At 38.3% G+C, this 57,671-nt stretch carries 45 protein-coding genes and 1 tRNA gene (1 of these 46 running past the window's edge); 20 read left to right on the plus strand and 26 right to left on the minus strand.

Annotated elements, in window-relative coordinates; genetic code table 11:
- Positions 1-126: 126 nt before the first annotated feature.
- The 6 genes from IQ237_RS06020 to IQ237_RS06045 all read right to left on the minus strand — a co-directional run bounded on the left by IQ237_RS06020 (position 127) and on the right by IQ237_RS06045 (position 5,267).
- Entirely contained in the window at positions 127-1,647 is a 1,521-nt protein-coding gene (locus IQ237_RS06020; protein WP_309225679.1) for an HlyD family efflux transporter periplasmic adaptor subunit, read from the minus strand.
- Positions 1,648-2,099: 452 nt separating this feature from the next.
- Complete coding sequence (locus tag IQ237_RS06025) at positions 2,100-2,420, minus strand: CTB family bacteriocin (protein WP_194053322.1); 321 nt, start codon at positions 2,418-2,420, stop codon at positions 2,100-2,102.
- A 20-nt stretch (positions 2,421-2,440) separates the two neighbouring features.
- Positions 2,441-2,791, minus strand: coding sequence for a CTB family bacteriocin (locus IQ237_RS06030; RefSeq protein WP_194053323.1), 351 nt, complete (start codon positions 2,789-2,791; stop codon positions 2,441-2,443).
- A gap of 317 nt (positions 2,792-3,108) precedes the next feature.
- Positions 3,109-3,465: a CTB family bacteriocin gene (locus tag IQ237_RS06035; protein ID WP_194053324.1), complete on the minus strand. Its 357-nt coding sequence runs from the start codon at positions 3,463-3,465 to the stop codon at positions 3,109-3,111.
- A 408-nt stretch (positions 3,466-3,873) separates the two neighbouring features.
- Positions 3,874-4,251, minus strand: a complete 378-nt coding sequence (locus IQ237_RS06040; protein ID WP_194053325.1) for a CTB family bacteriocin — start codon at positions 4,249-4,251, stop codon at positions 3,874-3,876.
- 221 nt (positions 4,252-4,472) lie between these two features.
- Positions 4,473-5,267 carry an ion transporter gene (locus tag IQ237_RS06045; RefSeq protein ID WP_194053326.1) on the minus strand — a complete coding sequence of 265 codons (795 nt, stop codon included), beginning with the start codon at positions 5,265-5,267 and terminating at the stop codon, positions 4,473-4,475.
- An 89-nt stretch (positions 5,268-5,356) separates the two neighbouring features.
- Here IQ237_RS06045 and IQ237_RS06050 point away from each other — a divergent pair, with 89 nt between their 5' ends.
- Entirely contained in the window at positions 5,357-5,791 is a 435-nt protein-coding gene (locus tag IQ237_RS06050; protein WP_194053327.1) for a nucleoside deaminase, read from the plus strand.
- A gap of 398 nt (positions 5,792-6,189) precedes the next feature.
- Here IQ237_RS06050 and IQ237_RS06055 read toward each other — a convergent pair whose 3' ends face one another.
- The 5 genes from IQ237_RS06055 to IQ237_RS06075 form a co-directional block, all read right to left on the minus strand.
- Positions 6,190-6,744, minus strand: a complete 555-nt coding sequence (locus IQ237_RS06055) for a protoglobin domain-containing protein (RefSeq protein WP_194053328.1) — start codon at positions 6,742-6,744, stop codon at positions 6,190-6,192.
- Positions 6,745-6,899: 155 nt separating this feature from the next.
- Positions 6,900-7,814, minus strand: coding sequence for a DUF4388 domain-containing protein (locus tag IQ237_RS06060; RefSeq protein WP_194053329.1), 915 nt, complete (start codon positions 7,812-7,814; stop codon positions 6,900-6,902).
- Between the two features lie 163 nt (positions 7,815-7,977).
- On the minus strand, positions 7,978-8,517 hold the full coding sequence (locus IQ237_RS06065; protein WP_187041126.1) for an ATP/GTP-binding protein: 540 nt from the start codon (positions 8,515-8,517) through the stop codon (positions 7,978-7,980).
- Between the two features lie 394 nt (positions 8,518-8,911).
- A complete protein-coding gene (locus IQ237_RS06070) occupies positions 8,912-9,283 on the minus strand; it encodes a roadblock/LC7 domain-containing protein (protein WP_187041127.1) in 372 nt (123 codons plus the stop codon).
- A gap of 97 nt (positions 9,284-9,380) precedes the next feature.
- The gene (locus IQ237_RS06075) at positions 9,381-9,851 is read right to left on the minus strand and encodes a hydrocarbon-binding protein (protein ID WP_194053487.1); all 471 of its coding nucleotides are present in this window, start codon (positions 9,849-9,851) and stop codon (positions 9,381-9,383) included.
- Positions 9,852-10,594: 743 nt separating this feature from the next.
- Here IQ237_RS06075 and ppsA point away from each other — a divergent pair.
- The 3 genes from ppsA (at position 10,595) to IQ237_RS06090 (ending at position 18,494) form a co-directional block, all read left to right on the plus strand.
- Entirely contained in the window at positions 10,595-14,212 is a 3,618-nt protein-coding gene (ppsA, locus tag IQ237_RS06080) for a phosphoenolpyruvate synthase (RefSeq protein WP_194053330.1), read from the plus strand.
- A 332-nt stretch (positions 14,213-14,544) separates the two neighbouring features.
- Positions 14,545-14,781, plus strand: a complete 237-nt coding sequence (locus IQ237_RS06085) for a transposase (RefSeq protein ID WP_228019777.1) — start codon at positions 14,545-14,547, stop codon at positions 14,779-14,781.
- Between the two features lie 224 nt (positions 14,782-15,005).
- A complete protein-coding gene (locus tag IQ237_RS06090) occupies positions 15,006-18,494 on the plus strand; it encodes a PAS domain S-box protein (RefSeq protein ID WP_194053332.1) in 3,489 nt (1,162 codons plus the stop codon).
- A gap of 108 nt (positions 18,495-18,602) precedes the next feature.
- Here the strand turns inward: IQ237_RS06090 and IQ237_RS06095 are convergent, their stop codons facing one another.
- The 3 genes from IQ237_RS06095 to nifJ form a co-directional block, all read right to left on the minus strand.
- On the minus strand, positions 18,603-19,688 hold the full coding sequence (locus IQ237_RS06095; RefSeq protein ID WP_194053334.1) for an ATP-dependent 6-phosphofructokinase: 1,086 nt from the start codon (positions 19,686-19,688) through the stop codon (positions 18,603-18,605).
- Positions 19,689-20,125: 437 nt separating this feature from the next.
- The gene (locus IQ237_RS06100) at positions 20,126-21,157 is read right to left on the minus strand and encodes a dihydroorotate dehydrogenase-like protein (RefSeq protein ID WP_194053336.1); all 1,032 of its coding nucleotides are present in this window, start codon (positions 21,155-21,157) and stop codon (positions 20,126-20,128) included.
- A gap of 131 nt (positions 21,158-21,288) precedes the next feature.
- Positions 21,289-25,065: a pyruvate:ferredoxin (flavodoxin) oxidoreductase gene (gene nifJ, locus IQ237_RS06105; RefSeq protein ID WP_194053338.1), complete on the minus strand. Its 3,777-nt coding sequence runs from the start codon at positions 25,063-25,065 to the stop codon at positions 21,289-21,291.
- Between the two features lie 893 nt (positions 25,066-25,958).
- Between nifJ and IQ237_RS06110 the strand changes: the two genes are divergently transcribed.
- Complete coding sequence (locus IQ237_RS06110) at positions 25,959-26,363, plus strand: beta-lactamase hydrolase domain-containing protein (protein ID WP_228019752.1); 405 nt, start codon at positions 25,959-25,961, stop codon at positions 26,361-26,363.
- A gap of 123 nt (positions 26,364-26,486) precedes the next feature.
- Here the strand turns inward: IQ237_RS06110 and IQ237_RS06115 are convergent, their stop codons facing one another.
- Positions 26,487-26,780 (minus strand): HetP family heterocyst commitment protein, encoded by a 294-nt coding sequence (locus tag IQ237_RS06115; RefSeq protein WP_194053340.1) that lies wholly within the window; start codon positions 26,778-26,780, stop codon positions 26,487-26,489.
- Positions 26,781-27,844: 1,064 nt separating this feature from the next.
- Between IQ237_RS06115 and IQ237_RS06120 the strand changes: the two genes are divergently transcribed.
- Together IQ237_RS06120 and pgmB are read left to right on the plus strand one after the other, a co-directional pair.
- On the plus strand, positions 27,845-30,277 hold the full coding sequence (locus tag IQ237_RS06120) for a sucrose synthase (RefSeq protein WP_194053342.1): 2,433 nt from the start codon (positions 27,845-27,847) through the stop codon (positions 30,275-30,277).
- 243 nt (positions 30,278-30,520) lie between these two features.
- Entirely contained in the window at positions 30,521-33,418 is a 2,898-nt protein-coding gene (gene pgmB / locus IQ237_RS06125) for a beta-phosphoglucomutase (protein WP_194053344.1), read from the plus strand.
- A gap of 160 nt (positions 33,419-33,578) precedes the next feature.
- Here the strand turns inward: pgmB and IQ237_RS06130 are convergent.
- The 5 genes from IQ237_RS06130 to IQ237_RS06150 form a co-directional block, all read right to left on the minus strand.
- Positions 33,579-33,655, minus strand: a tRNA-Met gene (locus IQ237_RS06130).
- Positions 33,656-33,708: 53 nt separating this feature from the next.
- Positions 33,709-34,662, minus strand: coding sequence for an asparaginase (locus IQ237_RS06135; protein ID WP_194053346.1), 954 nt, complete (start codon positions 34,660-34,662; stop codon positions 33,709-33,711).
- 152 nt (positions 34,663-34,814) lie between these two features.
- Positions 34,815-35,312 (minus strand): CGLD27 family protein, encoded by a 498-nt coding sequence (locus IQ237_RS06140; protein WP_194053347.1) that lies wholly within the window; start codon positions 35,310-35,312, stop codon positions 34,815-34,817.
- On the minus strand, positions 35,309-35,770 hold the full coding sequence (rsfS, locus tag IQ237_RS06145) for a ribosome silencing factor (RefSeq protein WP_194053352.1): 462 nt from the start codon (positions 35,768-35,770) through the stop codon (positions 35,309-35,311). The genes IQ237_RS06140 and rsfS overlap by 4 nt, the downstream gene beginning before the upstream one ends.
- A gap of 381 nt (positions 35,771-36,151) precedes the next feature.
- On the minus strand, positions 36,152-37,204 hold the full coding sequence (locus tag IQ237_RS06150; protein ID WP_194053354.1) for an anti-sigma factor antagonist: 1,053 nt from the start codon (positions 37,202-37,204) through the stop codon (positions 36,152-36,154).
- A gap of 224 nt (positions 37,205-37,428) precedes the next feature.
- Between IQ237_RS06150 and IQ237_RS06155 the strand changes: the two genes are divergently transcribed.
- Positions 37,429-38,226: a 7-carboxy-7-deazaguanine synthase QueE gene (locus IQ237_RS06155; protein WP_194053356.1), complete on the plus strand. Its 798-nt coding sequence runs from the start codon at positions 37,429-37,431 to the stop codon at positions 38,224-38,226.
- A 124-nt stretch (positions 38,227-38,350) separates the two neighbouring features.
- On the opposite strand, the gene IQ237_RS06160 is transcribed toward IQ237_RS06155, so the two are convergent.
- A complete protein-coding gene (locus IQ237_RS06160) occupies positions 38,351-38,995 on the minus strand; it encodes a DUF3318 domain-containing protein (protein ID WP_194053358.1) in 645 nt (214 codons plus the stop codon).
- Between the two features lie 605 nt (positions 38,996-39,600).
- Positions 39,601-40,158: a hypothetical protein gene (locus tag IQ237_RS06165; RefSeq protein WP_194053360.1), complete on the minus strand. Its 558-nt coding sequence runs from the start codon at positions 40,156-40,158 to the stop codon at positions 39,601-39,603.
- 243 nt (positions 40,159-40,401) lie between these two features.
- On the opposite strand from IQ237_RS06165, the gene IQ237_RS06170 reads away from it, so the two are divergent.
- From IQ237_RS06170 to IQ237_RS06185, 4 genes are all read left to right on the plus strand, one after another.
- Positions 40,402-41,475, plus strand: a complete 1,074-nt coding sequence (locus IQ237_RS06170; protein ID WP_194053362.1) for an amino acid ABC transporter substrate-binding protein — start codon at positions 40,402-40,404, stop codon at positions 41,473-41,475.
- Between the two features lie 80 nt (positions 41,476-41,555).
- Positions 41,556-42,482 (plus strand): amino acid ABC transporter permease, encoded by a 927-nt coding sequence (locus tag IQ237_RS06175; protein ID WP_194053364.1) that lies wholly within the window; start codon positions 41,556-41,558, stop codon positions 42,480-42,482.
- 181 nt (positions 42,483-42,663) lie between these two features.
- Complete coding sequence (locus tag IQ237_RS06180; RefSeq protein ID WP_194053366.1) at positions 42,664-43,686, plus strand: amino acid ABC transporter permease; 1,023 nt, start codon at positions 42,664-42,666, stop codon at positions 43,684-43,686.
- A gap of 127 nt (positions 43,687-43,813) precedes the next feature.
- A complete protein-coding gene (locus IQ237_RS06185) occupies positions 43,814-44,566 on the plus strand; it encodes an amino acid ABC transporter ATP-binding protein (RefSeq protein ID WP_228019754.1) in 753 nt (250 codons plus the stop codon).
- A gap of 156 nt (positions 44,567-44,722) precedes the next feature.
- Here the strand turns inward: IQ237_RS06185 and IQ237_RS06190 are convergent, their stop codons facing one another.
- Positions 44,723-46,039: a recombinase family protein gene (locus IQ237_RS06190; protein ID WP_194053368.1), complete on the minus strand. Its 1,317-nt coding sequence runs from the start codon at positions 46,037-46,039 to the stop codon at positions 44,723-44,725.
- 505 nt (positions 46,040-46,544) lie between these two features.
- Here IQ237_RS06190 and IQ237_RS26645 point away from each other — a divergent pair.
- The 5 genes from IQ237_RS26645 to IQ237_RS06210 all read left to right on the plus strand — a co-directional run bounded on the left by IQ237_RS26645 (position 46,545) and on the right by IQ237_RS06210 (position 51,865).
- Positions 46,545-46,673: a hypothetical protein gene (locus IQ237_RS26645; RefSeq protein WP_255512628.1), complete on the plus strand. Its 129-nt coding sequence runs from the start codon at positions 46,545-46,547 to the stop codon at positions 46,671-46,673.
- A gap of 77 nt (positions 46,674-46,750) precedes the next feature.
- Positions 46,751-47,860, plus strand: coding sequence for a sodium-dependent bicarbonate transport family permease (locus IQ237_RS06195; protein WP_194053369.1), 1,110 nt, complete (start codon positions 46,751-46,753; stop codon positions 47,858-47,860).
- Positions 47,861-47,957: 97 nt separating this feature from the next.
- Positions 47,958-48,290, plus strand: a complete 333-nt coding sequence (locus tag IQ237_RS06200; RefSeq protein WP_194053370.1) for a P-II family nitrogen regulator — start codon at positions 47,958-47,960, stop codon at positions 48,288-48,290.
- A 931-nt stretch (positions 48,291-49,221) separates the two neighbouring features.
- A complete protein-coding gene (locus IQ237_RS06205) occupies positions 49,222-50,898 on the plus strand; it encodes a SulP family inorganic anion transporter (protein WP_194053371.1) in 1,677 nt (558 codons plus the stop codon).
- A 382-nt stretch (positions 50,899-51,280) separates the two neighbouring features.
- Complete coding sequence (locus IQ237_RS06210; RefSeq protein WP_194053372.1) at positions 51,281-51,865, plus strand: exopolysaccharide biosynthesis protein; 585 nt, start codon at positions 51,281-51,283, stop codon at positions 51,863-51,865.
- 71 nt (positions 51,866-51,936) lie between these two features.
- Here the strand turns inward: IQ237_RS06210 and IQ237_RS06215 are convergent, their stop codons facing one another.
- The 3 genes from IQ237_RS06215 to IQ237_RS06225 form a co-directional block, all read right to left on the minus strand.
- Entirely contained in the window at positions 51,937-53,016 is a 1,080-nt protein-coding gene (locus tag IQ237_RS06215) for an RNA-guided endonuclease TnpB family protein (protein ID WP_194053493.1), read from the minus strand.
- A gap of 756 nt (positions 53,017-53,772) precedes the next feature.
- Positions 53,773-54,615: a metal ABC transporter permease gene (locus tag IQ237_RS06220; protein WP_194053373.1), complete on the minus strand. Its 843-nt coding sequence runs from the start codon at positions 54,613-54,615 to the stop codon at positions 53,773-53,775.
- 181 nt (positions 54,616-54,796) lie between these two features.
- Positions 54,797-55,618, minus strand: a complete 822-nt coding sequence (locus IQ237_RS06225; RefSeq protein WP_194053495.1) for a metal ABC transporter ATP-binding protein — start codon at positions 55,616-55,618, stop codon at positions 54,797-54,799.
- A gap of 90 nt (positions 55,619-55,708) precedes the next feature.
- Between IQ237_RS06225 and IQ237_RS06230 the strand changes: the two genes are divergently transcribed.
- The 3 genes from IQ237_RS06230 to IQ237_RS06240 form a co-directional block, all read left to right on the plus strand.
- Positions 55,709-56,713 (plus strand): metal ABC transporter substrate-binding protein, encoded by a 1,005-nt coding sequence (locus IQ237_RS06230; protein ID WP_194053374.1) that lies wholly within the window; start codon positions 55,709-55,711, stop codon positions 56,711-56,713.
- A 139-nt stretch (positions 56,714-56,852) separates the two neighbouring features.
- A complete protein-coding gene (locus IQ237_RS06235; protein ID WP_194053375.1) occupies positions 56,853-57,185 on the plus strand; it encodes a hypothetical protein in 333 nt (110 codons plus the stop codon).
- A gap of 77 nt (positions 57,186-57,262) precedes the next feature.
- Positions 57,263-57,671: the beginning of a GTP-binding protein gene (locus tag IQ237_RS06240; protein WP_194053377.1), read on the plus strand. It continues 938 nt past the right edge of the window; only the first 409 of its 1,347 coding nucleotides appear in the window; it begins with the start codon at positions 57,263-57,265; the stop codon falls past the right edge of the window.

Below are 57,671 nucleotides of genomic sequence, written 5' to 3' on the forward strand. Positions count from 1 at the left end.
TGACTAATGACTAATGACTAATGACTAATGACTAATGACTAATGACTAATGACTAATGACTAATGACTAATGACTAATGACTAATGACTAATGACTAATGACTAATGACTAATGACTAATGACTAATTACAAATCAGTAATTAATCTGGCTTTTCTGAGAATAAATTGCATCACAGTTTCTTCACGGGTAATAATATCAGTACGACCTTGCATTCCCGGTTGTAAATAACATTTATGTTCACCTCTACCTACATATAATGTTTCTGGTTCTATAGTGACTTCATAACCATTAAGCTGGGAATTTGTAGATGTATAATTTTGAGGTTGGTTTGTTGATGAAACTGGTAAAATATCTGGAGCAACGTTTTTGACAATGCCTTTGAGAGTACCGTAATCTGGATAAGGACAAGCAGAAACTTGCATTTGGACTTTTTGACCTGGTTCTACTTTGTTAATATCTTGAGTAGGTACATAAGTTTTAATTTGTAAAGGAACATTGAGGGGAGCGATTTGTGCAACAGCTTCACTGGGTTGTACTACTTGTCCAGGGTTACGAAGTTTTAATTGTAATAATGTGCCAGTGATAGGTGCGCGAATCACACTTTTTTTCAAATCAATTTCTGTTTGTAGCAAGTCTTGACGAGTGCGAATAAGTTGTTTTTGAATTTCCAACCGTTGTTGTAATAGAGTCTGAAGTTCCTTTTTTAAAGCTGCTAAATTTGCTTCTCCTCTAGCTTGTTCTTGTTTGATTCTTTCTGCGGCAATAATAACAGGAGAATTACTAGGATTGATAGCTGTTCTGGCTTTATATAGATTTGTTTGAGCAACTTTAAATGCCTGTAGTTTTTCCTCCAAAAGAGTTTTAGCGTCGTTTTTAGCTTGTTCTAATTTAGCTCTGGCAGATTTAACAGCTTGTTGTTTTTCTTCCAAAATATTGCGAGAAATTGCACCAGAATCAGCGATCGCTTGCAATCTATCTCTCTGCAACTTGGCAACATTAAAAGCTGTTTGTGCTTCTTCGATTGTGGTTTTTAAAACTCCTTCTTGTTGCAAGCGTTCCAGTTGTGATTTGGCAAATCTCACTGCCAATTCTGCTTGTACCATTTCTACATTAGCTTTGATTTGTTGGTCTTGAAAATTGCGTTGAGTACCATCTAACTCAGCTTCTGCTGCGATAATTGTACGATTGATTAAATTTGTCTGTGCCAAAATTTGATTATTGATTTCACCTATTTGAGCATCAATTTGTACGAGTTGTAATTGACCTTGTTGCAGACTACTTTCTAGTTGGCTTTTTTGGGTTTGTAAACTGGAATCATCAACATAAGCGATCGCATCTCCCTGATTAACTACCTGATTATCTTTGACTAAAATCTTCTGCACCTGTCCAGAAATAGCCGATTCAACTAACCTGAGTTCCCCTACAGGTCTAATAGTTCCTGGAACTTTCACCGTCACTTTATAAGCAAGTACAGTAGTTAAACCTACACCTACCACAAAGATAGTCAACATTACCCCCACACCAATGCTAGTCCATTTGTGAATTTGGGGCAGAAACTCATTAATTTCAACTGGTTGCAGATGTTCAGAACCTGGATCACCAGACCCATTCCAAACATAGTTTTCATGGCGGTGTAAAGAATCCACAACGTTGCACCTTTTTGATTGAAACATCAACAAAAATCAGGGTTATCTCAGATTAGATTTGATATCTAAACAGCTTAGATAACTCCACATAACTGGGAGCATCCCAATTTTGAAAAAATAAACTTGTCCACAGCAAAATCTCTCTAAAACTTTCTTTACTTCGTGTCCTTCGTCCCTTCGTGGTTCGTTAATTTCAAGCTACAGATATTGGATATTTTTACAAAAATTGCCTCTTTACCCTGTTCCCTGTTCCCTGTTAAGAGTTCCCTCTTTCAGACTGGTAATTTAGCATAACAAGTACGGTAGAACCGAAATTTTTTACCTAAAGTATGGGAATTAAAAACTAGCCAGTTGTGAGCTAAGTTGAGATTTTTGACTAGGAAATAAATATAGCATTTCCCAGTTTAGTCAATTACACACCAATTTATTTCCTGTTCCCTGTTCCCTATCCATTAAAACATCCCTAGAGTTCCCAGAGGATTATTGAATGATCTAAGGTTGTTGGGTAATAGATTATTAACAGATCCAAAGGGAGAAACTCTAGGTTGATCAGATGACAATATAGATTGTGCACCACTATTGACATCAGCAAAATCAGTATTCATTCTAGACACTTTACCTAGTGGAGTATTGCTATTATTCTCTGTAGTATTTTCGGCTTTTTGAGAAAAATTTTTATTGCTAATCTGAGTTAGACTACCACCAGTTAAAAATTCTTGTTCCTGATCAGATAACTCAACAAACCATTGGAATGTCATCATTGGACATGACATGATTGTTAGCCTCGCTTAACTCAAATTCTCAAGTCACCCAAACCACCTAATCTTCTCAAATCTCCGAAACTCGTTCTCGGTAGTGCAGGTAAACCAGTGAGAACAGGTGCAGAACCCAAAGCTGGAACATCAGGTATAGATGGCGCACCCAATCCCAATAAATCTTGTGCTGCGGTGTTGACTTCTGAGCTTTGACCTGATGAATTTGCAAAACTCCCGTTTGGACCAGAAGATACAGACCCTTGTAACACTACCAGTCTGTTAGCAAAATTACTACCAGATAACTCAAAGTCTGCACCACCAGAGATCATCTCCTGTTGCCCCTCAGATAACTCCGCCAACAAATTGGATCTGATGGTAAAATATGACATGATTGTTAGCCTAAGTTACGTAAATATCCAAAATAAAACAATTCAAATTCCTATGCAGATTTTTGAGTAGGGGGATCAAAAATAATCAAGAATTTGATTCTTTGATCACCCCCAAGCCAATACTTTTCGGTTAAGCCCAAAAAATAGAATTACAGCAGATTTCGTTATTACACCAGAAAGTGCTGTATGTAGGTTGGGTTGACGTTAGGAAACCCAACATTTACAGGCTGTTGTTGGATTGCGACTGCCTACGCCAACCTACAAAAACTCTTAACCGAACAGTATTGACAGTAGTTCAGCAAATCACAGAAACCGCCTTAGCCACCAAAACCACCAGGACCACCAGGACCACCAAGACCTTCAGGACCACCAAAACCGGGAATAGTTGCGCCTTGTCCGTTGAGAATGGGTGCTGCACCCAACGCTGCAACTTGAGGAACTATGGGCGCACCCAATCCCAAGAAGTCTTGGGCTGCTGTGTTGACAGCAGAACTTGTACCAATGGAGCTACCAGTGCTACCATTAGGACCAGAAGCTGTAGTACCTTGCAAGTTTGCTAATCTATTAGCGAAGTTACTGCCAGCTAACTCAAAGTCAGCCCCACCAGTGACTAACTCTTGTACTTCATCAGATAAAACAACAAACAATTCAGACGATATAATTTGATGGGACATGATTTTTAGCCTCACTTACGTAATTTTTCAACAAAGGATTCCAGAGCATAAACTGATTTCTTACTGTTTACTTTTGGGCAAAAAGAAAGCAAACATAATCGCTGCTAGAATCCGCTATTTACTGACTCCCAAGGATAAAAAACCCAGAACGCTAATATTTAGTCAGTACCAGCAGTACCGCATAAATAGAGGTACAGCTTGATGTGACTGAAATAATACTGAATAATGTTACTTCTGCAATAATTAGTTAGTTACTGCGAATCACAGTTGCAGATTTTGGGTACAGGTATCAAGAAGAAGCAGGGCATTTGCTTCTTTGATCACCTAAATAGGCGAAGCGATCTAGTGTTGTAAAAGCTGATTTTTTTGACCATCTATGGGAGTAAATGGTTAAAAGGGTGGGGAGATTTAGCCAAAAGGACCGCCACCAGTACCGAAAAGACCACCGCCACCTATGGGACCACCAGGACCACCAGGACCATCAAGACCGGGTGTAGCTGCGGCTTGTCCATTGAGAACGGGTGCTGCACCCAACGCTGCAACTTGAGGAACTAGGGGCGCACCTAATCCTAAAAAGTCTTGGGCTGCGGTGTTGACAGCAGAACTTGTACCGATGGAGTCACCTGTGCTACCATTAGGTCCAGAAGCTGTAGTACCTTGCAGGTTTGCTAATCTATTGGCGAAGTTACTGCCAGCTAATTCAAAGTCAGCCCCTCCAGTGATAAATTCTTGTGCTTCATCAGATAAAACAACAAATAAATCGGCAGCATTTATTTGATTTGACATGATTGTTAGCCTCACTTACGAAATTAGGTGAATCATCACCTAACAACCCAACTATAAGCATTCTTGCTCGGTAATTCATAAATCTAGGGATAGAAATCAGATTTGGTAGTTTTACTTCTCCAAGTAGATATAAAATCTTTTAATTATTACAGATATGCTCATACCCGATCTAGATGATTATGGTTTTTGCGGGTATCTTTTATGACTTTACAAACATCATCTTAGGGCTGGAGTGATTTTCCAGGCAACTTAGTACCGCATCTTTTACAATATTCTGCATCTGCATCATGAAAACCTAAACCGCAACTAGAACAAACATTTTCTACCTGATTCGCGGTTTTTACCAACCGTTTAATTAAATCTCCTACCTGCCAAGGAATCAAAGCAACTCCTGTTAAAATCATCAATACTGTGAGCAAACGTCCTAATTCAGAAATGGGTGTTAAATCGCCAAAACCTACAGTTGTCATTGTCACAACTGAAAAATAAAAGGCATCTAAAAAAGTACCAAAGTTTTGCGGGTTAACTGGATGCTCAACTTGATAAATTAAGCCTGAATATACAAAGATGATGGCAAATAAAGTAAATAATATTCGCGTAAAAATTACACCATCTTCGCTGCTGATACTACCAAATAAAAATCTACTATCTATAAATCTGATTAATCTTAAAATTCTAAACCATCGCAATAAGCGGATAAACCTGATATCTACTAAACCAATAAAAGATGGTAAGATTGCCATTAAATCAAGAATTGAATAAAAACTAAAAATATATTTCAGTTTGTTTTCTGAACTCCATAAGCGTAGTGCATACTCTATGGTAAAGATTATTAATATGCAAGTATCTAATACTTTTATTTCTAACCGAGCATCACGAGAAATATTATAAGTCTCTGCTACGAAAATTCCCGATGATAATAAAACTAGAAAGGCAATTGTTAAATTAATTGCTTTACCAATGGGTGTTTCTAAGTCTGTTAAGTAAAATTCTATTTTGGCTCGATTTAGTATCATAAGATGATCGAAAAAAAATCACTCATTCAGAACAATAACACCATAAATGCGCTATTATTAGTAATTATTAATGAAAATCTCCTGTGAACATGAACCAAGAATCCCAAGAATATTTTATGAGTCTGGCCATAGAAGAAGCAAAAAAAGGAGATGCGCCCTATGGTGCGGTGATAGTTAAAGATAATCAAGTAGTTGCAGTAGCTCATAATACTGTCAGTAGAGACAGTGATCCATCAGCCCATGCAGAAATTAATGTTATTCGTAATTTAACCGCTAAACTGAAAAATCCGGCTTTAGATGGTTATTCTATATATACCACAGGTGAACCTTGTCCCATGTGTGCTAGTGCTTGTGTATGGACGGGGATATCAGAAATTCTTTATGGTGCTTCAATTGCAGATTTAATTGCTATAAATCAAGGACAAATTAATATATCTTGTGAAGAAGTTATCGCTAAATCTTTTAGAAATATCAAGGTAACAAAAGGAATTTTAAGGCAGGAATGTCTAGAATTATTTGCATAAAAAAAGCCCTAGTAATCAACTAGGGCATTTGATTTTATGGCTAAAGGCACAAGTTTGAGGGAAAATAAACACAAAAAATTTGATTAATTTAATCTGATTATTTTTTCAGGTTTGCGCTTACAGAGGGTTTGCTGAAAAAGTTATCTGTGAAGGCTAGAGCGTCGATTCAGTAATACTAGATAATTAGGGTTTGCTGAATAAAGCGCAACCCTTTATAAATCAAAGGTTTGAGGTTGATAAAGAGGAAAAAAGTGCAAGACTTTTGAAGGGTATACCTGAAAAACCGTGCATTTTGAAACCAAGAAATCCCAAAATGGGGGGATGACAGATAGCTAAAACTGTTCCCTGTTCCCTGTTAAGAGTTCCCTGCCTCCACGAAAAGACTTTCTCAGCAAACCCTACATAGAAGAAGCACCAGTAGCAATAAGGCGTTTGAATAATGCTTCTGACCAACCAGTTTCTCTAAGTACCGCAGACGAGGAAACTTCTACATAAGCCTGCTCAATAAAGGCTAAATCAATCATACAAATTCGACCCAATGCGTCTTTTAATTCTTCTGATTTGCTATCAGATTTTAATTGTTTACCAACTTCATGAACAACCACTGCCATAGCCGGAACCACGTGTTGAGGTCCGATACCAATTTTGACATGAACAAGTCCAATATGCCAACGAATATTAGCATATTTTTCCCCCCAATTATCCACACCTGTAAACATTTCAGAAAACCATTGAATAAATGTTTCATGGAGGCGGTGCATTCTGCCTTCTTTTGCTTTTAAAATGGACTCCATTTCTTCATCACGTCCTAAATAAGCATAGAAGTGATCAGCCATTGTTGAAGCAATCCCTTTACCCCAATCGGCGTTAGATGTCAGAATTGATTTATCTTCAGCAGTGAAACCAATTCTTTTTTCCATCTTAGCCAAAAAAGATGCGGGTTCAATAGTCATAATTCTCATTCCTTAAAAAAGATGGATGTGAGTAAATTAGTTATCAGTTATCAGTTATCAATTGTCAATTGTCATTTTGAAATGATACGGAGCATTTGGTAGCTCCTTTCCTAAATCTTTACCCTGAATGATTAACACCGAAATTTCCTTTTAAATTATGTTGTTTTACTGCGGAGAAAACTAACTAGATTTTTCAGGAATGATTGGCTAACAGTTGATTTTTCTGACTTTTCTGTGGTTTTACTTGCAGATACAGTTTCCTGCACTGGTTCTGGAAAAGTGATTGTGGGCGCGGAAGCAGAAAGAGGTTCTTCTAGAGTGAATGTGGGTGTAGCAGCTACCATAAAATACTCTTCTGCTAAACCAACTACAATCAGTCGAAAAGCAATTTGTTGTACGGTTGCTATGGGTAGATTGAGTTGATTAGCAATATACTGTAAAGAAACTTGTCCATTAACAAATTCCCAGACTTGCCATTCTTGAGCATTTAGCTGTAGTTTGGGTTGTTTGACCATCAAACCAGACAAACCTGAAGTTGGGTCTGGAAGTTTTTCTTCTAAAGCACTCCAATCTCGCAATGCTCTGAGTCCAACCAATATTACTTCGGTTGCTGACATACTCAAACCAGTCATTTCACCTAAAGGTAATGTTGGTGTTGGCTCAAATCTAAAGATAGCATCCTTGACTTGAAATAAGGCACATACTGGACGCAAAACTTGGCTATTAAATAGCAGTTTAAGCTGTTCTGGTTGTAGTAGTCCTTGAGATTTAAGACACAAGCCTAGTGGTGAGTTGGCAAAAGAAGAGGATATTTGAGTGACTCTAGATATTACTCTTTCACTGATCCACCCTCTTTGAGCAATCATCAATGTTAAGCCCTGTTGATCTAAACGATCAGATGCGCTGACTATACGACCTTGGTGTAACCAGATATAATAAACTTGCTTTCTCTTATGATCATGATCTTCAGCTACAAATTCAATGTAAAGTATTCCGGTTTTTTTACCTTGATCTAAAAACTGAAGCAGTTCAGGTAAGGAAAAGTCAGCAAAGTTACCAGTAATAGTCATAAATTTACCTCCCGTTTGGGGTATTAAAAGATTCAAATCATCAGAATAAGAGAATTTTTTTGGCGAAAAATCACTTCAAAAGCCTTTTTTTTGGTTGATTGGAAACTATTTTCTAGAAAACCAGAATTGATTGGAAAGATTAAACTACAGATTAAACTACAGATTAAACTGGACAACTTTCCATCAAATGCTGCACTAGGGCAATGACTGCTTCAGCTACAGAGTCTCTTTCGTTAGGGTTGACTATGACCATAGGTGGTCTTTGGTCTTCTCCCACATATCCCAGAGCCAGATAGACATCTTCTTGAGACCAAGCTCCCGAACAATCGGTATGTGTTAAACCGATAATCATAGGAATTTCTGCCCGTTCTTGCATAAAGTTGAGAATTTTCCGCGCATAACGAAATTCTCTGGCTCTATGTGCCGCTATGAGTACGATATAAGCATGAGCTTTGCGAACCAAAATATCCCACATGAAATCAAAGCGAGACTGACCAGGTGTACCATACAGGTGTAAAGCCATGTCAGGTCCAAATTGCAGGCGACCAAAATCAAAGGCAACTGTTGTTCTTTGTTTTAGTAATGCTGTTTCATCTGTGGCACGAGTATCAGTATCAACAACTTCAATTTCACTCACTGAACGGATAAAAGTAGACTTTCCTGCACCTACCGATCCCGTGACCATTAATCGCATAATTTCCATGTTTATTTACTCCATAAATATAGCGTTTCCCGTCTAATGAAGTACACACTAATTTATTCACTGTTCCCTGTTACCTAAAATGAAAAAACTTTGTACCTCACGCTTCTTGGGAATGGCTATAAACAATAAGTGAATAATTTTTCAACGGTTTGACTAAGCTCCTAAATTTTAGTAATACCTTTTCGGTATGTGGTGGAAAGTTCCCTATTCAGACATGGTTTTGTCTGCAAGGGAACTTTTAATTGAGTTACCTTTGATATACAGCAGATTGCAGATCCATTAGGTACAGAATCTAAATTGAAACCTATACACTAAGCTAGTTTTACTCCTGAGCTAGTTTTACTCCTGACTCCTGACTCATGACTCCTGACTCCTGCTGTATGATATGGAACATTTAGATTAAAACTAGTTTAATCTCCGCCAGAACTCGTTTAATTTCTAGCATTAATACACCTTGTTTAGCACTTTCACTGGCCAAAACTAGGAAGACTGCATCTTCGCCGCAACCAGTTAAAATACCAAAGCCTTTTTTACCTTCTACAAAGATGCGATCAATTGAACCTCTGGCTAACTCAATACCAATTCTTTCACCTAAAGATAGCATGGATGCTGACATTGCTGATACCCGTTCTTCGTCCATCGCACCCGGTAAACTTGTGGCTAAAGGTAGACCATCTGGGGTAACAAGTGCTGCTCCTTGAACATCTGTTGTCGCAGCGACAAAGTTTTGCAAAATTAGTCCTAATTTTTCTGTGTTAATTGCCATAATAATTTGTTCTCCAGGTCTTCAAATTTGTTTGTGTGCAGGAAATTTATTCCTGATTAAATCAATTCTTGATCTGTAGTTTTCCAGTACAGACTTTTTATTGTAGAGGTGTAAATTCAAATAAGTCGTAATTACCACCTCTGAGTACAGATTCAGTATGTACTCCCCGTAACCGTTTGTTAAGTATTTGTTCTAATGCCCCCCAAACTGCGCCCAATGTAAAGGTACATTTCCGATCTGAACCCTGTGCTTCCCCTGCTGAACAAACGGTTTCAGATGTGTACGCTTTAATGGTATCACCATCTGTAACAATTTTATCAATTATGCACAGTCTGGTTCCATCTTTACCTAATGCTTGGGATAATTTTGCTTGTGCTTGATCTAGGGATTCTACTGATCCTGATAGACCCAAACTATCAGCTAGTTGTTTGCCTCGCGCTCTTCCAGCTGTGGTTAGGGCAATTGCTGTGGCTTTGTCTCCTAAAGCGTCTTCCATGCCGGTAATGACTGCTTTGAAACAAACTATGCTGCTGAAATCTCCTAGTTGTGGTCTTAGTAATTCTGGCATATCTGGCATATATTTACCTCACTTCCATTGAGATAATAAATAGTTAGTTTTTACACAAGTAAGAAACAATTGATTTGACTGTGGTTATGTCTCCATTTTTTTTGATGTTTGCAAAACTATAAAAGTGTAATTTTTGTGTAAATTTATGCTTTTGCTGTCAGTTGATCCTCAAGTCTTCCTAATTTAATTATGTTTGATTGAATATCAATATCATACCGTATAAATACTAGATTTATTTTAATTTATTGCAATACCAATACCTGAGCCAAAAAAAGAGCCTTGATAATTTCCGGCAAAACTGGCAAAAATAAGCATACATAAGCGTTTTGATTAAAAGGTAGTTTAGAATCACCAAACCCTTATCCTACAGTCAATACATTAAAAAACCCTTATGGTAAACCTTAAAGGAATTTTTAGGAGTGATTGTTTTTGCCAAGTCTCAGATAAATGGGAGTTAATGGTTAAAGCATCATCATCTCACCCTCGTAAATTGGCTAAGGTATTGACAATGTGAGTAAATTGTGAAGTTTATTTAATTAATTATCAAAATATATCGTAACATTGCCAAACAAATTGACAATATTTACTTCACATTTCGTTAAATTTTTATCCTCACAAGTTCCTCAAATTTTATTTGTATATAAATAATTATGGAAGCGAAAAGCAGAAAAAGTTAGTAAAAGTTAGTAAAAGCTTCTGCATCAAAATCAAAAAAATTTGTAAGTTTTAAAGGACTCAAGATCATGGTGCAAATGCGACCCAATCAACAAAGCAGCCAATTTAACAAAGAAGAGGCTTTAGTCCTGCCTTTTAATACCGTTGGTATTGCAGATATACCCTTTGTCGGGGGCAAAAACGCATCCTTGGGAGAAATGATTCAGCAGTTGCAACCTAAAGGAGTGAAAGTTCCTACAGGTTTTGCTACCACAGCTTATGCTTATAGATATTTCATCCAAGCCGCAGGTTTAGAAACCAAATTAAGAAAAATTTTTGCAACTTTAGATGTAGAAGATGTTGACAATTTGCGACAATGTGGTAAACAAGCCCGGTCGCTAATGTTAGAAACTCCATTTCCAATGGACTTGCAAGAAGCGATCGCTCGTTCCTATCAAGCTTTATGTCAAGAATACGGTGAAGATACGGACGTTGCTGTGCGTTCTAGTGCTACAGCAGAAGACTTACCCGATGCCAGTTTTGCAGGTCAACAAGAAACTTACCTCAACGTTCACGGAATTAAAAGCGTATTAGAATCTTGTCATAAATGCTTTGCGTCCATTTTTACAGATCGTGCAATTTCCTACCGTCAACTCAAAGGTTTCGATCATTTTGAAGTTGCACTGTCAGTAGGTGTGCAAAAAATGGTACGTTCTGACATGGCTTGTTCTGGTGTAATGTTCTCCATTGACACAGAAACAGGTTTTAAAGATGCAGCTTTAATTACCGCCGCCTATGGTTTAGGTGAAAACGTGGTTCAAGGTGCTGTTAACCCTGATGAATATTTAGTATTTAAACCCACCTTGAAACAAGGATATCAACCCATTCTGCAAAAACGTTTGGGAACAAAAGAAATTAAAATGGTTTATGATTTGGGTGGAACAAAATTAACAAAAAACGTTTCCGTTCCTGAATCAGAAAGAAACCAATGTGCTTTAAATAATGATGAAATATTGCAATTAGCAAACTGGGCTTGCATTATTGAAGACCATTATTCTCAAGTCCGGGGTATGTTTACTCCAATGGACATTGAATGGGCAAAAGATGGTATCACTGGAGAATTATTCATAGTCCAAGCTAGACCAGAAACAGTCCAATCTCAAAAATCGAAAACTGTTCTCAGAACTTATGTTCTCAAAGAAAAAGGTGATGTTCTGTTAACAGGTCGTAGCGTTGGCGAAATGATTGGTCAAGGTAAAGCTAGAGTAATTCTTGATGTTCACCAAATTAACCAATTCCAAGCTGGTGAAGTGCTAGTCACCAACCGTACAGACCCAGACTGGGAACCAATTATGAAAAAAGCTAGTGCTATTGTCACTAACTCTGGTGGTAGAACTTGTTTTGATGGAGAAACGAAAATTCTCACAAATCAAGGTTTTATGACCATGCAACAAATTTATGAACAAGGATATCAAGGATTATCAACTTTAGCCCTGAACACTAAAACCCATCAGATGGAATGGAAACCAATTATAGATGCAATGAAACGTACATCTCAAATAATTGGTGTGAGTGTATCTCAAACTGGGAAAGTTAGAGATAATTGCCTGCGGTTAACTCCTGATCATAAAATGGTCAATCTTAGGAATGGTGAATATACCAAAACTGAGATTCAAGAAATGTTAAATAATCAAGAAATGGTGCTTGTATCTCAGAATATTCCCACATTAGGTAATAGCAAAAATCAAGCAGCAGATTTAGCTTATCTTCTGGGAGGAATTATTACAGACGGTTCAATTTACACCAGTCGAACTCATGGAGAAGTCCAGTTTATCCAAAAATCTGTACCAGAAAAACAAGCATTCATAGCTACTATGAATGAAAAAATGAATGCTGTTTATGGTAAATCTTTTGCGACTTGTGAGAAAGCAGTATCTTCAGGTTACATCCGAGGAAAACAGGTAACAGGCCAAGCTACAGCTTATCGTGTTTATTCTAAGGCGATCGCCTATGACTTAAAAGAAAAAGAACAACAGATTACTCAAATTCTCTTAGAAAATACTCCAGAAGTTTCCTATCAATTTTTAGGAGGTGTAATTGATGGTGATGGTTGCTATGCTAATAACCGCATCAACATTTATATTTCTGAAGAAAACTTACTACAAGCTGTAATTATTGCTTGTTTGAAAATCAATACTGTTCCTCAAGTTACTAAAAACCGTAATATCTACAATGTCCAAATTGTAGAAAAATTAGAGCAAATTTTACAATATACCCAACGAGTTAAAGGAGACACTACTCCACGAACTATTCAAACTAGATTTTTTGCTGCTAATCAACTATTTGGTGACAATGTAACAAGTCCAATCAAATTGAGAAGAGATAAAAACTTACTTATTTCCGATAAACAACTGGGTGAAATGAGTGAGTTTGTAGACCTTTTACAAGGTGATCTGCGAATGCAACGAGTTGTTAAAGTTGCAGATGCAATAGACGCTGAAGTTTATAATATTACTGTTGCCGATCATCATAATTATCTAGTTTTCACGGACAAATATACTCCTGTAGTTGTTTGTAACTGTCACGCCGCAATTATCGCCAGAGAAATGGGTATTCCTGCCATAGTTGGTTGCGGAAATGCGACTACAGTTTTGAAGACAGGACAGGAAATTACTGTTAGTTGTGCTGAAGGTGAAACAGGCAGAGTTTACGCAGGTTTGTTAAACTTTGAAATTCAAGAATTACCTTTAGATAATTTGCCTCGAACCCGCACAAAAATTATGATGAATGTGGGCAACCCAGAGGAAGCTTTAGGTTTAACAGCAATTCCTAATGACGGTGTGGGTTTAGCAAGGATGGAATTTATTATTGCTAACCACATTAAGGCACATCCTTTAGCATTGTTGCATTTTGATGAATTGGAAGACGAACTAGCAAAATATAAAATTGCTGAGTTAACTTCCCAATATGAAAATAAAGCTGAATTTTTCGTAGCTCAATTGGCGCAAGGTATTGGTACAATTGCCGCAGCATTTTATCCCAAACCTGTGATAGTTCGGTTGTCTGATTTCAAGAGTAACGAATATGCTAACCTCTTAGGTGGTAGACAATTTGAACCCAAAGAAGAAAACCCAATGATCGGCTGGCGTGGTGCTTCTCGCTACTATGATCCTCGTTACCGTGAAGGTTTCGCTCTGGAATGTCAAGCCATGAAACGGGTACGGGATGAAATGGGTTTAACTAACATGGTTCTCATGGTTCCTTTCTGTCGTACTCCCGAAGAAGGACAACGGGTACTGGAAGAAATGGCGAAAAACGGCTTGGTTCGTGGTGAAAATGGTTTAGAAGTTTATGTAATGTGCGAATTGCCCAGTAACGTGCTACTTGCAGACGAATTTAGCCAAGTCTTTGACGGTTTCTCCATTGGTTCTAATGACTTGACACAGTTAACATTAGGATTAGACCGAGATTCAGAGTTAGTTGCCCATTTGTTTGATGAACGCAACGAAGCTGTAAAACGGACAATTGCTAAAGCGATCGCCACCGCTAAAGAATATAATCGCAAGATCGGTATCTGCGGTCAAGCTCCCAGCGATTATCCCGAATTTGCTAGATTCTTGGTAGAATTGGGTATAGATTCTATCAGTCTTAACCCTGATTCTGTGATCAAGACCATGTTAGAAATTGCAGCAGCAGAAGGAATGTAGTTAATTGGTAATTGGTGATTGGTAATTGGTGATTGGTAATTGGGAACAAATTGCAAGCCATAAGCTGTTACACAGCTAAATTGTATACTCATAATATTATGAACTCTTGTGGAACAGGCATACTTCGACTGCGCTCAGTACAAGTCTTGCCTGTTCCACTTATACAAATTAAATGCACAATAAACGTCTCCGGGATGCTATCAAACCATAAATTAGCTCAAGCAATAGCTGATTGTGGGTTTCATGAGTTTAAGCGTCAGCTAGAATATACAGCATATTTCATACCAGTGAGGTACAAACTCAAATCATAAAACCCTTGTGGAACAGGCATCCTGCCTGTTAACCTTGTACCTCATTTACCTCGAAACTGCTGTAAATCTAAAAAATTTGGCTGTGAAATTATAATTGCTGATAGATTTTATCCATTAAGTAAAACCTGTTCTCACTGTGTCCATAAAAAAGATAGTCTTTCCTTGTCCCAAAGAATTTATGGCTGCGAGAACTGTGGTTTGGAAATAGATAGGGATCTAAATGCAGCAATCATGTTATTGCGTCTGGCTAAGGCGTGAAAGTCTACGGAGGGATAACTGCTCCCATGCTCCCGTTGAAGTAGAAAGTAAAGTCTAGCTTTGTCTAGATTTTATATAGCAGTTGGTAATGATCACGCGATTTGTGCAAAAATCGGAAAAATATCTTTTTTCCTGTACCCCGCAATCCTACTTTCTTAATGAAAACTCTGAACACGGACACGATATAACCAGCACCCATTAATATATTTAAAATTATAGATTATATGCAATTAAACGATCAGCTAGTTACTTCAAAGAGTGTACATCAAATTATTGATCGTTATCCCTTGAGGATTAGCCCTGATAGCCCTGTAATGGATGCTATTGTCTTGATTCAAGAACAAAGTAACAGCCCAGAAATAGTCAACGCCTCAGAATCATTACCAAAAAGCAAAAATAGAAGCTATGTTTTAGTGGTAGAAGAAAGGCATTTATTAGGGATATTTACCCTGAGAGATATAGTTCGGTTAAAAGAGTTTAAATGGAATTTATTGAATACAAAAATAACTGAAGTGATGACAAAAGAAGTTATCACACTAAGAGAATCAGAGTTGCAAGATATTACCACAGTTTTGTCAATCTTGCAGCAACATGGAATCCATTATTTACCCATTGTGGATGATAGGGAAGAACTGGTAGGAATAGTTAGAGAATCTGACCTGTTAGCAGAATTGGATTTAGTGAAAATAGTTGGTGTTGTTGAGAGTTTACAAAAATATTTCCAAGAGTCACAACAGCCCGCGCATAATAGATACCGTGAGTGTAAATATCACAATAAGCAAACAGAGGAAGTATGCTGTAAAACTCAAAATATCATACACAGCTTGGTAGCAGAAAAAGTTGCCAACGAGATAAAAATTAACGAAGAACTTCAGCAAACTCTAGAAGAACTGCAAATTGTTGAGGAAGAACTACGCCAACAAAACGAACAACTCGTTGTTGCTCGTGAGATTGTAGAATTAGAAAGCCGCCGTTATCAAAATTTGTTTGAATTTACACCCTGTGGTTATTTAGTAACTGATCAATGGGGCAACATTCAACAGGCCAATCATGCAGCATCAACCTTGCTATCTGTAGACATAAAATACCTAGTAGGCAAGCCACTCAAGCTTTATATTGCTAAAGAAGATAGCCATACCTTTATATCCCGGCTGGCAGATTTAGAACAATTCCCAGAATGGGAAATTAGTATCCAACCACGAAAGGGAGAACCTTTCCCTGCTAGTGTGAAAGTAGCTGCTATGTACGATCCCCAAAATCAACAGAGTGGCTGGATTTGGTTATTTAGCAATATTAGTGAACGCAAGCAAGCTGAGGCAGCACTCACTAGATCCACTGAAGAATTAGAACAACGAGTAGCAGAACGGACGAGAGAATTGGTAATTGCTAATCAAGCTTTGCAGCAAGAAATTAAAGAGCGCAAGGAAACAGAAGCCGCCCTGCACAAGAGTGAGGAGATATTTCGGCAATTTACTGAAAACATGGACTCATATATATGGATTGGTAGCCAAGATTGCAGCCAAGTCTATTATATTAACCCGGCTTATGAGAAAATTTGGGGTCGTTCCTGCCAAAGTCTGCGAGAAAATCCTCTATCTTGGATAGAAGCAATTCATCCAGAAGACCTTGACCGCTTGATGGCAGAAGTGGATGTGTCTCATCAGCAAGGTGGAAATGCTAGTTCAGAATATCGTATTATCCATCCTGATGGATCAATACGCTGGCTGTTATCCAGACGCTTTGCGATCAAGAATGAACCAGGGCAAGTGGAATACTATGGTGGCATTGGTGAAGATATTACCGAGCGTAAACTGGCTGACCAAACTTTGCGGCAAAGTGAAGAGCGACTAACTTTAGCCCTGGAAGCGGTCAAAATGGGAATATGGGATTGGAACATGACCACCAATACCTATATATGGTCTGCTCATGTAGGTCCATTGTACGGATTGCCCAAGGGGAGTTTGTGTCCACCAACTTGTTCAGATTTCTTAGATTTAATTCATCCTGAAGACACTCAGGTTTTTACTCAAGAACTGAATCTTGCCATTGAGCAAAAAACCGAGTTTAGTGTTGAATATCGGGCTGTTTGGCCTGACGGTAGCCTGCACTGGTTAAGCACCAGAGGAAAAGTCTACTGTGACGAACAAAGTCAGCCAATACGGGTAATTGGTACAACTAGAGATATATCTGATCGCAAACAAAAAGAACAGCAAATCTACGAGCAAGCGGCTTTATTAGATATCGCTACCGATGCTATTTTTGTGCGAGATTTTGACACAAAAATCCTCTTTTGGAGTCGGGGAGCAGAAAGGATATATGGTTGGACTCAGGATGAAGCTGTCGGTAAAAACCTTCAGGATCTTTTCTGCCCTAAAACTGCACTACAAAAAGAAGTAAACGCCCTGAAAACAGTAGTTAAGATAGGAACATGGCAAGGTGAGTTACGTAAAAAAACCAAATTTGGTCAGGAAATTATTCTAGAAAGTCGTTGGACACTGATGTTTGATGCCGATGGACAACCAAAATCCATCTTAGTTGTAGATACTGATATTACAGAAAGGAAACAACTGGAAGAGCAGTTTTTCCGTACTCAAAGATTAGAAAGCATTGGTACTTTAGCCAGTGGTATTGCCCACGATTTAAATAATGTATTGACACCTATTTTAACTGCAACCCAATTACTTAAAGGCAAACTTGCCAAAAATCCAGAACGCCATCCCCAAATGCTCCATATTATTGAAAATAATGCTCAACGAGGTTCGGCTTTAGTTAAGCAAGTTTTATCTTTTGCACGGGGATTAAAAGGAGAAAAGACTATTGTACAATTTAAACATTTAATTACAGAAATTATTCAAATTGCTAAACAGACATTTCCTAAATCCATCGAATTTCGCACCTACATAATTGAAGAACTTTGGACTGTTTCTGGAGACACAACACAACTACATCAGGTATTAATGAACCTAGTAGTTAATGCCCGTGATGCCATGCCAGAAGGTGGTATGTTGACAATTTCCGCAGAAAATATGTTTATTGATGAAGCTTATGCACGGATGTATCCTGAATCAAAAGTTGGACATTATATTGTGATTACTGTCACCGATACAGGAATAGGAATGTCATCAGAAATATTAGACAGAATTTTTGAGCCATTTTTCACCACAAAAGAAGTTGGTGCTGGCACGGGTTTAGGTTTGTCAACAGTGTTAGGAATTATCAAAAGTCATTATGGTTTTGTGACAGTCTCTAGCCAAACTGGTAAAGGCAGTACATTTAAAGTATTCTTGCCATCAGTAGAATCTCCTCAAGTTCCTAGTTTAGAGCAATTGGAAATAGAACCAGGAAAAGGAGAATTGATTTTGATAGTTGATGATGAACCTCAAATACTGGATGTGGCTACAATTATCCTGGAAAATAACAATTACCAAACACTGACTGCTAGTAATGGCATTGAAGCGATCGCTCTTTATGCTCAACACAAACAGGAAATCAGTGTAATTTTAATAGATATGATGATGCCTGAAATGGATGGTATAACTACCATTCGCACTATGCAAAAAATGAACCCAGATGTACAAGTGATTGCTTGTAGTGGACTGGGTACAATAGAGTTATTGCCAGAATCAGGAGAAACAAAAGTTCAAGCAGTTTTATTAAAACCTTACACTGCCAATGATTTATTATACAGTTTAAATCAGGTAATGGGTAGTTGACAATGGACAATGGACAATGGACAATGGACAATGGACAATTATCAATTATCAATTATCAATTATCAATTATCAATTATCAATTATCAATTATCAATTATCAATTATCAATTATTTTTCTCCTATATATATACCCAAAGAGTGAGCAATTTGGACTAAATCACATTTAGGATCAACAAGAGAGGGACTTTTATCTAAAGATTTTTGGATAGGAACAGTAGTAACTTTGCCATTTTCCCAAGCTAACATTTGATCATATTTTTCTTGGGCAATTAAATCAACGGCATTTTTACCAAAAGCAGTCGCTATCAGACGGTCTAAAGCTAAAGGAATACCACCCCGTTGAATGTGTCCTAAAACAGAAACTCGCGTATCTATTAAATTGCTGCTACAGTTAGAAATTTGATCAGCGATGTATTGACCACGACCACATTTAGCAACACTGCAACTAGCAGGATTATCCAAATCTTCTAAACTGGAATTAGCACCTTCAGCAACGACAATGATGGCAAATTTACGTCGCCAGCGTTCGTGCAACGTACCGGAGGTATCGCGCAATTCGCTAAGATGATTACACAAACCTTTGATAGTATAAGAAACTTCAGGAATTAAAATTGCATCTGCACCACCAGCAATACCAGAATGTAAAGCTAAATGGCCAGCAGTGCGTCCCATCACTTCTACAATCATCACCCGGTCATGACTTGCAGCCGTAAACGTGAGACGATTAATAGCATCAACAACTGTATTTACTGCCGTATCAAAACCTATTGATCTTTCCGTTAAAGCGACATCATTATCAATAGTTTTGGGAATAGCAACTAAATTCCAATTACCCATATTTGCTAATTCATGGATAATCTTTAAACTACCATCACCACCAACAGCAATTAAAGCATCTAAACCCAAAGCTTCATAACTAGCTAAAATTGCTGGTGCAGCAGCTAAAGTATCCCCTTTATTAATACTACCTAAAATCGTTCCCCCCATATTAATTAAAGGATCAATACCACGTAGATCCCAACCATGTATATTTAAGGGGACAGTTTGCCGTTCTAATAAACCTTGGGTGGCATAAGGAATACCGACAACTTCCCAATTAAATGTAAGAGTCGCATGACTAACAGCAGCACGAATCACACAATTTAAACCAGGACAGTCACCACCACTTGTAAGAATACCGATACGTTTTTTCATAGGAGTTCAGGAGTTCAGGAGTCAGGAGTTCAGGAGTCAGGAGGAGTAATTTTTTTGAGGAGGTTAACAAAAGCTGGATGGTGTTAACTTAGGTTACAGATGACTTATTTGTTAGCATCTACACCCGCCATGAAATGAATTTCATGGCTAATAGTCAAAGTTTACTAAAGTAAACTATAGATATACAGCAGATTCGAGGTTTATGAGGTACAGTAATCAATTGAAATTTAAGTCTTAAAACTACCTTCTAAAATTCGTGTACCTCATTTACTCCAAAAGTGCTGTAGATTGATGGGTATTTTTAGTCATCTTTAGATGACTTTTGCTATGAGACTGGGAATTCATTCCCAGTCGGGTTATCGGTTTTACGCTAAGTTAATTACTAATATCAATCAGTGATTTTTCCCAGTCCCCAGTCCCCAGTCCCCAGTCCCCAATCACCTCATCTGTGTTGACATCTGTACTTGTCTACCCCATTCTGGTTTGTAACTTTGCAAAGCTTTCATATACTGAGCGCGTTCAAAGGCGCTAGGATCAGGGCAGTTAAGCTGACTCATACTACCTTGCATCTGTTTAACAGATTCATATTCATGGGTTTCCATCCATTCCCGCAAATCTTTTTCCAAGGAACGAATATGATCAATACCATGCCGTAACAACACAGAACACAGCATAGTTGCATTAGCCCCGACCATCAACATTTTGATCACATCATGGGCGTTGTGAATACCGCTAGTTGCAGCCAGACTACCTTGAATATGACCATAAAGAATAGCTATCCAGCGCAGAGGTAAACGCATTGCTTGGGGTGTACTTAAAAGTACATGAGGTTCAACATCCAAAGTTTCTAAATTAATATCTGGTTGATAGAACCGATTAAATAATACTAAACCATCAGCCCCAGCCTGATCTAAACGTTTAGCAATATTGGCAGTATTAGTGAAATAGGGACTGAGTTTTACAGCTACAGGAATTGTGACTGCACGTTTCACAGATGAGAGAATATCAATATAATTCTGTTCAATTTCTGCGCTGGTTAAATCTGGGTCAGTGGGAACATAATAAATATTTAATTCTAAAGCTGATGCTCCTGCTTCTTGCATGAGCTTACCATATTCAGTCCAACCACCCAAGGAAGAACCATTTAAACTGGCAATAATAGGAATGTCTACTTGTTCTTTGGCTTTTCTAATATGATCTAAATATTCCTCTGGACCGACATTAAAATTAGTCGGTTCAGGAAAATATGTTAAAGATTCGGCAAAACTTTCTGTACCATAAGTTAAATGATGATGTAATTCAAATTTTTCTAAGGTTAATTGTTCTTCAAAAAGCGAGTGCATCACCACAGCAGCAGCACCAGCATCTTCCATTAATTTGATGTTATCAACTTCTTGAGAAAGGGGAGAAGCTGAAGGTACAAGGGGTGATTTTAATTCTAATCCTAGATATGTTGTTGTGATGTTCATAGGTTTGGTAATTGGTGATTGGTAATTGGTGATGCAATTTTGGATTTTGGATGTTGGATTGTTTTTTCATTTCCAATCTAAAATCTAAAATCTAAAATCTAAAATTTTCTTCCCCATCTCCCCATTTTTATTTAACGGTTGGAGGTGGTTACACCTTTGTTATTACTATTTGATTCTGGTTTGGGGTTAGGATTTTCAACAGGTTTATTTTCTGGTTCTTGATGTTGACTTTCCTGTAATTTTCTGGCGGCTAAATATTGGTACATTTGCCAACGAGTATTAACATCAGTTTGGGCTTCTTGTAGTAGTTCTTTTGCCCTTTCTGAGTTAATTTTGGTCAACATTTTAAATCTATTTTCCATGTACATGGAATTTTCTACTGGTATTCTGGGTGTGCGTGAATCAAGTTGTAATGGGTTTTGTCCTTGTTCTGCACGATCTGGATTATAACGATACAATAACCAGCGTCCAGAGTCTACAGCAGCTTTTTGATTTTGCATTCCTGTAGCCATATTAATACCATGAGCTACACAATGACTGTAGGCGATAATTATTGATGGTCCATCGTAAGCTTCTGCTTCTAAGAAAGCTTTTAATGTGTGTTCATCTCTTGCACCCATTGCCACACTAGCAACGTAAACATTACCATAGGTCATGGCTATTAAACCCAGGTCTTTTTTAGTTGCTGGTTTACCACCTGCGGCGAATTTTGCCACTGCACCTTTGGGGGTAGATTTGGACATTTGACCGCCAGTGTTAGAATAAACTTCTGTGTCTAATACCAGAATATTCACATTGCGACCACTGGCAATTACATGATCTAATCCACCGTAACCAATATCATACGCCCAACCATCACCACCAATAATCCAAACACTCTTTTTCACTAAATAATCAGCTAACGATTTTAGATTTTGGATTTTGGATTTTAGATTGCTTTCAGTTGCAGGTTCTAAAATTTGATCTAATCTTTGTTTGAGAATTGATACCCGTTCTCTTTGTTCGTAAATATCTGCTTCGTCTTTTTGTTCAGCGTTGAGGATATCTGTAACTAGAGATTCACCTATTTGGGGTGCAAGTTGTTGGAGTAAATAAGCTGCTATTTCCGCTTGTTTGTCAATGGAAACGCGGAAACCTAAACCAAATTCGGCGTTATCTTCAAATAAACTATTGGACCAAGCTGGACCTCTACCTTCAGCGTTTTTTGTCCAAGGTGTGGTAGGTAAATTACCACCATAGATAGATGAACAACCGGTTGCGTTTGCTACGATCATGCGATCGCCAAATAATTGTGTGACTAATTTAATATACGGTGTTTCTCCACATCCTCCACAAGCACCAGAGAACTCAAATAACGGTTCTTGCATTTGTTGTTGATTAATTCTATTCAACTTCAAATTGCGGCGGTCTGGATTTGGTAAATTTAAGAAGAAATCCCAGTTTTCCCGTTCTGGTTCTCTTAATGGTCTTTGTTCTGCCATATTAATGGCTTTTTTCTTAGGTTCGGCTTTATTTTTCGCTGGACATACATCCACACATAAAGCACAACCTGTACAATCTTCTGCTGCTACTTGAATGGTAAATTTTAAATCATGCCAATCATGTTCTTTTGCATTGGCACTCTTGAAGGTTGCAGGGGCATTTTCTAACTGTTCAGGTTCATAAACTTTACTGCGGATAACGCTGTGAGGACATACCATCACACATTTACCACATTGAATGCAAACGTCTGGGTCCCAAACAGGAATTTCTAGGGCAATATTGCGTTTTTCCCATTTTGATGTTCCTGTGGGATATGAACCATCACAAGGTAATGCACTCACTGGTAAATCATCACCTTCACGGGCAATTATTTTACCTAAAACATCACGCACAAATACAGGTGCATAATCGGGGATTGGTGATTGGGGACTGGTGATTGGTGATTGGGTGGTTTTTTCTTTGGTGGTGATTTCGTAGAGATTATCCAAGGTTTTATCAACTGCTTGAATATTCATTTGGACGATTTCTTCGCCTTTTTTACCGTAGCTTTTACGGATTGATTTTTTAATTTGTTCTATTGCTTCTTCTCTTGGTAAAACACCGGAAACAGCAAAGAAACAAGTTTGCATGACGGTGTTAATACGTCCACCCATGCCCGTTTCCCGTGCAACTTTATAGGCATTAATGACGTAGAATTTGAGATTTTTGTTAATTATCTCTTCTTGCATGGAAGCAGGTAATTTATCCCATACTTCATCTTTGTCATAAGGTGCGTTAAGTAAGAATGTGCCACCAGGAACGATATCTTTTAACATCGGGAATTTTTCTACAAATTCCCATTGATGACAAGCGACGAAGTTAGCTTTGGTAATTAAATAGGTAGAGCGAATTTGTTGAGTTCCAAACCGCAAATGAGAAACTGTGACAGAACCAGATTTTTTAGAGTCGTAAACAAAGTAACCTTGAGCATAATTATCTGTTTCTTCACCGATAATTTTGATGGAGTTTTTGTTTGCACCGACTGTACCATCAGCACCTAAACCATAGAATATTGCCCTCACTATGCTATCAGGTTCAATGTTAAATTCTGGGTCATATTCTAGGCTAGTGTGGGTGACATCATCGTTAATCCCAACTGTAAAATGATTCTTGGGAGATCCCCCCTTGCCCCCCTTATCAAGGGGGGTTACGTTCTCATTGCCCCCCTTATCAAGGGGGGTTACGTTCTCATTGCCCCCCTTATCAAGGGGGGTTGGGGGGATCAAATTATCAAATACAGCTTTTACCATTGCGGGTGTAAATTCTTTGGATGATAAACCATACCTACCACCCACAATCAATTTTAGATTTTGGATTTTGGATTTTGGATTTGCTTCTTGAATTGCAGTGACGACATCTGTATAAAGAGGTTCCCCTATTGCACCTGGTTCTTTGGTTCTGTCTAAAACGGCAATACTTTGAGTAGTTTTTGGTAAAGCATCAATAAATCTTTGGGTGTCAAAAGGTCGATATAATCTAACTTTAACTACCCCTACTTTTTCCCCTTGTTTGTTGAGATAATCTACAGTTTCATGGACTGTTTCACAACCAGAACCCATGAGGATAATAATTCTTTCTGCTTCTGGATCTCCGTGATATTCAAATAGTTTATATTCTCGCCCTGTAATTTCGGCGAATTGATCCATTACCTTCTGAGTGATATCTGGGCAAGCTAAATAAAATGGGTTTACTGTTTCCCGTGCTTGAAAGTAAACATCGGGGTTTTGGGCTGTTCCTCTTAATACTGGGTTATCTGGAGTTAATGCCCGTGAACGATGGGCTATAACTAATTCTATGGGGATGATTTTTTGTAAGTCTTCTGTTGTTAATGTTTCTACTTTATCTACTTCGTGAGAGGTGCGAAAACCATCAAAAAAGTGTAAGAAAGGAATGCGAGATTCTAAACTTGCACGGGTGGAAATAACGGCAAAATCTTGAGCTTCTTGTACAGATGCAGCGCATAGCATGGCAAAACCAGAACCTCTAGTAGCCATGACATCGCTATGATCACCAAAAATTGATAAAGCTTGAGCCGCTAATGATCTGGCTGCAATATGAAATACTGTAGGTGTCAGTTCACCGGCAATTTTGTACATATTCGGGATCATTAACATTAATCCCTGAGATGCGGTAAAAGTGGTAGTCAGTGAACCGGTTTGTAATGCACCATGCACCGCACCGGCAACGCCCCCTTCACTTTGTAACTGTACCACTGTGGGAACAGTTCCCCAAATATTGGGTTTATTTTCACTCATCCAAGCATCAGACCATTCTGCCATCGGTGAAGATGGTGTGATGGGATAAATGGCAATGACTTCATTGAGTGGATAGGCTACTCTGGCAACTGCTTCATTACCGTCTATGGTGGCAAATGTTCTGGTTTTCATATTAATTAACCTTTGAGAATTTCTCAACTCTGGGTAATTCGTAAAAGGGAAAAAATTGTACCCAGTATCCAGTACCCAGTACCCAGTAACCAGTCCCCATTACCTAGTTTCCAGTATCCGGGTGTCTACCTTGAAACTAAACTGAAAATTTGAGGAACTTGTGAGGAAAACTCATATTTGAGGGTTTAACAAAACTATATACAGCAGGAGTCAGGAGTAAAACTAGCTTGGTGTATAGGTTTCAATTTAGATTCTGTACCTCATTGATCTGCAATCTGCTGTAAATGCTGTCTAATTGTTGAAATATACTCGGTTAAAGCCCCCATTAATTTTAATTTTTAATTTTTATCAGAAAGTGGATTGTATAGAACAGCCAATAACTTCTACATTAATGCTGATGCGAATGCGGCAAGCAACATTTTAAGAAAAGTAAAGGCAATACTGGAATTAAATTTCAGTAGAGTTACTAGAGGCACTTTGACAATGCCTTTGAGAGTTCGTTTTGGAGCTACTCAAGAATCTGCGCTCCTTTAGGAAGCAGAGTGTCAACTACCCTCACAACTTCCTCAAATTCTAGCTGTAAGTTAAGAGTAGATTAATGACTAGATGTAAACATTCAGCTATCAGTAATCAGTAATCAGCCAATAGCAGCAATAACAAAGATTCAGAAATTTTAATTTCAGGAATGTTATCTGCATCTGTTTATTTTCAATCTTTGTATTTAAATATTTTAGGTACAGAAGTAAACCGATGTAAACTGATGGTTGAATGATTATGACTAGATAGCAGTTAATATTTGTACAACAAGGGTCCAGGAAATTCCTACATTAAATTTTCATACCTAGTTGGAGACAGGGTTGGCATCAAAAATATTATTATTTACACCAAAACCTATGATTGACAATGTGCTGCCAATTAATATTGTCAGAAAGATTAATCAGGATTTAGCAATAAGTGGACAACTTACACCAGATCAACTACAACAACTGGCTGATGATGGTTATAAGTCTGTGCTAAATCTATGTTTTGCAGATGAACCAAGCTTCTGGCACAATGAACAGGAAAAAAGTCAACTTTTAGGATTATCCTATGTTAATCTGCCTACAAAAATTGAAAATCTCACATATCCATCTGCAAACCAGATTTTTCAAATTATTAGGGAAATTCCTAAACCTCTGTTGATACATTGTGATAATTCCAAACGTTCAGCAGCTATAGTCTTATTATATATTTCTACTAAACAGGGAATTACCTTTGACCAAGTGTGGCAAAAAACTATTAATTTAGACCTGCTATAGTTAGTTAGCCGTAAAGAACAGGAAACAGGGATAGAATCAAGTCAAAAATCAAAAGTCAAAATTAATAACTTCTGCCTCCTGCCTCCTGCCTCAAGAGGGCAACCACAGGGGGTTTGCCTCTACTTAGTTATTGTTGAAAGTTGGAGATGAAGTTCCCCGATGATCATTATTGACAGATTGCAATTTCTGTTTAGTTGTAGATGTTGATGTTGTGACAACTTGGCTATTTTCTTTCATGATTCTGCTATAAGTTCGCTGGGGTATATAATGCAGTGGATTATAGCCAATAAAACGCAAAATCAACACACAAGCCCAGGAATATCTCCCATCCGCAATCGCTTCAATAATCTGATTTAATTCGTCAGGAGTAATAACATTCTCAAAGGTAGCTGGAGAAGAAGAAACTCGGTAATTCATGACTAGCCCTGATAAAATTTGTAGTTTTTGGTTTACATTATCTGCGGTCTCAACTGGTCTGTTGCCTATGCTTAAATAATTGCCAAAAAGCTAAAATAAAGACGGCGTATTGTCAGTTTTTCTTAGTGCAAAATCAAAAGAAGATAATAGTGAAATATCTATGCACTAAGAGAGATTTTGGCTGACAAATAACCACGAATAGATTTAGAAATTTTTGGCAATCATCCCTAGAGGAGCGAATAATATAAATGTATTAATTACTCCTATTCACTGGAAATTGCCCTTGATGAGTTGATAGTTAACTTCTAACTGAGAAATTGGCTCGATCATTATTGTCACTTTTACTATTCCCCCTTACATTAAATTTATTTTAATTCTAGACAAAGGTTATCAAAAGTTATTTATGTTAATACCTCAGTCAATTGTGTGATTAGAAAAAATAGGAAACACCAACAATCATCTGATATGCAGAATACTATTTTTTGGCGAGCATTTTAGCCAAGTTGGCAATTTTTATATAAAGAAATTATAATTGATGGCATTTTTTGTATCTTGTTTAAATGCCTATTTAAATAGTGTCACACAAGGCGTTTACAAAAGTGCAATCAGCAGCTAATGAATCAAATAACGTTTGTTGCTAGTTAGCTCACAGGTGACTATGGCTTGATTAAAGGTTGTTATTTTCTTGGTTTCTGAATAACTAATACTCAGAAATCTAACTAAAGTCAGTATTCAGCCGTCAGCTATCAGCTTTCAAGGCTAAAATACAAACAATAATCACAAATACACAAAGTGTAAACTTCCTCAATTAATGCTGCTAAATTTTTGTTTCTGCCATTATAAGCTGATTACTGATTACTGATAGCAGTCTTACTTACTAACTAAATATATTGTTCTCTATCTCAGGAATTACTTCATGGTTTCACACCAGAGTTAGACGCGATAATTTTGACAATTTATTTATAATCGCAGAGGAAATGCACCTTACCCAACCCATCTTTTAAAACGATGGTTTTTAAGGTGATAAAAGTGAGGTTGTAGGTGTTATATTTGAGTAATTCCCTATGTATGAATTATTTCAGGCTATTTTAAACAGTGAAGAAAAAGCTGAAATTCGTCAGTTTCTCTGTACCTTATATAGTCAGGATAAACGTTATTTTTTAAGAAATGAAATTTTGCAAGCTTTTGCAGATTATTGTCATCAATCTCAAAAACCTGCTTATTTTTACCATTCTTCTTCTTTAGGAACACTTATTCATTATACCCATGAGATAATTTTGGAAAGGGAAAATACTTGGTTTGTAGTTAGACCGAGAATTGCTAGTCAAGAAGTATGGAGACTAACTTCAGATTTTACTCAGTTTGATTTAATGACTCCTAAAGAATTTTTAGATGTGAGCGATCGCTTAGTCAATCGTTACCAATCTCACATTCTAGAAATTGATTTGCATCCATTTTACCAAGCATCTCCCAGAATTAGCGACCCCAGAAATATTGGTCAAGGTTTGACTTTCCTTAACCATTATCTCTGCAATCAATTTGTTACTGATCCCCAATATTGGCTAGATAAATTGTTTCAAGCATTACAAGGCATACAATACAATGGTATGCGGTTGTTGATTGGCGATCGCATTCGTTCTGGTATTCAGTTTGCTAAACAAATTAAACCAGCAATCACTTTTTTAAGCGAACTTCCCCCTCACCAACCCTACCCAGAATTTCGCTTTCAACTTCAACAACTTGGTTTTGAAGCAGGTTGGGGTAACAATGCAGCGCGATTCAAAGAAACCCTAGAACTCTTACAAAGACTCATCGACACGCCCCAACCTTCCCTCCTGGAAGCCTTTGTATCGCGTATACCCGCAGTTTTTCGCGTTGTTCTTGTTTCTATACATGGTTGGGTAGCGCAAGAAGACGTTTTAGGAAGGGAAGAAACATTAGGTCAAGTTATTTACGTCCTTGAACAAGCACGCAGCTTAGAAAACAAACTACAAGAAGAAATTAAACTTGCTGGTCTGGACTGCTTGGGTATCAAACCTCATGTAATTATTCTGACTCGCCTGATTCCCAACTGTCAAGGAACATTTTGTGACCTGCGATTAGAAAAAGTTAACAACACAGAAAACGCTTGGATTTTGCGAATTCCCTTTACAGATTCCCATCCAGAAATTACCAATAACTGGATTTCCAAATTTGAAATTTGGTCTTATTTAGAAAAATTTGCTCAAGATGCAGAAAAAGAACTATTAGAGCAATTTCAAGGTAAACCAAATTTGATTATTGGTAACTACAGCGATGGTAACTTAGTTGCTTTTCTACTCTCCCGTAGTTTAAAAGTCACTCAATGCAATATAGCCCATTCCCTAGAAAAACCGAAAAACCTATTTAGTAACTTATATTGGCAAGAATTAGAAGAAAAATATCACTTTTCTGCCCAATTTACAGCCGACTTAATTAGCATGAATGCAGCAGATTTTATCATTGCTTCAACCTATCAAGAAATTGTGGGGACACCAGACACAATGGGACAATATGAATCTTACAAATGTTTTACCATGCCCGAATTATATCATGTAGTTGATGGCATTGATTTATTCAATCCAAAATTTAATATGGTTGCTCCGGGAGTCAGTGAAACATTCTTTTTTCCCTATAACCAAACAGAAAAAAGAAATCCTCAAGAAAGCCAACACATTCAAAACTTATTATTTCACCAAGAAGATGATCACATTTTCGGTAAATTAGAAGATATTAACAAAAGACCAATTTTTGCAGTTGCACCCATTACCTCAATTAAAAACCTGACTGGTTTAGCAGAATGTTTTGGTAAAAGTCAGGAATTCCAATCACGGTGTAACCTAATTTTATTAACCAGCAAATTATCTCCCGATGAAGCCACAAACCCAGAAGAAGCAGAGGAAATAGAAAAACTACACAATATTATTAACCAGTATAATATCTACAATAAAATCCGTTGGTTAGGAATGCGCTTACCTAGCAGTAAAATCGGTGAAGCATATCGCATAATTGGCGATAAACAAGGAATATTTGTGCATTTTGCCCTTTATGAAGCCTTTGGACGCAGCATTTTAGAAGCCATGATTTCCGGCTTACCAACCTTTGCCACAAAATTCGGGGGAGCATTAGAAATTATCGAAGATTGGCAGAATGTATTTCATCTCAACCCAACAGATTTAGAAGGTACAGCTAAAACAATTATCAACTTTTTAGATAAATGTGAATCCCACCCAGAATATTGGCAAGAAACTTCACAATGGATGATTGAGAGAATTAGACATAAATATAACTGGAATCTCCACACTGAACAATTATTAGTCTTAGCTAAAATGTTTAGTTTTTGGAACTTCATTGCCCCAGAAGACAACGAAGCCAGAGATAGATATATGGAAACATTATTTTATCTCATTTATAAACCAAGAGCAGAAAAAATTATCCCCCACACACAACAACAACAAAAACAATACCTTCCCATTTAAAAACCTGAAATCTAAAATTCTTAAAAAAATCAACGTAGCCACACCAAAAACTCTCTCAAACTCTCTTACCTTTGTGTACTTTGCGTCCTTTGCGGTTCAATCATATCAAGCCGAAATTGTCAATCGTTAGGTAAAAAAAACTACACAACGGGGATCCCGGATTTCTCTCTTTTTTCTCCCTCCGCGCCTCTGCGCCTCTGCGTGAGAAACATTCCATTCATTTAGTAATATTTAATAATAAAAATGGAAAAACAACAAGATTTCATCTACACAGACTGGATATTAATAGAAAACCAGTTTAATCCTGAAAAATTACACGCTAGAGAAACAATTTTCACCATTGGTAACGGTTATTTAGGAACAAGAGGCAGCTTTGAAGAAAGCTATCCCCGTGCATTACCTGCTACATTCATTCACGGTGTTTATGACGATATTCCCGTAGTTTATACCGAACTGGCTAACTGTCCAGACTGGCTACCATTGATAGTGATGATTGATGGCGATCGCTTTCGTCTCGATCAAGGTACAATATTGCAGTACAACCGTGAACTCGACCTGCGTCAAGGCGTTCTTAGCCGTTATCTGCGTTGGCGCAGTCCCACAGGAAAAACCATAGATATCAGCTTTGAACGCTTTGTCAGTTTAGCGGATCATCATGTATTAGGACAACGCTGCCAGTTAACCACAGTAGATTTTCATGGATTAATTGAAATACAATCCAGTATCAATGGCTACCCAGAAAATAAAGGTTTTAATCACTGGGAAGGACTAGATCAAGGGAAATTTGACCAAGGTTTCTGGTTACACAGTCGCACCCGCTATTCTCGTATTGATATCGGCATGGCTGCAAAAATGACCATTTCAGGCGTGGAAGCGGCTATGCAAATCAATACCGCACCAGGTTATCCTAGCATCAGCGCCACTTTTTTCTCTGAACCACAGCAAACCGTAACCATAGAAAAAATTGTTACTGTTTTTACCTCTCGTGACGTTGATCAACCAGTATCAGCCGCCCAGTCAAAACTCGCCCAGTTACCAGATTATATAACTCTTCGTGATGCGAATGAACAAGCTTGGTCTGAGGTTTGGCAACAAAGCGACATTCTCATTGAAGGTGATAGCAAAGCCGCTTTTGCTGTGCGTTATAATTTATTTCAATTGCTAATTGCTGCTCCCCGTGATGATGAAAGGGTGAGTATTCCCGCAAAAACCTTGTCTGGGTTTGGTTATCACGGCCATATTTTTTGGGATACGGAAATTTTTATCTTGCCATTTTTTACCTTTACTCAACCAGCACTAGCTCGGAATTTACTGACTTATCGCTATCATACCTTAGATGGGGCGCGACGCAAAGCAAGTCATTATGGATACCAAGGGGCGATGTATGCCTGGGAAAGTGCGGTGACTGGGGATGAAGTAACACCACGCTGGGCGCTACCGAGTGATTATTATGCTGAAGATGTGCGTATTTGGTGTCGTGACAGGGAAATTCATATTAGCTCAGTTATTCCCTATGCTGTATGGTACTATTGGCGAGTCACTGGGGACGATGAATGGCTGAGAGATTATGGTGCAGAGATAATTCTAGATACCGCAATTTTCTGGTCAAGTCGCGTTGAATTTAATCCTCACACTCAACGTTATGAAATACGTAGCGTTATAGGTGCGGATGAATACCATGAGTTAGTACATAACAATAGTTTTACTAACCGTATAGTTCAGTGGCATCTGGAAAAATCTTGTATAGTTAATAACTTATTATGTCGTAATTTCCCAGAACACGCTGAGGAACTAGAGAAGAAATTGCACCTGACTGACGAAATCAGAAACCATTGGCAAGAAATCATTAATAAAATCTGGATTCCCTACGACCCAGAAACGGGATTAGTTGAGCAATGTGAGGGATTTTTCCAGTTAGATGATATTAACTTAGCAGACTACGAACCGCGTCAAAAGTCAATGCAAGCGATTTTAGGTATTGAAGGTGCAAATAAACACCAAGTCCTGAAACAACCTGATGTTTTAATGCTACTTTATCTCATGCGGGAATCTAGTGAATTTCCTTACAGTAGAAAAAATTTAGAAGTAAATTGGAATTATTACGCACCCCGCACGGATATTACTTATGGTTCTTCCCTTGGTCCAGCTATTCACGCGATATTAGCCGCAGATTTAGGGAAAACCCAAAAAGCTTATGAACGCTTTATGCAAGCGGCAATGGTGGATTTAGAAGATATCCGGGGGAATGCTCATGAAGGTATTCACGGTGCTAGTGCTGGAGGTGTTTGGCAAGCTGTGGTTTTCGGTTTTGGAGGTATTAAATTTACCGATAATCAGCCAGTAGCCCATCCCCATTTACCTCCTGGTTGGACACGCTTAAAGTTTAAATTATACTGGCGTGGCAAATGGCATAATTTTGATTTACTCCGGGAAAAAGGGACTGAGAAAAAATCTGCTACTAATATTCAAGGTGTGATTTTTGATTTAGATGGTGTTTTAACGGATACTGCTGAATATCACTATCAAGCTTGGCAAAGGTTAGCAAATGAGGAAGGTATACCTTTTAGCCGTCAAGCTAATGAGGCCTTACGGGGAATTTCTCGCCGTGCTTCCTTGATGTTGATTATTGGGGATAGGCGATATTCTGATACACAGATCCAGGAGATGATGGAGCGTAAAAATGATTACTATGTGGAATTGATTGAAAATATTACTCCTGATAATTTGTTACCAGGTGCGGTTTCTTTGTTGGATGATTTGCGTCAAGCGGGGTTAAAAATTGCCCTTGGTTCAGCGAGTAAAAATGCTCGTCTGGTTGTGGAAAAGTTGGGAATTAGTGATAAACTGGATGCGATCGCTGATGGTTATAGTGTACATAAACCCAAACCCGCACCAGATTTATTTTTATTTGCAGCCCAGCAGTTAGGACTGCCACCTCAGCAATGTGCAGTGTTTGAAGATGCAGCAGCAGGTATAGATGCAGCTTTAGCCGCAGGTATGTGGGCGGTGGGTATGGGACCACAGGAAAGGGTGGGAAATGCTCACATTGTTTTACCCAGTTTAGCAGGGATGACTTGGGAAAAATTGCAAGAGAAATTTAGGGATATTGCTTTACAGCCCACATTCCCCACCCTAACCTAAATTTTTGACTTTTGACTTCCTTTCTCCACCATCTAAAGCACGAGAAAGTATCAATGCCAAACTTCCATACTTTCTCTCAGTGGTTTTGGTTCACTGGATTTCTTTATAAAAAACAAAACTCTATAAAGTTTTAAAACCTTATAGAGTCACATTTTCAATTTGGTGGCGGGAAGTGGATTTGAACCACTGACCTTCGGGTTATGAGCCCGACGAGCTACCAGGCTGCTCTATCCCGCGTCGCTTTCGTCTCTTGACTTTTTTAATATAACTCATAGTCAAGAGTTTGTCAACTACAAAAGCGATAATTCTCCAATTACCTCTAAACGCTTGTATTTCCCCAAGTTCATGAATTTCTCGGCCAGGCTTTGGGCAACGCTGGGACTAATCCAGCCCATTTGTTGAAGTACATGAATAGCTACGGCATATTTTGCCCGTTTAGCTCCATCCATAACTTTAATAGCCAATCCCATCCCTTCACCAAGTCGGCCAATGCACTGTACTCCTTCCGCACCTGATTTACTGACCAGTTCACCTGGAGTTAAGCGCATCAATTCTGTGTCAAATTCACCTTCTCCAGCCACCATAGTCGGATGGTGATTCATGGCGCGGACAATGCGTTCCATATCTAAGTTATTGCTGGAGGCGAGTACAGCATATAAAGAAGCCATGTGACCGAGTTGCATGAGATATGTGGGAGCGCCGCAGTCGTCATGAACACCGATAAATTCGGCTGCTGGCATTCTCAATAATTCTGCTACCTTGGAGAGAATTAACTGCTGAACAGGGTGTTTACGATCCAAGTAGTTATTTAAAGGCCAATGGCGTTGCTGACAAACTGCTAACATTCCGGCGTGTTTACCAGAGCAATTGTATTCTAGGGTGCTGCGTTTACCTTCAGGAACTGGACATTGCAAGGCGCTGGGGTCAAGGTCAGCCCGCCAGAGGATGTTAAATACTTGTCGTACCTGTTCCATGCTGCCTTTGTGGGAACTGGTAATGATGGCTAAGTCACGATCGCTCAAATCATAACGTTCCAGTGTGCCTGTACTGGTGACAGCTAATGCCTGAAATGGTTTGAGGGCTGAACGGACAAAGGCAGCGGTTTCGGCGTTGCCAGCAACAGATAGAACTCGTCCCCGGTCGTCGCTGACTACAGCCTGGACTATATGCCTAGATTCGATAATACCTTCCCGCAGTAACCGGACTTCCAGTGCTGTGGCTTGTGTTCGTTTTCCCATTGTCATGGGTTCATATCTATTTTGTAGGTTGTCAGTGGTCAGTTGTCAGTGGTCTGTTGGAAAAGGCAAAAGGCAAAAGGCAAAAGGCAAAAGGATAAATTTCATTTTTTCTGTGTTCCTAATGACTAATGACTAATGACTAATGACTAATGACTAATTTACAAATGCCAAACTATAGTACCAATAAGATACATTAAAGCCAAGGCGGCAAAGGTAATTTGCAAGCGTTGGAGAATAGGTTTAATTTCGTAGGAGACAATGAGGCGATCGCGGACAATGACTTCCTGGGGTTTTGTCCAGGTTTGGCCGTCATACCAGCCTGATTCTTCATAGAAGACTGTGGAACTATAAAGGCGATCGCGCACATAGAACCAACCCAAATACAATCGCACCAATATCAGCACTACTCCCACACTGGCAGCAGCAGATCCACAGAGAATAAAATGAACTATATGCTTTTGTGGAGGAAAGCTGGCCGCTGCTACTGGACCTGCAACCAGCCACGACCAACCCCAAATCCAGAAAATTTGGGTGAGATAATTACGCCAGCTTAAGGTAGTATCCCGAAATAGCCAGGAATTTTTTAATTCTTCATACTCATTGAGTGGTTGCTGTTCTGTGGGAACTGGGCAGTTAGAAACCGATGATCTCATCATCTTGGTTTATCCTCAACCTGATCAGAGTTTGGCAGTGAAATGCGTTCGGCATGAATCCAGAATGCTTCTAAATTATAAAACTCTCGTTCCTTGGGCATCATAATGTGAACAATCACATCTCCATAGTCTTGTAGCACCCAACTCCCCTCAGCTTTTCCTTCTGACCTTAACGGACGACGTTGCAGGTCTGTTTCTACTTTCTCTTCTATTGCTGCGGCGATCGCTCTCACTTGTACCCTAGAATAGCCTGTCATGATCACAAAGTAATCAGACAGATAAGAGACATCTGCTACTTTCAGCAATAAAATCTCACCTGCTTTGCGTTCTGATCCAGCTTCAGCTATGGTTACAGCTAATTTTTCACTCAGATTATCAGTTTCCGCCATTGAGGTGTTCACTGTTGTTTTGGTCAGTGGAACAGATTCTAATGGTAAATTTCTTGGGAAATAATCAGTCATTCAACCTCAGTTGCTTGTTTCCTTTTTTTGTTACAAATTGTCTGATGTGGTTACAAACAACTTGCAATTGTGTGAATAGGTTTTTTTGAATACTAACAAAAAAATCGGTGTTTAGGGGTATAACCCAGGCGAGAAAAAAGGAATCCTTCTTGAGATTAACTGCTATTTATGCAGTTAGCTGACTGCTGATTGCTAATTGTTTACTGCTGTTTTTACCGATGCAGAGCTACTATTTCCATTATTTGCTATCAAAGACTCCTAGAAGTCCTGATTCCTAACGAATAAATATGTAAACACACAAAAAATTTACCCAGAGCCGATCTAATGAGCTTGGGTAAATTTTAAAATGTAATTTTTACGAATTGTGGAAACTGCTGAATTTTAAACAGCACCGCTGTTTTTGTTAAACAAAATGATTATAGTTTTAAGCATCAGCTTTAAGTCATAAATTAAACTCCAATTTTGTTGATACTGCAAATCAAGACGAATAACATCCTCAAAACTGCGTACTGTCGAGCGGCCATTGACTTGCCATTCACCGGTCATCCCTGGTTTGACATCTAAGCGTTGCCACTCTGGTACTTCATATCGTTCTACTTCATCGGGGGTAGGTGGCCTAGTACCAACTAAACTCATTTCGCCTTTGAGGACATTCCAAAATTGGGGTAGTTCATCCAGGCTGGTGCGCCGTAAAAAGCGTCCTACCTGGGTAATTCTAGGATCGTTATCATTTTTAAAGAAAGCACCTTGGACTTGGTTTTGAACTTGAGATTTCTTGGCTTCCGCATCGACACACATAGAGCGGAATTTCCAAATAGCAAAACGCTTACCCATCCACCCACAGCGGGTTTGTTTAAAGAAAATCGGACCAGGATCGTTGATTTGAATAGCGATCGCAATAGGAATGAATAAAAATGCTGTAATTATTAAACCCACCAATGATCCCACTATGTCAATCAATCTTTTCATCCAAGAGGCCACAGAAGGATGTGTTTGAGGTAGGGGATCTGCTTTGCGAGAGTTAGTGATCCGATTATTTTCTTTAATATGATTAGGTTCTATGGGACTAACGCTGTGAGGAGACTCAATAGAAAATACCTGATCTAATCCTGTGAGGTCGAGAACTGCCATCACTTGAGGGGTAACATTACGAAGTCTGAATCCGATCCCTTGTTCTTGGGCATATTTAAAATTACTCACCAAAGACCCCAAACCACTACTATCCATAAAGATCGTATTTTGGAAGTCAATGATCAAGTGTTGGGGATGGGTATCAGCTTGGATGAGGCTTTGGCAGGTTTGCTTAAAGCGTACAGCCTCAATTACACTTAATCGCATTGAAGCTTGTACTATTGCTGTATCGTTCAGGTAAGTAACTGGGAAATTTGCCTCTGTGGGTTGGCTACTCATGAAGCTATGCAATTTGGTTGCCATTGGGATCTAATCTGCCAAACATTATTTTTTCCTGGAAAACTACTTAACCTAATTTTGAAAAAAATAAGATTAAGGATAGGTGAGTAGTTTTTCGCGCAGAGATTTGGAGATTGCCGAACACGGTTCACAATGGAAAAAGAAGCTAGAAACCTACTGGTTTCATACCCAATCGGTGTCAGCGACTGTGCTAGACCACAGACGAACGCGTTCCTCTCTATCATCTCATGATTGCTACAACTACAGTTAAACCTACAGCACGCCTGGTTGAAGTTTTCTCCGCTATTCAAGGAGAAGGTCTCAACGTCGGGACTCGTCAAATTTTTATTCGCTTTGCAATATGTGACTTGCGTTGTCACTTTTGCGATAGCGCCAATACATGGATTGCACCCTCTGTATGTCAGATAGAGCGTTCACCAGGATTGCGAGATTTTGAAATCCACTCTAATCCTATTCCTCTGGCCACGTTGATCAAATGGATGGAAAGGCAAAATTTACCTTTTCTACACGATAGCATCAGCTTAACTGGAGGTGAACCGCTTCTTCATGCTCCATTTTTGGCGCAATTTTTGCCGGAAGTGCGATCGCTGACCAATTTGCCCATATATCTGGAAACTGGGGGACATCGCCCTGAGCAACTGGACATGATTCTCCCGTACCTTGACTCTGTAGGCATGGATTTAAAATTGCCTAGTGTGAGTGGCGAAAGTCATTGGACAGAACATGAAAAATTTCTCCAAATATGCTTTGATGCAAATTTAGAGATTTTTGTCAAGATAATTGTCTCTCAAAGGACTGATCCTGGCGAATTGGAACGAGCAGCTTTATTAGTTAATGGTATATGTCAGGATATTCCTATATTTCTGCAACCTGTGACACCTTTAGCAGAATCTCAAAAATTCAGTCAGGTAGCTGTAGAAGCCCCTACACCAAACCAAGTTTTAGAATGGCAAGCTTTGATGAAGCGATTTGTGAAACAAGTGCGGGTGATCCCCCAGACCCATAAGATGTTGAAGCAGTTGTAGGGGACTGGAGACTGGGGATAAAATTTTGGATTTTGGATTTTGGATTTTGGATTGTTTTTGTCAACTCCAATCTAAAATCTAAAATCTAAAATCTAAAATTATTCTGCCTCCTGCCCCCTGCTTCCTACAGTTCACCTTCATCCATAGTTCGAGATTTATTTTTGGCTTTGTTGGCGCTGCGTTTGAGGGCGGAAAGTCTGGCTTCATAACGGGAACGCTGACGTTTACCGGGGGTGGTGTCAATTAAGGTTTTTAAGGCACTGCCTAAACTCTTGTAGGCGTTGGGGAGACTATAACCAAAACGAGTTGCTAAGGCGATCGCTTTTTCGTCAGCATCAATTAATTCTTTGATTTGCTTTTCCCCATTATTCTTTTGATAGAGTCGCCAACCGGAAACACCACAAAGCGCCAATGCTAACACCAGCAGTAAGCCATCCTGTACCCATAATTCACCTACAGCACCACCTAAACCAATAGCCAGTGCGGCCATTTCCCAACCATCTTTAGGAATGGTGTCATTTTGGATACGAGCAACTTCATGCCAAAACAGGAGATTACGCTGATCCATTGCTAAAGCATCCCATTTCACCAAGTCGATTTGTATTTCTACTTGGTCTTTACCAATTTCTTCGCAACGGATCAGGGGTGGACTTACTTCGGTTGTTCCTTCAACTGTCACCCAGCTTTGTAATTCTGGTGGTAGTAAGCTTTTCAACCGTCGGAGTTCACTCATTTCCGCTTTGGCTGAGGAGGTTGTATAGGATGTCATAAAATCCAGCCCTAAAAAATTTCTGTATATTAGTTAGGTTATCACTTCAGAGTTTGACACTCTGCTATATAAAACCTAGACAAAGCTAGACTTTACTTTCTACTTCAACGGGAGCATGGGAGCGGTTATCCCTCCGTAGACTTGCACGCTGTAGCCCAACGCGATCTTTCTGGTGTGAAAGGAGGCAGGAGTTGAAAGGCAGTTTTGCTGGAGGCCGATTATAGGGGATTTTCAACCCACCTCCAATCATAGACCGCCAAATCACCAGATTATGGCGGGGGACTTAAACCCAAATGGGCGAGTCAAAAAGGCTTTATTCTTAATTCAAAATTCTCCATCCTCCTGCCCCCTGCCTTTTGCCTCGCCCGAAGGGCAGTTAAGATTTTCCAAAAGACTACCACTATCATTGCTTGGTTTTCGCGTCGGCAATAGTCTTAATTCAATACTGGATATCCCAGGATTATATATCAAGATAGTTGATTTTTTAACTCAAGAGAAATTGATTTTTGTCTACATAAGTATAGCTTTGTCTAGAAAATCGCCAGCTTAGGACTAGCTCACCTTCAAGGCGAAGCCTGTGATAGCTATTTCAGCAATGATCCGCTTCACTCATTGGGGAAACTTCCCCGCCTTTTCCTGGCTTCCATTGCTTTTTCTAATAGATCCAGTAGTCCTGGGGCTTCTTCCTGAATACTGAGTAACAGTCTTTCCCCTAGTTCTATATTACCTGGATCTTCACCTGTTACCATCACTTGTTTGAGTCGCGGTAAGGCGATGCTATCAACCACCTGAATTAGTCCGCTCAAACAACGGTGAAATTGTCTTTCGGTGAGAATTGAGTCTTCTAAGGGAAATTCTATAATGGCACGGATTTCGCCATCGGAGGGATCATATTCCCATTGCAGCATTTTGGTTTCCCAAGAAATGGCCAGCATTGTCTGGAGAATAGAAGCTTTATAAGGATGTTCTTTGACTCCTGCTAAAACTTGAGGGGCAAAAACTCGGAAAAATTTTCCGTCCTCATCCAATTGCACGACTATGAGAAAATCGTCTAGATGATCAGCTTCTACACCTGTGATAATTCTGTCTTCTGCTTCATCAAAGCGGTATTCCCAGCCAAGGTTATCTAAGTAATTGGCTATTTGTTTCAGATTAGCTCCCATAAAAGCCTCATAAGGAACGGTGGAGCGACTGTCACCACACCTAGTTTAACCTGCTATGGGCATTGAATTTACTGTATTCTATTCTTTGGGAAATACATTCTTATTATGGCAGGAGTCAGGAGTCAAGAGATTCAGGAGATCCAGGAGTCAGAAGTAAAACTTTCTTTCTGTCTAGGGTTTAATTTAAATTTTGTACCTCATTGATATGCAATCTACTGTAAACAAATTTATTTACTTTAATTTATGATTATACGAAAATATGCGTTTTTGCTGGCGATCGCTCCTTTCATTTTTACTGTTGCTGGTTGTGAAGGTGATTCAAGTACAACGGAAAATACAGCCAATAACACTGTACAACCTGTAACTCGCAATATTGCTGGTAAAGTTAAAACCAATGGCCAGCTAATTTGTGGTGTTAGTGGTGAGTTACCGGGTTTTAGTTTTGTGGGAACTGAGGGTCAATATAATGGGATTGATGTGGATATTTGTCGCGCTGTATCTGCGGCTTTGTTTGACAATCCTGATACTGTAGAATATCGTAATTTAAATGCTAAAGAAAGATTTACAGCTTTGCAAACTGGTGAAGTAGATTTATTAAGCCGCAATACTAGCTGGACTTTAAGCCGTGACACTTCAGTGGGTTTAAATTTTGCACCGGTGGTTTTTTACGATGGTCAAGGTATTATGGTTCGCAAAAATAGCGGTATCAAGTCTTTAGCAGATTTAAAAGATAAAGCAATTTGCGCTCAAACTGGTACAACTACCGAACAAAATTTAGCGGATCAGATGCGAAAACGAAGCATTAGTTATAAACCCGTTGTTTTTGAAGATATTAATATTACTTTTGCGACTTATGCAGAAGGGCGTTGTGATGGAGTGACTGCGGATCGTTCAGCTTTGGTTTCTCGACGCACGACTTTACCCAAACCTGATGATAATATCATTCTCGATGAATTACTTTCTTCAGAACCTTTAGCGCCAGCAGTTGCCCAAGGTGATCCGCAATGGAATAATATTGTTAAATGGGTAGTTTATAGTTTGATAAAAGCAGAAGAATTAGGAATTAATTCCCAAAATATAGGACAATTTGCTAATAGTAATGATCCAGAAATTAAGCGTTTTTTAGGAACAGAAGGAAATTTAGGTGCAGGAATTGGTTTAAGTAATGATTTTGCAGCCAGAATAGTTAAGCACGTTGGTAACTATGGCGAAATTTATGATCGCAACTTAGGAACAAAAACCAAACTCAATCTTCCCCGTGGTCAAAATCAACTTTACACCAAAGGCGGTTTACTCTATTCTCCTCCATTTAGGTGATTGGTGATTGGTGATTGGGGACTGGGGACTGGGGACTGGGTAGAATCAATTAATAACTAATAACTAATGACTAATAACTAATGACGAATGACAAACCCCCAATATGGCGTGATGCTCGTTTTTGGCAAATTGCAACGCAAGTTATAGCTATAATTTTAGCAATAGCTATAGTTACTATTCTAGTGCTGAATGTCAACCGGAATTTACAGCAGTTAGGGATTCAATTTGGTTTTGATTTTCTCCAACAACAAGCGTCTTTTGATATTGGCGAAACTCCTATTAACTATAATCCAACGGATACCTATCTGCGTGCTTTATGGGTTGGGTTAATTAATTCCTTGCGTGTAGCAATTCTGGGAATTATCTTCACAACAATTGTGGGAATAACTGCGGGAATTGCGCGTTTATCTGATAATTGGTTAGTGAGAAATATCAGTTTAGTTTATGTGGAGATTTTTAGAAACACACCCTTATTATTACAGTTGTTATTTTGGTATTTTGCAGTTTTTCTGAGTTTACCAAATTTAGAAAATAAAATTTCTGTTTTTGGTTTCATTAATCTTAGTCAAAACGGTTTAGAAGTTCTGGGTTTTAACTTAACTCCAGAATTTTTGACTTTGCTATTAGGGTTAACTTTTTACACAGGTGCGTTTATTGCCGAAATTGTCAGAGGTGGGATAAAATCAGTAGCTAAGGGACAATGGGAAGCGGGTTTATCTTTGGGTTTAAAATCAACTTTTTTAATGCGGTTGATTATTTTTCCCCAAGCTTTGCGGGTAATTATTCCCCCACTTACCAGTCAGTATTTGAATTTAACTAAAAATTCTAGTTTGGCGATCGCTATTGGTTATCCAGATATTTATTTTGTTGCTTCTACCACATTTAACCAAACAGGAAAAGCAGTAGAAGTAATGATTTTAATCATGCTTACCTATCTTACTCTTAGTTTAATTATTTCCTTGATGATGAATTTAATCAATCTTAAATTTCAGATCAAAGAAAGATAGTTATCAATTGACAATTGACAATTGACAATTGACAATTGACAATTGTTATCTCGTTCCCAGTCTGAGACGGGGAATGCTATCACATAGTCTCTGACTATGGTTTAATAGAAGCCAGAGTCTTCTATAATTAATTCCCATACAGAGTATGGAAAAGAGAACAACAATAAATAAACAATAACCCATGAATAAATTAACTTGGTTAAAGAAAAATCTATTTAATAACTGGTATAATACAGTATTAACTATTCTTTGTTTAATCTTTCTCTTTTGGATAATTAAAGTAATAGTAGTTTGGGTATTTACTCAAGCACAATGGCAAGTTATTCAAGCAAATTTACATTTATTTTTAGTGGGGAGATTTCCCAAAACCTTATATTGGCGTTTGTGGATAGTTTTAGGAATCATTACAACTTTAAGTGTGATTACTTGGAGTTTATTTACCAAAAAACAAAATGTCATCAAAAACCGATTTTCCCAATTTATCACACCTTGGCTTGCACCAGCATGGTTATTATCTTTTGCTATTAATATCTGGTTAATTGGAGGAGGTTTTGGTTTAAAATCTGTTTCCACAAATTTATGGAATGGTTTATTATTAACTTTATTAATGGCAATAGTTAGTATTGTACTTTCCTTTCCCATTGGAGTATTATTAGCATTAGGAAGAACCAGTGATTTATTGATAATTCGCTGGTTTTCTATTCTCTATATTGAAATCGTTAGGGGACTACCATTAATAGGAATTTTGTTTATTGCCCAAGTTATGTTACCTTTATTTTTACCAAATGATTTACGTTTAGATCGCTTAATTAGAGGAATTGCTGGACTGGTTTTATTTAGTGCTGCTTATATGGCTGAAAATGTACGCGGTGGTTTACAATCAATTCCTAGAGGACAATTTGAAGCCGGAAAAGCATTAGGATTAAATTCAGTTTTAGTGTTAATATTAATTATATTGCCCCAAGCTTTACGCGCTGTAATTCCGGCAATTGTGGGACAGTTTATAGGTTTATTTAAAGATACTTCATTGTTATCTTTGGTGGGATTGGTGGAATTAACAGGAATTGCTCGTTCTATTTTAGCACAACCGCGATTTTTAGGGAGATATGCAGAAGTTTATATATTTATTGGGGTAATTTATTGGGTGTTTTGTTATTCAATGTCTTTAGCTTCTCGCAGGTTAGAAAAGCAAGGTGACAGGTGATAGGTGACAGGTGACAGGTGACAGGTGACAGTATTAAAAGCTTTTAATTGTATAAGTTATCGTTTTACTAAATGTTATAATTCCCTTGTCTACAGCTATAAAAAATTATTCAATTGAGGTCAAATAAATGAAAGCACAAGAAATAATAAAAGAACCAATTATTATCGCTGAAGATGTTCATAAGTGGTATGGTAAATTTCACGTTCTCAAAGGAGTGAGTTTAACAGTCAACAGAGGTGAGGTTGTTGTTTTAATGGGTCCTTCCGGTTCGGGAAAATCAACTTTTATCAGAACATTTAACGCTTTGGAAGAATATCAACAGGGAAAAATTACTATTGATGGAATTACTTTAAGTAGTGATTTAAAAAATATTGAAGCTATCCGCAAAGAAGCGGGTATGGTATTTCAACAGTTTAATTTATTTCCCCATTTAACAGTTTTAGAAAATATCACTTTAGCGCCGATTTGGGTACGTAAATTACCAAAACCTAAAGCGGAAGAATTAGCAATGCAACTGTTAGAAAGAGTGGGAATTTTAGCCCAAGCAAATAAATATCCAGGACAGTTATCGGGGGGACAACAACAACGGGTTGCTATTGCACGTGCGTTAGCGATGCAACCGAAAATTATGTTGTTTGATGAACCGACTTCTGCGTTAGATCCGGAAATGGTAAGAGAGGTTTTAGATGTGATGCGAAACCTTGCTAGTGAGGGGATGACAATGGTGGTTGTAACTCATGAAGTTGGTTTTGCGCGAGAAGTTGCTGATAGGGTTGTGTTTTTGGATGGTGGTTTTTTGGTTGAGGAAGCAACTCCTGATGTGTTTTTTACTGAACCCAAGGAAGAAAGAACAAGGAAGTTTTTATCACAAATTCTTTAGGTAGGGTTGGCTGAAAACTTTTTCGTATTGCATAAAACACTTGTAGATCCCCCTAAATCCCCCTTAAAAAGGGGGACTTTGATTAATTTTTACCCATTATTAAGGTGGGTAAGGGGGGATCTGGATAAAACCTGATACTTCTCAGACATCCTCTAATTAAAAAATGAAATTTACCTGTAAATCCCAATTTTCTCCTTGACGAATTATCTCTATTTCTCGGATAAATTCTCTTAAATAAAATCGTCTTTCTACTTCTGATAAATCTAACCAAAATTGGGGAATAGAAACCGCTTCAGCAACAGCACGCAAATTGACAGGAGGGAGAATAGCTAATTGAGATTGAAGTTGAGAAATTTCTGTGCGAAGTTTATAAGCTCTGATTTTAGCTGTTTCTGTATCTAAAACTCCAGTTTCTATCAACTTGGGTAACTGTTCCAGAATTTGTTGTTGACGTGCAATTTTATCATTTAAACTATTTTTAATAGTATCCAATTGGGGAAAATTCATTCCGGCAACTGCTAAAGGTAAATCTCGACAAACAATTTCAATTGTCTTTTCCAAAACATCTGGATAAGAAATAGCACGACATTTAGGATTTTGGGGACAATTTGTATTGCGTAAATATAAATACTCTTGATTTTGATAACGCTGGGTAACACGAGTGACTATCATTCTAGACTGACATTGACTGCAAATAACCAACCCCGCTAAAGAATGGGGCGCACTAGCAGTACGAGATGGTAAACGACTATTGCGGCGTAAAAGTCTGTCAACTTGCGCTGCTTCTTCTTTGGAAATGATACCTACGTGAGTATCAGAAATAATTTCTCCATTTTGATAAGCGGTATCACCACGATAAACGGGGTTTGTTAACCAACGTCTGCCGGTAGTGACAGAGATTTTTTTAGCGTATTTTTTGGCGAGATAACGAACAGCACCGCGTAGAGAACCATAAAGTAAAAAGTTGTCAAAAAAATCTTTGACTATAGGTGATGTACTGCGATCAATAATATATTTGTCTTTACTTCTACGGTAGCCATAGGGAACTTTACCTGGTGGTGGTAAGGCTTCGAGACGATTTTTAGCGTGTCCTTGACGGATACGGCGACTACGTTGTTGACGCTGAATTTCTTGGAGTAAGTTGAGGAGTTCGACACGAAATTTAGCAGATTCAGATGTATATTGTTGTTCAGTAGCAATGACTATTACCCCCATAGCTTCTAATTGGTTGAGGCGATCGCTCACTTGTGTTAATGTATCTCCTAATTCTTCTAAACGTCGAATCAACAGATAATTTGCAGGTTCTGTTTCACAGTCACTTATTAATTGTTGTAGTTGCGATCGCGTAGCGTGTCCAGAGGACTGTCGCTCTCCCAAGTCTTGATAAATTCGATCTATCTCCCAACCCCAACTAGCTTCATCAGGTGCAGTTTCCAAGAGTGGATCAGTATAACTGTAAGCAATAATTTTCATTAGTTTTCATTTTAGGAAAATATACTTCATTATAAGATTCATTTATAGATGAAGATTTAATCTTATAGTTGGCATCAAAATTCTTTATTTCATGCCTTTTTGATGTTATTAAGTCAACTCACAGCTACGGAAATCATAATCTAGACATAATAATCATCATTAGTCTCAAAATATATATTAGAAAGTTAACTTCAAATTTAGACCAACTTATAAATTTTTTCTTATATATCCAATCTAATATTTATTTAATAATTGGCTTTTAAAGTTGATCCATTCCCAAAAAAAACCTGTACACTAAATTTCACTAGGTCAGAGATGCACCCCCATCTCACTTAGTGAGCCAAAGTCATGAAATTTTGTTCCCATAGCCGAGTTAGCCATTTTCTATCAGAAAATGTCAACTTCGCATGACTACATATATTTTAGTTCAGATGGAAAAATCAATTTCATCTGGCTTTAATTTTCATGGCTAAAAAATAGATTTGCAAATCCAGGAGATGTATTTATGTCTGACTTTTTGAATCAAATTTCTTGCCGTAAATTTATTGTTACTGCTGGAGCTTACGCAGGTGCAGTTTTCCTGAAAGGCTGTATGGGCAACCCTCCACAAGCGGGGACATCTTTAACTATTTAAAGTTTATTTAGTTCATTTAGTTCATTTAGTTCATTTATTGGAATACTCCTCATCAAAGGAGTTAAAAGGAGGTATTCGTGGATTTTGTGTCCTTATTTTTCACTGACTTTATTAAGCAGTTGCAGTCCCCAACACTCGCCTTTTTGATTGGTGGGATGATCATTGCCGCCCTTGGTAGCGAATTGGTAATTCCAGACGCGGTTTGTTCGATCATCGTCTTCATGCTGCTGACCAAAATCGGTCTGACTGGTGGAATTGCGATCCGCAACTCCAATCTGACGGAAGTATTGTTACCGGCATTGTTTTCTGTAATCACAGGGATTGTGATTGTATTCATCGCCCGCTTTACATTGGCCAAGCTGCCTAAGGTCAGAACTGTGGATGCGATCGCTACTGGTGGGTTGTTTGGTGCGGTGAGTGGCTCTACTATGGCTGCTGCCCTGACACTACTGGAAGAACAAAAAATCCCATTTGAAGCATGGGCTGGCGCACTCTATCCCTTCATGGACATCCCGGCGCTAGTAACTGCGATTGTGATAGCAAATATTTACATCAACAAGAAGAAGCGTAAAGAAGCATCCGACTCTGCCATGCAGGAGTCTTTCAGCAAACAGCCCGTTGCGGCTGGTGATTATCCCAGCACTCGGCAAGAGTATCTTAGCCAACAGAAAGATCCCGGTGATAATAAAGTCAAAATATGGCCAATCATCGAGGAAAGTCTCCGGGGTCCAGCCTTATCGGCAATGTTGTTAGGTCTCGCCCTTGGCCTGTTCACCAGACCAGAAAGTGTCTATGAAAAATTCTACGATCCTGCCTTTCGTGGCTTGCTCTCGATCTTGATGCTGGTTATGGGTATGGAGGCTTGGTCAAGGGTTGGCGAACTGCGTAAGGTAGCTCAATGGTACGTTGTGTATAGTGTGATTGCACCATTTATACATGGTTTAATCGCCTTCGGGTTAGGTATGATTGCCCACTACGCAACAGGATTTAGCATGGGCGGTGTCGTTGTCCTGGCTGTTATCGCTGCCTCTAGTTCAGACATCTCAGGTCCTCCTACATTGCGAGCCGGTATTCCTTCCGCTAATCCATCAGCTTATATAGGCGCGTCCACAGCAGTCGGTACGCCAATTGCGATCGGCTTTTGTATCCCTTTCTTTATCGGTCTTGCCCAAGCAATAGGTGGCTAATCCCAGAAGAGTCCTTGTCTGTTGGCGCTCCCTTGACCCGGCAGACTAAGCAACTCAGTATATAATATCAATTTACGTAAGTAAGGAGGTAAGCAATATGTCCAAGCGTGCCAACAAGCTCGTCATCGTCACGGAAAAGGTGCTGATGAAAAAGGTCGCCAAGATCATTGAAGAATGCGGAGCGACTGGTTATACAGTGGTGGATACCGGTGGTAAGGGCAGTCGCAACGTCCGCTCTACAGGTAAACCCAACACTTCTGACACTGATTCTAATGTGAAGTTCGAGGTACTCACCGAAACACGGGAGATGGCGGAGAATATCGCAGATAAGGTCGCAATTACATTTTTTACCGATTATGCGGGCATTATCTATATCTGTGAAGCAGAGGTACTGTACGGAAGACATTTCTGTGGACCAGACGGCTGTTGAGTCGAAACGAAACGACGCAGACCTAAAAGGCCGGGGCATGACCCCGGTTTTTTGATGGCCGTTATTCAAAACGTTTAAGAACTATAGAGATTCTTGTTTATTCCAAAAATGTTAAATTAATTTTGCTCACGTACTTAGTATCATCAGTCTTGACAATGAGACGAGAAGGCTAAACAAGTTTTAAAATACCCAGAAATACAGAAAAAGTTGTAACTTTACCACAGGCTTGGAAAGATCATATATCGGAGAAATCGGCAAAACCGATAATGGGATAGTAGTAGTATTTAAATATTGCATTCAAGAAATACATTCAAAAAATAATTTTTTGAGTGCCAAAGGCTGTATGCTATTTTTATTCAAATTAGTTCTAGGGTAAGTTCTGGTTTTTTGTTACTAGGATCAACTCTGTTACGTTTATTTTCGCTTACTTGTGTTAATAAACGCAATTTAAGTGCAACTAAGTAACAGCATTTTCTAGTCACATAAAAATCTTTTTACCTAGTTTCACCGGACATAACACTTAATCTTCAACTCACCAAAATGCAAATGCCCAAAAATGATAACATTTTCTTAAAAAATCATTTTGTCAAGTCTCATAGATATCTAAAATATATCTAGCCATTGCCAGCTATTCATTGCAATTTTTATGGCAATTTTAGCAAACATACACACTAACAATCAGATAGAACTCAGTCCTTCAACGTGAGAGAAAAGGTAGCTTAGATACTCCCACTATTTGCAAAAATGGGAGTTATTTAAAGCCACCCAATAATTATCACTGTAAATAAATATAACATGATTAAATTTCTCCTCAAATTTGAGTTTCTAACAGGTGAGTGTAGATGTTTTTATATGGCTAAAATTGTGAGTTTCATGAGACAGAAAAAACCTGTCTAAACCGTACAATTTTGTTGTCATTGAGCATCCACTAATGGAAATAACCAATACTATTCATACCCGCAATTTACGCGGTGATATTTTCGGCGGTGTGACTGCCGCCATTGTATCTCTACCACTAGCTTTAGCCTTCGGTGTGGCTTCCGGTGCTGGTCCAGTTGCCGGTCTTTATGGCGCTGTTTGTGTAGGATTTTTTGCAGCCTTATTTGGTGGTACACCTACCTTAATTTCTGAACCTACCGGTCCAATGACAGTAGTCATTACTGGTATTATCAGTTCTTTCACAGCAAGAGATCCAGAAAACGGTTTGGCTATGGCTTTTACCGTAGTCATGTTAGCAGGGTTATTTCAAATCATCTTTGGTGTTTTCAAGTTAGGGAGATATATCACCCTCATGCCCTACAGTGTAATTTCTGGCTTTATGTCAGGAATTGGGGTGATTTTAATTATTTTGCAAACAGCACCTTTCTTGGGACAGTCAACCCCCAAAGGTGGAGTTTTAGGAATAGTCAAAAACCTACCTGATCTCTTAGCGAATATCAACCCTATTGCTTTGATTTTGGGGGTAATGACGGTAGCAATTATTTATTTAACGCCGTCAAAAGTTAAACGTATTGTTCCCCCTCAGTTAATTGCTTTAATAGTAGTAACTGTAGTTTCAATTATCTTTTTTGGTGATGCTGATATCAAACGTATTGGTGTAATTGAAACTGGTTTACCCAAAATCCAAATGCCAACCTTCACCTTATCAAACCTAACCCTGATGTTAGTTGATGGGGTAATGTTGGGGATGTTGGGATGTATTGATACCCTATTAACTGCGGTAGTTGCTGATAGCTTAACCCGCACAGAACACAAATCTGATAAAGAATTAATTGGTCAAGGTATTGCTAACATTGTCTCTGGTTTGTGTGGTGGTTTACCCGGTGCGGGTGCAACAATGGGAACTGTTGTTAATATCCAAACTGGGGCGCAAACGGCAGTTTCTGGTATTACTCGTGCGTTGGTTTTATTAGTGGTAGTTTTGGGTGCTGCTGGTATAACCAAAGATATTCCAATGGCTGTTTTAGCGGGTATTGCGCTAAAAGTAGGTATTGATATTCTGGACTGGAGTTTCTTAAAACGTTCTCACAAAGTTTCTCTCAAGGGTTCTATCATCATGTATGGTGTGTTACTCTTGACTGTGTTTGTAGACTTAATTGTGGCTGTAGGTGTGGGTGTATTTATTGCCAACATCTTAACCATTGAACGTCTTTCCAGCATGAATTCAGAAACTGTAAAAGCTATCAGTGATGCTGATGATAACATTGATTTAAGTGAAGAAGAAAAGGGTTTGTTAGATCAAGCCAATGGTCGGATTTTGCTATTTTATTTAAGTGGCGCGATGATATTTGGTGTTTCTAAAGCCATTTCTCGTGAACATAACGCCATTCAAGATTGTGATGTAATTGTTTTTGACTTGAGTGATGTACCAATGATGGGTGTAACAGCTTCTTTAACTCTTGAAGGTGCTATTCGAGAAGCTTGTGAAAAAGGTCGTCAAGTGATTCTTGTTGGTACAACAGGTAAAGTTAAGAAACGTCTAGAAAGTTTGGGAGTTTTAAGTTTGTTACCTACCCATCACTTGATGGTAGACAGAACAGAAGCACTCAAACAAGCGGCAGCTTTAGTTGATAGCATGGCAGATCAAAGAAATACACCTGTTGTCTAAGCTCTAGCTCTATCAGTCAAAAACAATAATCCTCAATTTTGTGATACAAAGTTGGGGTTTATTTATCTAAATAGGGTTTGCTGAGAAAGTCTTTTCTTGAGGGTATAGGAGTCAGGAGTCAGGAGGATATTTGAAAACTTCTTTCCCAATTGGGAATTGGGAATTGGGAATAGTAAATGAATTAAGGTGTACCTCATAGTAATAAAATATACTACGTCTTCGCCGATACAAGGTAAAAACAGATTACCTAGCATTTGAAAAATTTTAGGAGCGTGGTATGGGAAAAAAGGTGGGCAAGATGCGCACAAAATTTATATGATCGAAACAATCCGGTTTCAAACTTCGCCTTTGAATATGGTAATTCCTATAAACTCCCAGAACAATGCGTTTAAGATTTTCTCAAGAGATAAAGTCTTTACTGCAACGTTTATCAGAACAGTCACTAACTCTAGGTGATGTTCTGACAGAAACCTCAGAACGGGGTTTTAGCTTGGTGATTGCATTATTAGTTTTACCGTTTTTGTTTCCCATGCCTCCAGGGTTAACTGGTCCTTTTGGGGCTGCTTGTTTGCTTTTGTCTTTGCAGATGCTATTTGGTAGGCGATCGCCTTGGCTACCTAAAAAAATCGCTAATTATCAATTTCCTCGCCCCTTTGCTCAAGTTATCCTGCAAAACTTACGTCGAGTCACTTCATTATTAGAAACCATTACTCGTCCTCGCTTGACAAAAATTGCTTCTCATGATTTTGTTTGGCGATTTAATGGCTTTTGTATTTCCTGGTTGACTGTTCTATTAATGTCACCTGTTCCCTTTACCAATCCTATCCCTACCATCGGGATTTTACTTTTTGCTGTTGCCAGTATTGAATCGGATGGTTTATTGATGTGTATTTGTTATGTCATGACAGCTTTGATTACCTTGCTATTTGCAATGATTGGTTATGCTGTCTGGTTAGCTGCTATATAAAACCTAGACAAAGCTAGACTTTACTTTCTACTTCAACAGGAGCATGGGAGCAGTTATCCCTCGGTAGACTTTCACGCTTTAGCCAAACGCGATAAATTAATTGCAGCATTCAGATCCCTATCCATCTCAAAACTACAGTTATCGCAGTGATAAATTCTTTCAGATAAAGAAAGACTATCTTTTCTATGTCCACAGTGAGAACAGGTTTTACTTGATGGATAAAATCTATCAGCAATTATAATTTCACAACCAAACTTTTTAGCTTTATATTCTAGCTGACGCTTAAACTCATGAAACCCACAATCAGCTATTGCTTGGGCTAATTTATGGTTTGATAACATCCCTGAAACATTCAAATCTTCTACTACTATCTTGGCGTGGTTTTTGCATAAGTAAGTAGTAAGTTTATGAAGAGTATCTTTTCTCAGGTTTGCTATTCTTGCATGATGTCTAGCTAGTTTAATTTTGGCTTTATGCTTATTGTTTGAACCTTTAGCTTTTCTACAATAGACTTTGGATAATCTTTGTAGTTTAGCTAGATTCTGTTTATAGTGTTTAGGATTAGGAAATATAACACCAGTGCTTAGTGTAGCTAGTTCCTTGACTCCTAAATCAACACCAACAACAGCATGGTTTTTGATGGTTGGTTGACATTCTTGTTCATAAGAAAAGGCTATATACCAACTATCAGCAGTCCTGGAAATAATAATACTTTTACAGGTGGTGTGAGGTAATCCTTCATAAGTTTTTACCCATCCAATTGTTGGTAGTTTTATTGATGTACCACCTACAGGAATTGGTTTACCACCATTATCAATTGTCAAACTATCATTTTTCCCTTTCTTTTTGAAGTTGGGATATTTAGACTGTCCTTTAAAGAATCTCTGGAAAGCCTCACCTAAACTATCAAAGGCGTATTGAGTGATTTTCTGACAAATACCTTTTTCCTTAATCCATGTCAACTCAGGTTTTACGTGATTATTAAAGAATTTTTTGAGGATATATTTATTTGGCTTTAATCCATCTTTGTACAAATCCTGCCAAGTAGCTAAACCCCAATTATAGGTAAACCTTGCTATACCAGCGTGTTTAGCCATTAATATTTCCTGGGTTTTGTTTAACTTGAGTTTTGTTTTGATGGATAAAAGCATTTGCTGATAGCTTGCGTGGCGATAGCCATTTTCAACACTATACTTTATCATTTAATTCTGACACATTTTGCTTAATTTTTTAGTCAACTTATTCCATGTATACTTCAAATACTTGTAGTTTTGTATGTACTTGTATAGGTTTGTCTAGTAAATTGTCAACTTAGGACAAGCTCCCAGTTGGCTGTAAAAGTTGGTTGTAAATTTTCAGATTCTAGCGAAATCTAAAATTTTTGCAAAAAATACTATTTCCAGATACAATCTGCTATAATAAAATACCCAGCAAAAAAGCTCTGGGAAGTGCATCATTCACACAATACACCATCAAGCAATTCAAAATTGCTTAAATAAAACCCCCAGCTAAAAGCTGAGGGTAATGATCTAAATTAAGGTGCATCTACTTTTTTTCTTATCCGTTATGATTTTGACTAGATCCGGAAACTTTCGGTTATGCAAATATTTTTTTGTATATAATCGAAAAATGTTTTAGTGAAACCCCCAGTTCCACCTGAGGGTAATTGATCAATTAAGGTTTATATATTTCCGCCGGGGTGTCTGCCAAATCAGGAAGAATTTAACAAGAGCGATCGCTTTTTTGCCCATCCTTTGTGAAGATGGCTAAAAGGTGATACTCTACAGGAAGTGAGCTACTTACAGCAGTTTCGAGGTAAATGAGGTGCAAGGTTAACAGGCAGGATGCCTGTTCCACAAGGGTTTTATGATTTGAGTTTGTACCTCACTGGTATGAAATATGCTGTATTACTTGTTTCCTGCCTTCTGAAAAATTCCATGTCTAGGACTAAACAAAAAAGCTAAGACAAATAAACCCGAAACAACCAACACAATTGCTGGACCAGAAGGTAAATTATAAAAATAGCTCAGATACATTCCGCTAATACTAGAAATTACACCAATTACCGCCCCTAAAATCATCACTTCATGTAGTCTTTTTACTAATAAATAAGCAGTTGCCCCTGGGGTAATTAATAGTGATAATACTAAAATAACTCCTACAGCTTTCATGCTGGCGACAATTGTTAAAGAAATTAACAACATTAAACCAAAGTTTAAACGATTAACTGGTAAACCTACGGCTTGTGCGCCTAATGGATCAAAGGTGTAAAATAACAGTTCTTTGTATAGTAAAAAAACGATGATTAAAACTATAGCAGCAATGATAGCTGTGTCTCGCACTTCGTCAACTGTTACGCCAAGGATGTTACCAAATAAAAAATGATTGAGGTCGATTTTATTACTTTTTTGAATAACTGTAATTAGGGTAATACCAAGGGCAAAAAAAGCTGAAAATACTATCCCCATTGCTGCATCTTCTTTGATGGGGGAACGGGTTTTAATAAATGCTATGGCTATGGTACTTAATATCCCAGCAATAAAAGCTCCAATAAAAATGTTAGCACCTATCATGAAGGCGATCGCCAGTCCTGGTAGTACGGAATGGCTGATCGCATCACCTAGTAATGCTAGTCTTTGTACCATTAAGTAACTACCAACTATCGCACATAATAAACCTACTAATATGGCGATGATTAATGAACGTTGCATGAAGCTATATTGTAATGGTTCAATTAGTGTGTTTAACATTAGGAAAGAGGTGACAGGTGACAGGTGACAGGTGACAGGTGACAGGTTACAGGTTACAGGTTACAGGTTACAGGTTACAGGTTACAGGTTACAGGTTACAGTAAATAGGCAAGATTCATAAATAACTAATAACTAATAACTAATAACTAATAACTAATAACTAATAACTAATAACTAATGACTAAGCTGCAAAGTAGATGACTTTTCCTCCGTAAGCACGATGTAGGTTTTTTTCTGTGAGAACTTGTTGGCGTGAACCTGTGGCGATTAGTTCACAATTCAGTAAAATTAAATCATCAAAATGGGTGATTGATTCGCCTAAGTCGTGGTTTACTACTAATACAATTTTATTGGCTGCTGTTAGTTCGTGAAAAACTTCAAAAATTATGGCTTGGGTTTTTTGATCTATTCCTACAAAGGGTTCGTCAAAACAAAAAATTTCCGCTTGTTGCGTTAATGCACGGGCTAAAAATACTCTCTGTTGTTGTCCTCCAGATAGTTCCGATAAAGGGCGATCGCTGTATTCTTTCATTCCTACCCGTTCTAAGGCCTCTTTTGCTACTTGACGGCTGACTGCCGAGAAACTACGCAACCAACCTGTTTTTTTTACACGCCCCATCATCACTACATCCCATACTGTAGCAGGATAATTCCAGTCTATTTGGCTTCTTTGTGGCACGTAGGCAACTTTTTCTAGTTGCTGCTTTAAAGGTTTATTTTCATACAAGACGTTACCGCTACTTGTAGGAACTAATCCCAAAATAGCTTTCATCAAGGTGCTTTTACCAGCGCCATTGGGTCCAAAAATTCCTGTTAATTTTCCTGGTTTAATTATGCAGTTCACATCCCGCAAAGCTTCTTGTGTGCGGTAATGTACTCCTAAATGAGAAATGTTAATGGTTGGTTGAGAACTCATATCAATAGATTTTCTCGCTTGTACAGGTATTTCCTGTGCCTGTCTACGTAATAAATTGAATTTTTGGTAAAAAGAAATATTTTGCATATCCGTGTTTAAAATATCCATTCTTTGAGCTTACTATAAAAATGAGAAAAAAATGAAAACTCCAATAATTTGAATTAATCAATTAGATAAATGAAACTAATACCAGGGATAGACTGCCGCACTGTGTTTAAGAAAACAAAGATTGCTTTCAATATTTACCCGTTTTGTTTGGGAATATTTCTACCTTTGTTTTTATTTGGTTGTACTTCTTCCGAGTCGCAACCACCGGGGGATGGTAAGCCGCAAGTTGTAGCAACTAGCACTATCATTGCTGATTTAGCGGAGGAAGTTGGAGGAGAGGAAATAAATTTAACTGGTATTCTCCAACCAGGTGCAGATCCGCACGTTTATGAACCTGTACCCGCAGATAGTCGAGTTTTGGAAACAGCGGATTTAATTTTATATAACGGTTACAATTTAGAACCGGGAATTATTAAGTTAATGAATGCTGCGGGAGGAAAAGCGAAAAAGTTAGCAGTGGGGGAAGTTGTTGAACCTTTAAAACTAGAAAAAAGTAAGGGGGAAATTGTTCCCGATCCTCACGTTTGGGGAAGTGCGGAAAATGCTATCTCTATGGTGAATGCTATTAGAGATTCATTGATTGAGTTATCACCAGAAGACAAAGAAAAATTTACTCAAAATGCGGAAGAATTGACAAATGAATTACAACAATTAAATAATTGGATTCAACAACAAATTCAAACTATTCCCCCAGAAAAACGCAAATTGATCACTACCCACGATGCTTTTCAATATTATGCTAATACTTATGGTTTGGAAATTGCGGGAACTTTAATTGGGATTAGCACTGAAGAACAACCAAGCGCCCAAACTGTCAAACAATTAGTTGATGAGATTAAAAAAATAGGTGTGCCGGCAATTTTTGCGGAAACTACAATTAATCCCGCTTTAATTAAAACAGTTGCCCAAGAAGCAGGTGTTAAACTCGCACCCAATGAACTTTACTCTGATTCTATTGGTGAAAAAGGAAGTGATGGAGAGACTTACATCAAAATGATGGTAGCTAATACCCGCACTATTGTTGAAGCTTTAGGAGGTAAATATACACCTTTTCCAATTCCAAATCAAAACTAAATTTCATACTCACACAAATTCAAACTCTCTCTCCAGAAAGAACCACTTTCAAAATTGATAATTGATAATTGATAATTGGAAATTAATTATCCATTGTCAATTGTCAATTGTTAAATAGTTGTTTATTTTGGATAGGGTTATGACTAATAATCATCAAGATGATCAAATTAATCAACCAGTAAGTAAAGATAGCTTTTCTAGAGAGAAACCAAATGTTAAAGAAAGAAATTTAACTGCTAATCCTGGTGATAGAATAGCTGATGAAGCACAAACAATTGAAGAAAAAGCCCAACAAGTTGCTGTAGATGTTCCTGATATTACAGGTGATCAAATTACAGTTCCCACTTATTTTATAGTGGAAACTGCTGATGGGGAGAAAAAAGCTTTGCATCATGTTAAAGATGCGGAAGAAATTTCTGATGTGATTCGTCAAGCACGAGTAAATGAGAAAGGTGAACGCATTTGGTGGTAAAATAGAGGTGAGGGCAGCAGTCACAAAGCCCAAATTTTCGATATAAATAAATATGTAATTTATTTTTTGCTGTCACCTTGTCTCAACTGCAAGAAACTCATTTAAACCGCGCCCGTGCTAGTCTTAGACAAGCGATATCTTGGTATGGATATCTCCGCAAGTCAGGCCAGCTATCATCTAAACAAGAATTAGCAAGTTTGGTAAAACCAGAAATAGAGGTTTTAACCACCACTCTCAGCAAACTAGACTCTAATGTGGTGAGAATAGCGGCCTTTGGTTTGGTGAGTCGTGGTAAGTCTGCGGTGTTAAATTCTTTGCTGGGGGAAAAAATTCTGCAAACTGGACCTCTTAATGGTGTGACTCAATGGCCGCGATCGCTACGTTGGAAACCAGGTGGTAAGGTAATTGTCGAATTAATTGATACACCTGGTTTAGATGAGATTGAAGGAGAAACCAGGGCGCAAATGGCGCGAGATGTGGCACAGC

Origin of the sequence: Sphaerospermopsis sp. LEGE 08334 (assembly GCF_015207205.1) — a bacterium.
Taxonomy (GTDB): Bacteria; Cyanobacteriota; Cyanobacteriia; order Cyanobacteriales; family Nostocaceae; genus Sphaerospermopsis.

Excerpts from the sequence above, each read along its gene's own strand:
- IQ237_RS06025 (WP_194053322.1), bottom strand. The coding sequence starts at position 2,420 with ATGTCATGTCCAATGATGACATTCCAATGGTTTGTTGAGTTATCTGAT.
- IQ237_RS06030 (WP_194053323.1), bottom strand. The coding sequence starts at position 2,791 with ATGTCATATTTTACCATCAGATCCAATTTGTTGGCGGAGTTATCTGAG.
- IQ237_RS06035 (WP_194053324.1), bottom strand. The coding sequence starts at position 3,465 with ATGTCCCATCAAATTATATCGTCTGAATTGTTTGTTGTTTTATCTGAT.
- IQ237_RS06040 (WP_194053325.1), bottom strand. The coding sequence starts at position 4,251 with ATGTCAAATCAAATAAATGCTGCCGATTTATTTGTTGTTTTATCTGAT.
- IQ237_RS06045 (WP_194053326.1), bottom strand. The coding sequence starts at position 5,267 with ATGATACTAAATCGAGCCAAAATAGAATTTTACTTAACAGACTTAGAA.
- IQ237_RS06050 (WP_194053327.1), top strand. The coding sequence starts at position 5,357 with ATGAACCAAGAATCCCAAGAATATTTTATGAGTCTGGCCATAGAAGAA.
- IQ237_RS06055 (WP_194053328.1), bottom strand. The coding sequence starts at position 6,744 with ATGACTATTGAACCCGCATCTTTTTTGGCTAAGATGGAAAAAAGAATT.
- IQ237_RS06060 (WP_194053329.1), bottom strand. The coding sequence starts at position 7,814 with ATGACTATTACTGGTAACTTTGCTGACTTTTCCTTACCTGAACTGCTT.
- IQ237_RS06065 (WP_187041126.1), bottom strand. The coding sequence starts at position 8,517 with ATGGAAATTATGCGATTAATGGTCACGGGATCGGTAGGTGCAGGAAAG.
- IQ237_RS06070 (WP_187041127.1), bottom strand. The coding sequence starts at position 9,283 with ATGGCAATTAACACAGAAAAATTAGGACTAATTTTGCAAAACTTTGTC.
- IQ237_RS06075 (WP_194053487.1), bottom strand. The coding sequence starts at position 9,851 with ATGCCAGAATTACTAAGACCACAACTAGGAGATTTCAGCAGCATAGTT.
- ppsA (WP_194053330.1), top strand. The coding sequence starts at position 10,595 with ATGGTGCAAATGCGACCCAATCAACAAAGCAGCCAATTTAACAAAGAA.
- IQ237_RS06090 (WP_194053332.1), top strand. The coding sequence starts at position 15,006 with ATGCAATTAAACGATCAGCTAGTTACTTCAAAGAGTGTACATCAAATT.
- IQ237_RS06095 (WP_194053334.1), bottom strand. The coding sequence starts at position 19,688 with ATGAAAAAACGTATCGGTATTCTTACAAGTGGTGGTGACTGTCCTGGT.
- IQ237_RS06100 (WP_194053336.1), bottom strand. The coding sequence starts at position 21,157 with ATGAACATCACAACAACATATCTAGGATTAGAATTAAAATCACCCCTT.
- nifJ (WP_194053338.1), bottom strand. The coding sequence starts at position 25,065 with ATGAAAACCAGAACATTTGCCACCATAGACGGTAATGAAGCAGTTGCC.
- IQ237_RS06110 (WP_228019752.1), top strand. The coding sequence starts at position 25,959 with ATGATTGACAATGTGCTGCCAATTAATATTGTCAGAAAGATTAATCAG.
- IQ237_RS06115 (WP_194053340.1), bottom strand. The coding sequence starts at position 26,780 with ATGAATTACCGAGTTTCTTCTTCTCCAGCTACCTTTGAGAATGTTATT.
- IQ237_RS06120 (WP_194053342.1), top strand. The coding sequence starts at position 27,845 with ATGTATGAATTATTTCAGGCTATTTTAAACAGTGAAGAAAAAGCTGAA.
- pgmB (WP_194053344.1), top strand. The coding sequence starts at position 30,521 with ATGGAAAAACAACAAGATTTCATCTACACAGACTGGATATTAATAGAA.
- IQ237_RS06135 (WP_194053346.1), bottom strand. The coding sequence starts at position 34,662 with ATGACAATGGGAAAACGAACACAAGCCACAGCACTGGAAGTCCGGTTA.
- IQ237_RS06140 (WP_194053347.1), bottom strand. The coding sequence starts at position 35,312 with ATGATGAGATCATCGGTTTCTAACTGCCCAGTTCCCACAGAACAGCAA.
- rsfS (WP_194053352.1), bottom strand. The coding sequence starts at position 35,770 with ATGACTGATTATTTCCCAAGAAATTTACCATTAGAATCTGTTCCACTG.
- IQ237_RS06150 (WP_194053354.1), bottom strand. The coding sequence starts at position 37,204 with ATGGCAACCAAATTGCATAGCTTCATGAGTAGCCAACCCACAGAGGCA.
- IQ237_RS06155 (WP_194053356.1), top strand. The coding sequence starts at position 37,429 with ATGATTGCTACAACTACAGTTAAACCTACAGCACGCCTGGTTGAAGTT.
- IQ237_RS06160 (WP_194053358.1), bottom strand. The coding sequence starts at position 38,995 with ATGACATCCTATACAACCTCCTCAGCCAAAGCGGAAATGAGTGAACTC.
- IQ237_RS06165 (WP_194053360.1), bottom strand. The coding sequence starts at position 40,158 with ATGGGAGCTAATCTGAAACAAATAGCCAATTACTTAGATAACCTTGGC.
- IQ237_RS06170 (WP_194053362.1), top strand. The coding sequence starts at position 40,402 with ATGATTATACGAAAATATGCGTTTTTGCTGGCGATCGCTCCTTTCATT.
- IQ237_RS06175 (WP_194053364.1), top strand. The coding sequence starts at position 41,556 with ATGACGAATGACAAACCCCCAATATGGCGTGATGCTCGTTTTTGGCAA.
- IQ237_RS06180 (WP_194053366.1), top strand. The coding sequence starts at position 42,664 with ATGAATAAATTAACTTGGTTAAAGAAAAATCTATTTAATAACTGGTAT.
- IQ237_RS06185 (WP_228019754.1), top strand. The coding sequence starts at position 43,814 with ATGAAAGCACAAGAAATAATAAAAGAACCAATTATTATCGCTGAAGAT.
- IQ237_RS06190 (WP_194053368.1), bottom strand. The coding sequence starts at position 46,039 with ATGAAAATTATTGCTTACAGTTATACTGATCCACTCTTGGAAACTGCA.
- IQ237_RS26645 (WP_255512628.1), top strand. The coding sequence starts at position 46,545 with ATGTCTGACTTTTTGAATCAAATTTCTTGCCGTAAATTTATTGTTACT.
- IQ237_RS06200 (WP_194053370.1), top strand. The coding sequence starts at position 47,958 with ATGTCCAAGCGTGCCAACAAGCTCGTCATCGTCACGGAAAAGGTGCTG.
- IQ237_RS06205 (WP_194053371.1), top strand. The coding sequence starts at position 49,222 with ATGGAAATAACCAATACTATTCATACCCGCAATTTACGCGGTGATATT.
- IQ237_RS06210 (WP_194053372.1), top strand. The coding sequence starts at position 51,281 with ATGCGTTTAAGATTTTCTCAAGAGATAAAGTCTTTACTGCAACGTTTA.
- IQ237_RS06215 (WP_194053493.1), bottom strand. The coding sequence starts at position 53,016 with ATGCTTTTATCCATCAAAACAAAACTCAAGTTAAACAAAACCCAGGAA.
- IQ237_RS06220 (WP_194053373.1), bottom strand. The coding sequence starts at position 54,615 with ATGTTAAACACACTAATTGAACCATTACAATATAGCTTCATGCAACGT.
- IQ237_RS06225 (WP_194053495.1), bottom strand. The coding sequence starts at position 55,618 with ATGCAAAATATTTCTTTTTACCAAAAATTCAATTTATTACGTAGACAG.
- IQ237_RS06230 (WP_194053374.1), top strand. The coding sequence starts at position 55,709 with ATGAAACTAATACCAGGGATAGACTGCCGCACTGTGTTTAAGAAAACA.
- IQ237_RS06235 (WP_194053375.1), top strand. The coding sequence starts at position 56,853 with ATGACTAATAATCATCAAGATGATCAAATTAATCAACCAGTAAGTAAA.